Annotated in this window: 51 protein-coding genes and 1 tRNA gene (1 of these 52 cut by a window edge); 21 read left to right on the top strand and 31 right to left on the bottom strand. The window is 65.5% G+C overall.

Annotated features, from left to right (window positions below; genetic code table 11):
* The 11 genes from ACZY1F_RS12280 to ACZY1F_RS12230 form a co-directional block, all read right to left on the bottom strand.
* Positions 1-1109: the 5' portion of an IucA/IucC family protein gene (locus ACZY1F_RS12280; RefSeq protein ID WP_463941953.1), read on the bottom strand. The gene continues 778 nt to the left of window position 1, outside the view; the window shows 1109 of its 1887 coding nt (coding positions 1-1109); its start codon is at positions 1107-1109; its stop codon lies beyond the left edge, outside the window.
* The gene (locus ACZY1F_RS12275) at positions 1106-1699 is read right to left on the bottom strand and encodes a GNAT family N-acetyltransferase (RefSeq protein WP_463941952.1); all 594 of its coding nucleotides are present in this window, start codon (positions 1697-1699) and stop codon (positions 1106-1108) included. Before ACZY1F_RS12275 ends, ACZY1F_RS12280 begins: the two co-directional genes overlap by 4 nt.
* Positions 1696-3078: a lysine N(6)-hydroxylase/L-ornithine N(5)-oxygenase family protein gene (locus ACZY1F_RS12270; RefSeq protein WP_463941951.1), complete on the bottom strand. Its 1383-nt coding sequence runs from the start codon at positions 3076-3078 to the stop codon at positions 1696-1698. Before ACZY1F_RS12270 ends, ACZY1F_RS12275 begins: the two co-directional genes overlap by 4 nt.
* Positions 3075-4703, bottom strand: coding sequence for a pyridoxal phosphate-dependent decarboxylase family protein (locus ACZY1F_RS12265; protein ID WP_463942236.1), 1629 nt, complete (start codon positions 4701-4703; stop codon positions 3075-3077). Before ACZY1F_RS12265 ends, ACZY1F_RS12270 begins: the two co-directional genes overlap by 4 nt.
* A gap of 266 nt (positions 4704-4969) precedes the next feature.
* Positions 4970-5302, bottom strand: coding sequence for a GNAT family N-acetyltransferase (locus tag ACZY1F_RS12260; protein ID WP_463941950.1), 333 nt, complete (start codon positions 5300-5302; stop codon positions 4970-4972).
* On the bottom strand, positions 5299-6657 hold the full coding sequence (locus tag ACZY1F_RS12255) for an acyltransferase family protein (protein WP_463941949.1): 1359 nt from the start codon (positions 6655-6657) through the stop codon (positions 5299-5301). The genes ACZY1F_RS12260 and ACZY1F_RS12255 overlap by 4 nt, the downstream gene beginning before the upstream one ends.
* A gap of 134 nt (positions 6658-6791) precedes the next feature.
* A complete protein-coding gene (locus ACZY1F_RS12250) occupies positions 6792-7196 on the bottom strand; it encodes a DUF1304 domain-containing protein (protein WP_463941948.1) in 405 nt (134 codons plus the stop codon).
* Between the two features lie 45 nt (positions 7197-7241).
* Entirely contained in the window at positions 7242-8105 is an 864-nt protein-coding gene (locus tag ACZY1F_RS12245) for a class II fructose-bisphosphate aldolase (protein ID WP_463941947.1), read from the bottom strand.
* The gene (locus ACZY1F_RS12240; protein ID WP_463941946.1) at positions 8105-9571 is read right to left on the bottom strand and encodes a GntP family transporter; all 1467 of its coding nucleotides are present in this window, start codon (positions 9569-9571) and stop codon (positions 8105-8107) included. Before ACZY1F_RS12240 ends, ACZY1F_RS12245 begins: the two co-directional genes overlap by 1 nt.
* A gap of 163 nt (positions 9572-9734) precedes the next feature.
* The gene (locus ACZY1F_RS12235) at positions 9735-10634 is read right to left on the bottom strand and encodes an NAD(P)-dependent oxidoreductase (protein ID WP_463941945.1); all 900 of its coding nucleotides are present in this window, start codon (positions 10632-10634) and stop codon (positions 9735-9737) included.
* Positions 10635-10661: 27 nt separating this feature from the next.
* On the bottom strand, positions 10662-12209 hold the full coding sequence (locus ACZY1F_RS12230; protein WP_463941944.1) for a four-carbon acid sugar kinase family protein: 1548 nt from the start codon (positions 12207-12209) through the stop codon (positions 10662-10664).
* A gap of 146 nt (positions 12210-12355) precedes the next feature.
* Here ACZY1F_RS12230 and ACZY1F_RS12225 point away from each other — a divergent pair, with 146 nt between their 5' ends.
* A complete protein-coding gene (locus ACZY1F_RS12225; RefSeq protein ID WP_463941943.1) occupies positions 12356-13060 on the top strand; it encodes a FadR/GntR family transcriptional regulator in 705 nt (234 codons plus the stop codon).
* 104 nt (positions 13061-13164) lie between these two features.
* Entirely contained in the window at positions 13165-13374 is a 210-nt protein-coding gene (locus ACZY1F_RS12220; protein WP_463941942.1) for a dodecin, read from the top strand.
* A gap of 60 nt (positions 13375-13434) precedes the next feature.
* On the opposite strand, the gene ACZY1F_RS12215 is transcribed toward ACZY1F_RS12220, so the two are convergent.
* Together ACZY1F_RS12215 and ACZY1F_RS12210 are read right to left on the bottom strand one after the other, a co-directional pair.
* Positions 13435-13662, bottom strand: a complete 228-nt coding sequence (locus ACZY1F_RS12215; RefSeq protein WP_463941941.1) for a hypothetical protein — start codon at positions 13660-13662, stop codon at positions 13435-13437.
* Between the two features lie 144 nt (positions 13663-13806).
* Positions 13807-14718 (bottom strand): helix-turn-helix domain-containing protein, encoded by a 912-nt coding sequence (locus ACZY1F_RS12210; protein ID WP_463941940.1) that lies wholly within the window; start codon positions 14716-14718, stop codon positions 13807-13809.
* 198 nt (positions 14719-14916) lie between these two features.
* Here ACZY1F_RS12210 and ACZY1F_RS12205 point away from each other — a divergent pair, with 198 nt between their 5' ends.
* From ACZY1F_RS12205 to ACZY1F_RS12195, 3 genes are all read left to right on the top strand, one after another.
* Positions 14917-15738, top strand: coding sequence for an aldo/keto reductase (locus ACZY1F_RS12205; RefSeq protein ID WP_463941939.1), 822 nt, complete (start codon positions 14917-14919; stop codon positions 15736-15738).
* A 64-nt stretch (positions 15739-15802) separates the two neighbouring features.
* Complete coding sequence (locus ACZY1F_RS12200; protein ID WP_463941938.1) at positions 15803-16774, top strand: aldo/keto reductase; 972 nt, start codon at positions 15803-15805, stop codon at positions 16772-16774.
* Complete coding sequence (locus tag ACZY1F_RS12195) at positions 16771-17814, top strand: SDR family oxidoreductase (RefSeq protein ID WP_463941937.1); 1044 nt, start codon at positions 16771-16773, stop codon at positions 17812-17814. The genes ACZY1F_RS12200 and ACZY1F_RS12195 overlap by 4 nt, the downstream gene beginning before the upstream one ends.
* 13 nt (positions 17815-17827) lie before the next feature.
* On the opposite strand, the gene ACZY1F_RS12190 is transcribed toward ACZY1F_RS12195, so the two are convergent.
* Positions 17828-18208 carry a nuclear transport factor 2 family protein gene (locus ACZY1F_RS12190; protein ID WP_463941936.1) on the bottom strand — a complete coding sequence of 127 codons (381 nt, stop codon included), beginning with the start codon at positions 18206-18208 and terminating at the stop codon, positions 17828-17830.
* A 320-nt stretch (positions 18209-18528) separates the two neighbouring features.
* Here ACZY1F_RS12190 and ACZY1F_RS12185 point away from each other — a divergent pair, with 320 nt between their 5' ends.
* From ACZY1F_RS12185 to ACZY1F_RS12170, 4 genes are all read left to right on the top strand, one after another.
* Positions 18529-21084, top strand: coding sequence for a rhamnogalacturonan lyase (locus ACZY1F_RS12185; protein WP_463941935.1), 2556 nt, complete (start codon positions 18529-18531; stop codon positions 21082-21084).
* A gap of 28 nt (positions 21085-21112) precedes the next feature.
* The gene (locus ACZY1F_RS12180) at positions 21113-21946 is read left to right on the top strand and encodes an aldo/keto reductase (protein WP_463941934.1); all 834 of its coding nucleotides are present in this window, start codon (positions 21113-21115) and stop codon (positions 21944-21946) included.
* A gap of 133 nt (positions 21947-22079) precedes the next feature.
* Complete coding sequence (locus tag ACZY1F_RS12175) at positions 22080-22346, top strand: GlsB/YeaQ/YmgE family stress response membrane protein (protein WP_463941933.1); 267 nt, start codon at positions 22080-22082, stop codon at positions 22344-22346.
* A 111-nt stretch (positions 22347-22457) separates the two neighbouring features.
* On the top strand, positions 22458-22877 hold the full coding sequence (locus tag ACZY1F_RS12170; RefSeq protein ID WP_463941932.1) for a hypothetical protein: 420 nt from the start codon (positions 22458-22460) through the stop codon (positions 22875-22877).
* Positions 22878-23026: 149 nt separating this feature from the next.
* On the opposite strand, the gene ACZY1F_RS12165 is transcribed toward ACZY1F_RS12170, so the two are convergent.
* The 6 genes from ACZY1F_RS12165 to ACZY1F_RS12140 form a co-directional block, all read right to left on the bottom strand.
* On the bottom strand, positions 23027-23605 hold the full coding sequence (locus ACZY1F_RS12165) for a DM13 domain-containing protein (RefSeq protein ID WP_463941931.1): 579 nt from the start codon (positions 23603-23605) through the stop codon (positions 23027-23029).
* Positions 23606-23838: 233 nt separating this feature from the next.
* A complete protein-coding gene (locus tag ACZY1F_RS12160; protein WP_463941930.1) occupies positions 23839-24048 on the bottom strand; it encodes a hypothetical protein in 210 nt (69 codons plus the stop codon).
* Positions 24049-24084: 36 nt separating this feature from the next.
* Positions 24085-25395 (bottom strand): multiple monosaccharide ABC transporter permease, encoded by a 1311-nt coding sequence (mmsB, locus tag ACZY1F_RS12155; RefSeq protein ID WP_463941929.1) that lies wholly within the window; start codon positions 25393-25395, stop codon positions 24085-24087.
* A gap of 4 nt (positions 25396-25399) precedes the next feature.
* On the bottom strand, positions 25400-26929 hold the full coding sequence (gene mmsA / locus ACZY1F_RS12150) for a multiple monosaccharide ABC transporter ATP-binding protein (protein WP_463941928.1): 1530 nt from the start codon (positions 26927-26929) through the stop codon (positions 25400-25402).
* A 109-nt stretch (positions 26930-27038) separates the two neighbouring features.
* Positions 27039-28163, bottom strand: coding sequence for a multiple monosaccharide ABC transporter substrate-binding protein (gene chvE / locus ACZY1F_RS12145; RefSeq protein ID WP_463941927.1), 1125 nt, complete (start codon positions 28161-28163; stop codon positions 27039-27041).
* Between the two features lie 226 nt (positions 28164-28389).
* Positions 28390-29220 (bottom strand): putative protein N(5)-glutamine methyltransferase, encoded by an 831-nt coding sequence (locus tag ACZY1F_RS12140; protein WP_463941926.1) that lies wholly within the window; start codon positions 29218-29220, stop codon positions 28390-28392.
* 347 nt (positions 29221-29567) lie between these two features.
* Here ACZY1F_RS12140 and ACZY1F_RS12135 point away from each other — a divergent pair, with 347 nt between their 5' ends.
* The gene (locus tag ACZY1F_RS12135) at positions 29568-32555 is read left to right on the top strand and encodes an alpha-amylase family glycosyl hydrolase (protein WP_463942234.1); all 2988 of its coding nucleotides are present in this window, start codon (positions 29568-29570) and stop codon (positions 32553-32555) included.
* Positions 32556-32634: 79 nt separating this feature from the next.
* Here ACZY1F_RS12135 and malQ read toward each other — a convergent pair whose 3' ends face one another.
* The gene (gene malQ / locus ACZY1F_RS12130) at positions 32635-34851 is read right to left on the bottom strand and encodes a 4-alpha-glucanotransferase (protein ID WP_463941925.1); all 2217 of its coding nucleotides are present in this window, start codon (positions 34849-34851) and stop codon (positions 32635-32637) included.
* A 243-nt stretch (positions 34852-35094) separates the two neighbouring features.
* Here malQ and ACZY1F_RS12125 point away from each other — a divergent pair, with 243 nt between their 5' ends.
* The gene (locus tag ACZY1F_RS12125) at positions 35095-37800 is read left to right on the top strand and encodes a GH32 C-terminal domain-containing protein (protein ID WP_463941924.1); all 2706 of its coding nucleotides are present in this window, start codon (positions 35095-35097) and stop codon (positions 37798-37800) included.
* An 89-nt stretch (positions 37801-37889) separates the two neighbouring features.
* Here ACZY1F_RS12125 and ACZY1F_RS12120 read toward each other — a convergent pair whose 3' ends face one another.
* The gene (locus ACZY1F_RS12120) at positions 37890-38183 is read right to left on the bottom strand and encodes a putative quinol monooxygenase (protein WP_463941923.1); all 294 of its coding nucleotides are present in this window, start codon (positions 38181-38183) and stop codon (positions 37890-37892) included.
* A gap of 64 nt (positions 38184-38247) precedes the next feature.
* On the bottom strand, positions 38248-39249 hold the full coding sequence (locus tag ACZY1F_RS12115) for a LacI family DNA-binding transcriptional regulator (RefSeq protein ID WP_463942232.1): 1002 nt from the start codon (positions 39247-39249) through the stop codon (positions 38248-38250).
* A gap of 164 nt (positions 39250-39413) precedes the next feature.
* Here ACZY1F_RS12115 and ACZY1F_RS12110 point away from each other — a divergent pair, with 164 nt between their 5' ends.
* The 4 genes from ACZY1F_RS12110 to ACZY1F_RS12095 all read left to right on the top strand — a co-directional run bounded on the left by ACZY1F_RS12110 (position 39414) and on the right by ACZY1F_RS12095 (position 43585).
* Entirely contained in the window at positions 39414-40535 is a 1122-nt protein-coding gene (locus ACZY1F_RS12110; protein WP_463941922.1) for a substrate-binding domain-containing protein, read from the top strand.
* Between the two features lie 107 nt (positions 40536-40642).
* A complete protein-coding gene (locus ACZY1F_RS12105; protein WP_463941921.1) occupies positions 40643-41689 on the top strand; it encodes an ABC transporter permease in 1047 nt (348 codons plus the stop codon).
* The gene (locus ACZY1F_RS12100; RefSeq protein ID WP_463941920.1) at positions 41686-42480 is read left to right on the top strand and encodes an ATP-binding cassette domain-containing protein; all 795 of its coding nucleotides are present in this window, start codon (positions 41686-41688) and stop codon (positions 42478-42480) included. The genes ACZY1F_RS12105 and ACZY1F_RS12100 overlap by 4 nt, the downstream gene beginning before the upstream one ends.
* A gap of 118 nt (positions 42481-42598) precedes the next feature.
* Positions 42599-43585 carry a carbohydrate kinase family protein gene (locus ACZY1F_RS12095; RefSeq protein WP_463942230.1) on the top strand — a complete coding sequence of 329 codons (987 nt, stop codon included), beginning with the start codon at positions 42599-42601 and terminating at the stop codon, positions 43583-43585.
* Positions 43586-43610: 25 nt separating this feature from the next.
* On the opposite strand, the gene ACZY1F_RS12090 is transcribed toward ACZY1F_RS12095, so the two are convergent.
* Together ACZY1F_RS12090 and ACZY1F_RS12085 are read right to left on the bottom strand one after the other, a co-directional pair.
* Entirely contained in the window at positions 43611-44615 is a 1005-nt protein-coding gene (locus ACZY1F_RS12090; protein WP_463941919.1) for a LacI family DNA-binding transcriptional regulator, read from the bottom strand.
* Positions 44616-44621: 6 nt separating this feature from the next.
* Positions 44622-45206: an HhH-GPD-type base excision DNA repair protein gene (locus ACZY1F_RS12085; protein WP_463918171.1), complete on the bottom strand. Its 585-nt coding sequence runs from the start codon at positions 45204-45206 to the stop codon at positions 44622-44624.
* Positions 45207-45588: 382 nt separating this feature from the next.
* Between ACZY1F_RS12085 and ACZY1F_RS12080 the strand changes: the two genes are divergently transcribed.
* Entirely contained in the window at positions 45589-46503 is a 915-nt protein-coding gene (locus ACZY1F_RS12080; protein WP_463941918.1) for an ANTAR domain-containing protein, read from the top strand.
* A gap of 56 nt (positions 46504-46559) precedes the next feature.
* On the opposite strand, the gene ACZY1F_RS12075 is transcribed toward ACZY1F_RS12080, so the two are convergent.
* Positions 46560-46632 (bottom strand) — tRNA-Lys (locus ACZY1F_RS12075).
* A gap of 204 nt (positions 46633-46836) precedes the next feature.
* Here ACZY1F_RS12075 and ACZY1F_RS12070 point away from each other — a divergent pair.
* The 3 genes from ACZY1F_RS12070 to ACZY1F_RS12060 all read left to right on the top strand — a co-directional run bounded on the left by ACZY1F_RS12070 (position 46837) and on the right by ACZY1F_RS12060 (position 49397).
* Positions 46837-47496 carry a hypothetical protein gene (locus tag ACZY1F_RS12070; RefSeq protein ID WP_463941917.1) on the top strand — a complete coding sequence of 220 codons (660 nt, stop codon included), beginning with the start codon at positions 46837-46839 and terminating at the stop codon, positions 47494-47496.
* Positions 47497-47764: 268 nt separating this feature from the next.
* Positions 47765-48382 (top strand): nuclease PIN, encoded by a 618-nt coding sequence (locus ACZY1F_RS12065; RefSeq protein ID WP_463918177.1) that lies wholly within the window; start codon positions 47765-47767, stop codon positions 48380-48382.
* Between the two features lies 1 nt (position 48383).
* Positions 48384-49397 (top strand): inorganic phosphate transporter, encoded by a 1014-nt coding sequence (locus ACZY1F_RS12060; protein ID WP_463941916.1) that lies wholly within the window; start codon positions 48384-48386, stop codon positions 49395-49397.
* A gap of 217 nt (positions 49398-49614) precedes the next feature.
* On the opposite strand, the gene pstB is transcribed toward ACZY1F_RS12060, so the two are convergent.
* From pstB to pstS, 4 genes are all read right to left on the bottom strand, one after another.
* Positions 49615-50394 (bottom strand): phosphate ABC transporter ATP-binding protein PstB, encoded by a 780-nt coding sequence (gene pstB / locus ACZY1F_RS12055; RefSeq protein ID WP_463941915.1) that lies wholly within the window; start codon positions 50392-50394, stop codon positions 49615-49617.
* Between the two features lie 79 nt (positions 50395-50473).
* On the bottom strand, positions 50474-51586 hold the full coding sequence (pstA, locus tag ACZY1F_RS12050) for a phosphate ABC transporter permease PstA (RefSeq protein WP_463941914.1): 1113 nt from the start codon (positions 51584-51586) through the stop codon (positions 50474-50476).
* Positions 51587-52519, bottom strand: a complete 933-nt coding sequence (gene pstC / locus ACZY1F_RS12045) for a phosphate ABC transporter permease subunit PstC (protein ID WP_463941913.1) — start codon at positions 52517-52519, stop codon at positions 51587-51589.
* 102 nt (positions 52520-52621) lie between these two features.
* On the bottom strand, positions 52622-53743 hold the full coding sequence (gene pstS / locus ACZY1F_RS12040) for a phosphate ABC transporter substrate-binding protein PstS (RefSeq protein ID WP_463941912.1): 1122 nt from the start codon (positions 53741-53743) through the stop codon (positions 52622-52624).
* A gap of 233 nt (positions 53744-53976) precedes the next feature.
* Here pstS and ACZY1F_RS12035 point away from each other — a divergent pair, with 233 nt between their 5' ends.
* Positions 53977-55104 (top strand): FUSC family protein, encoded by a 1128-nt coding sequence (locus tag ACZY1F_RS12035; RefSeq protein ID WP_463941911.1) that lies wholly within the window; start codon positions 53977-53979, stop codon positions 55102-55104.
* Positions 55105-55201: 97 nt separating this feature from the next.
* Entirely contained in the window at positions 55202-56575 is a 1374-nt protein-coding gene (radA, locus tag ACZY1F_RS12030) for a DNA repair protein RadA (protein ID WP_463941910.1), read from the top strand.
* Between the two features lie 13 nt (positions 56576-56588).
* Here the strand turns inward: radA and ACZY1F_RS12025 are convergent.
* Positions 56589-57067, bottom strand: a 479-nt coding sequence (locus ACZY1F_RS12025) for a zinc-binding dehydrogenase (RefSeq protein WP_463941909.1), incomplete at its 5' end; no start/stop codon positions are given.

Genomic DNA, 57067 nt, shown 5'->3' with positions numbered 1-57067 from the left:
ATCATGGCCAGGCCGCGCTTCTGCAGTGCTGCGTCTGACCGGATCAGGTCCTGCAGCCAGTCATTGATGGCCGGGGTTGCCTTCATGTACTGGGGCGAGAGTCCGCGCATAAAGCCCATGTTCAGGACGGACATCGCCGTCTTGACGTAGCTCTTGGCCGGGGCGTCCGTGTTGAAGAACGTGCGGATGGACTGCTGGGCCTGGTAGCTGTCAGCCCCCGTCCCCAGGTGGATGATGTGCTGCTGGGCGATCTCGGCCGCGAACGTGACGGTGAGCTTGTTCTCCCACTGCCAAGGGTGCACCGGCATCAGGAAGTACTCCGCGGGGTCAACGCCCTGGGCCACAAATTCGGTGTCAAACGACTGCAGTGCAGCGTCGCCGAGCTCCGCCTCCAGGTGGGCGCTGTAGTCCAGTCCGGCGCTGGCAGTGAAGACAGCCTTGCTGCGGTGGACCCCGATCCACTCCAGGCGGACCGGCGCTCCGGTCTCCGGCGCGAACGCCCGGTAGTCACTGATGCCGAAGCCCAGCCTGCCATTGTTGGCGACAAAACACGGGTGGCCCTCTGTCATGCTGCGTTCGATGGCCTGGAAGTCGGCTGCGGGGTCGGTTCCGCCGGTAACGCCTGCCACGAGTTCTTCGGCGGACGGCTGTCCCAGCCATTGCTTGTAGGAGTGGCCGGCCAGCGTGCTGCTGATCTCCTCGAGGTAGACCGGGAGCATCTCCTCGCGGATCCCCAGGGTGTCCTTGAACTCGGTGATAAAGCGAAGGGCATCGGGGGCGGCATCCTCCCCGCCGCGCGTGCAGCGGATGGAACCGGCGTCCACCGACCAGTGTTCCAACTCAAGGACGCGGGCCGTGAACGAGTACGCCGTTGCGCCGTCGTCGCTGCGGACCACGTACCCCGCGGGCTCCTCCTGACCTGCGGTACCCCGGCCGGAGCCCAGGCGCTGCGGCTCCAGGATGCGTTCGTGCAGGAACTCGGCAAGTGCCTTGCGGACCAGGTGGCGGTTGGCCGTGGCCCAGCGCTCAGGCGCCAGGTGCGGGACGGTGTTGGCGGTGCTGTCGGCGATCGCGGCAATGGTGGGGTTCAGCTCGATAGTAGTAGTCACAGTTGTGCTCCCTGGTGGATCGGGGCGGAAAGGTCATGGGAAGGGACTCGAGGGTGGCCCAGCGCTGCGCGGGCGGCGAGGTAGTCCTGGCGGGTGCAGAAGCTGAGCAGCGCTTCCTTGTCCGGCAGCGTGACCACCCCCGCCGGCTGGAAGCCCAGCCGCTCGTTGAGCACATGGATCTTGGAGTTCCTGGCATCCGGTTCCACTACTACGCGTTCCACGCCTGGCTTTTCGAACAGGCGCCCCAGCACGGCGTCCATCACCGCGGCCGTGTACCCCGGTTTGGGGTCCCCCGACGGCGGCGCCACCAGCAGGTGCATGCCGATGTCGCCCTCCTGCACGGCATAGACCGCGGCCAGTGGCGAGGCGGCCGGCAGGTATTCCTCCATCAGGAAGGCGGGGACGCCGTCGTCGTTGATCCCCAGCAAGGCATGGTGATGCCCCGTTGCCTGGATTTTCGAGTATTCCTCCACCACGCCGTCAACGGTGGAGGACAGCATCCCCCAGAACGACGCGTACGGCTGGGTCACCCAGCTGTGGAGGAGGGGTGCATCGGCATGTGCGTCAACACAGCGGAACGTGAAGCTCATACGGACACCCCGGCTTTTCCGGTTGCGAGCCCTTCGGCAGATTCGGGCAGGCCACCCGGCGGGCCGAACTGCTGGAACGCGATGCTGCGCTCCACGGGATAGACCTCGCGGCCGGTGATCTCACGCAGGATGCACGAGTTGCGGTAGGCGGCCATGCCGAGGTCCGGGGTGACAAAGCCGTGCGTGTGCAGTTCGGCATTCTGGACGAAGATTTCGCCGCGTTCGACGCCGGTGCTGTAGTCGCGTGCCACGGCGAACCGGCCGGCGGTGTCCCTGGCGATCCGGTCCTGGATGCCGGCAAGGAATTCCGGTTCCCGGTAGGTGTAGCCGGTGGCCAGGACCACTGCTTCGCTGTCCAGCACATACTCGGAGCCCTGTTCCTCGTGGCGGAGCTGCAGGGTGTGGGACCCTGCGGCTGGATCCCACGCAGCACCGGTGAGCGATGAGTGGGTCAGGAGCTGGGTGTCCACCATGCCGGAGAGGCTCTTGGTGTACAGGAGGTCGTAGATGGCGTCGATCAGCTCGGAGTTGATGCCTTTGTAGAGGTTCTTCTGGCTCTTGATGAGGCCGTCGCGCTGGTCCTGAGGCAGCCCATGGAAGTAGTCCACGTACTCCGGCGAGGTCATCTCCAGGGTGAGCTTGGTGTATTCCAGCGGGAAGAAACGCCCGGACCGGGTGACCCAGTTCAGCTGGTAGCCGTAGGTGTCCATGTCCTGCAGGAGCTCGTAGTAGATTTCCGCGGCGCTCTGGCCGCTGCCCACGATGGTGATGCTGCGTTTGGCCTGCAGTTCACTCTTACTCGACAGGTAATCGGCATTGTGGAGGACAAGTCCCCCGCCGTTGGCGGCCGCTTCGACTATTCCGTCACAGGCCGCTGGCACGTACGGCGAGGTGCCGGTGCCCAGCACCAGCCGCCGCGCCAGCAGCACCTCGTGCCCGTCCGGACCTTCCGCCGAAAGGCGGTACACGCCGGCGTCGTACGTTATATCCAGCACAGCTGTGCTAAAACGGACCGACCGCAGCTGGCCGGCCACCCACTGGCAGTACTGGTTGTACTCCGCGCGCAGCGGATAGAAGTTTTCGCGGATATAGAACCGGTAGAGCCGCCCGGTCTGCTTGAGGAAGTTAAGGAATGAATACGGCGAGGTGGGGTCGGCCAGCGTCACCAGGTCCGCCATAAACGGCACCTGGAGATGGGCCGGCTCCAGCATCATGCCGGGGTGCCAGTCGAAGGATTCCCGTTGTTCCAGGAAGACGCCGTCCAGCCCGTCCACCGGCTCGCTGAGGGCGGCGAGGCCCAGGTTGAAGGGCCCGACGCCGATCCCGGCGAAGTCGTAGATGTGCGGTTCTGCAGAACTGCTGAAGTCCGCGGCGCTCATGCGGACACCTCGCTGGTGCTGGGGCTGGCACCGTCGCCGGCCAGCAGCTGCGAGCCGGTGCGGCGCAACAGTTCGATGATCTCGCTGATGTCCTCCAGGGTTGCTTCGGCATTGAGGAGGGTGAACTTCAGGTAGTGCCTGCCGGCCACCTTGGTGCCGGCCACCACGGCCTGCCCGGACGCGAAGACCGCCGCGCGGATGGCCGGGTTGAGGGTATCGGCCGCGTCCTCGGAAAGCCGCCCATGGGCGTCGGTGAGACCCTCAGCGCCGGTGAGTTCAGTACCGGAGACCCGCGGCCGGTAGCGGAAGACCAGTGTACTGAGCTGCGGAGCGGTGGCGAGCTCAAAGTCGTCGTCGGCCGCCAGCACGGATCCCACGCGCGCGGCGAGATCGATCGCTTCATCAAACAGGGCGCCAATGGCATCCGCGCCCATGATGCGCAGGGTCAGCCACAGCTTGAGTGCGTCAAAACGCCGGGTGGTCTGGATGCTCTTGTCCACCTGGTTGGGGATCTCGGCCAGGGCGGCGCTTTCCGGGTTCAGGTAGTCCGCGTAGTAGGTGACGTGCTGGAGCATGGCGCGCTCGCGGACCAGCAGGGCGCTGGAACTGACGGGCTGGAAGAACGTTTTGTGGAAGTCCACGGTGACGGAATCGGCCAGGCGGGTCCCGTCCAGCAGGTGGCGGTAGCGGCCGGAAACCATCAGTCCGCCGCCGTATGCCGCATCAACGTGGAACCAGGCACCGTAGGCACGTGACAGGGCGGCGAGGTCCGCGAGCGGGTCCACCGCACCGAAGTCGGTAGTTCCGGCGGTGGCCACAACCGCCATCGGCACCAGCCCGGCGTCGTGCGTTTCCGCCATGGCCCCGGCGAGCGCTGCCGGGTCCATCTTGTGGTCCGCGGTGCAGGGGACGGAGATGACGGCGTCGAAGCCCATGCCCAGCATGGACGCGGACTTCTGGATGCTGAAGTGGCTGTCCGCTGACGTGAAGATGCGCAGTTTTTCCAGTAGGGCAGGCAGCCGGAGTCCGGCGTTGGCCGGCTCTTGCCGCAGCCCGGCAACGGCGTGGTTGCGCGCGATCAGCAGTGCCTGCAGGTTTGACTGGCTGCCGCCGGAGGTGAATACGCCGTCGGCTGCAGCCCCCAGCTGCAGCCGTTCGGCGGTCCAGTCGATGAGCCGGCGCTCGATCATGGTGGCCCCGGCGCTCTGGTCCCAGGTGTCCATCGAGGAGTTCACCGCGGACAGGATGGCCTCCCCTACCAGCGCCGGGATCACCACGGGGCAGTTCAGGTGGGCCGCGTACTTGGCATCGTGGAAGTAGATGGCGTCCCGGAGATAGACGGTCTCAAGTTCCTCCAGGGCCGCGGCGGTGTCCGGGAGCGGCTGGTCCAGGTCAACGGCGCCGATGCGCGCCTTCATTTCGGCAGGCCCGACGCCGGTGAACGGCCGGGTGGTGCGGTCCAGCTTGGTGGCCACGGCGTTGACGCCCTGCAGCACCTGCGCCACGTACCGGGTGGAGTTCCTGGTGTTGAACAGATGGTTGGTGGCAGCGAGGGCCAGCTCCACGCGGGAACCAAAATCCTGCCCGGGCAGGGTTTCCCTCACCCGATTTTCGTCCACATACATCTCATCAACACGGGGCAGCAGCGGCACAGTGGTCATCCTTAGTTCGACGGTGGGGTTGTCTTTAGCAAGGTAAGCCTTACTTAGGTAAACCTTTTCGTCAAACTTTAGTGACTTATTTATCTTAAGCTGCGGGAATACGGGCTTTCTCGAGGCGGGAACGCGTCATTGACTGGCCCTTGTCACTGATCGGGTGCAAAATACTCCGCGCGAACGGACACTTGGGGCCCTCCGGAGGGCGTTTTCGGGGGCCTAAATGACCGTTCGCGCTAGTCGTCCGGCCAGTCGATGTGCTGTTCGTAGCCGCCCTCATGTTTGCGGAGGTACCCGGCGATGAAGGGGCAATGCGGGATGATCCGCTTACCCGAAGCCACCACGTCGTCGAGCGCGAAATGAGCCAGCACCTTGCCCAGGCCCTGGCCCTTGAAGTCTTCGGCGGTGTCGGTATGGAGGAAATCCACATGGCCGGGCAGGTCCCGGAAGAAGGACTGGACGGCGATCTTGCCGCCCACCCGCAACGCGTAGAAGTGGTGCTCGTCATCCCTGGACAGCGAGACGTCAGGGCTGAACTTGTCCTCAGTGGAAATCATGTTCTCAGTCATGGTTCGACACTGGCACTACTTGGCCCGGCTGGCAATGGCCCATCAGGCTGCCGTCCGTGGTGGGCGGCCCGTTCGGCTCCGACATCGCCGGGAACGCGTTCCGGCATCCTGCCCAGCAACAGGACGGCCATCACAAAGCATGCTGCGCCGCCTCCGAGCAGGCCCAGCGTCAGGCCATTGAGGGCAGCGTCCGACACCGGAATGAAGACGACGACGGCGGCCGTCACCACCGCGGCGGCGGGCCTGCCGCGGGTGTGGACAGACGCCGTCGGACGTTCCTCAAGGCGACCGAACGCGCCCAGCACCGGGAGCAGGAGGGCCACAACCCCCAGGAGAACGAGTGGGCGGGCCCACCACCATTCAGCGGTGCCTGCCGCGGGTTTGGGAAATTCTGTGAGGAGCAGGAGCCCGGACATGGCCACGAGCAGCGGCAGGTGCCAGAGGTACACGGTCATGGAGCGGCGGCCGGCAACCATCACCACGGAACGCACCCAGCGGAGGCCGGAAACCCAGCCCAGCACGGGCCGGAAAAGCTGCAGCACGGCAGCCTGGGACACACCAAGGAGCAGCAGGCAGAGGTTTGGCGGGTTGAGGTTGACCAGCATGTTTCCGGAGTAAAGGCCCAGGCCGGTGACCAGCCCGAGCAGCAGGTTGGCCGCCAGGATGATCCCCACCAGGCCGGACCGCGACAGCCTGGCGAAATGACCGTCGGCCATCAGGAAGCCGAGTTGCTGCACGGCGCACCACAGGAAGACAAGATTTGCGTAGGCGAGCATGGGGAGGGCCCCGCGGAAGCAGTCGACGGCCACCACCAGGGCGGCCAGGACGGCAACGGTCAGCCAGGGCGCGCGGCTGTGGAACCGGGCCAGGAGCGGGATGTTGAGCTGGGCTGCCAGGTAGGCGGCGAGGAACCACAGGGGCATGCCGGCCCCTGTGGCCATCAGCTGGACCACCTGGGGGTCAACACCGAACAGAAGCGCGGCCGAAAGGCCCAGGAACATGACCGCCAGGAGTGCCGCCGCCGGGCGGACCAGCCGCAAAAGCCGTGCCTGGGCAAACTCGAAGCCGGTGCCGCCATGGGCCTGCAGCCGCTGCCAGGACTGCAGCCCGGTGGTGCCGCCTGTCACGAAGAACAGCGGCATGACCATAAAGATCCAGATGACCGGTACGAACCACGGCTGATCGCCCAGCGTATTTTCAGTGGTCACGGTGCCGTCCCTCTGGAGGACGGGGCTGACCATCATGCAGTGGCCCACCACCACCAAGGCCAGGCAGAAGAACCGGACAAGGTCGATCACCGGGTCGCGCTGGACCGCCTGTTCACTGTGCGGGGCCGGCCCCTTCACACCACTCATGTGCAGTCCCTACAAGCGCCGATGCTGCTGTTGACTCAATTGTCCGCCCGCGACGTGCTCCCGGCGAGAAAAGTGTTGTGCGGGCCAGAAAACGGGTAGTGCGTCGCCTCAGCCGTGGTCGGTTCCGAAGTCAGTCAGCCAACAACGGCCAGCAACCCAAGCACGACGGCGAGCAACGGCGTCGCCCCCTGCGTCGCCGCGGCGCGGAGGTACTTCTTCCCACTGAGTGCCAGCACCGCAGCGGCGAGCAGCATGGAGCCGCAGCAGCTGAAGATCAGCGTCCAGCCGACCACGTGCTGCGCTGACCCGTCTGGGCCAAGCGCCACGCAGCCCACTCCGATGAACGCGCCGATTGCCAGGAACAGGTTGTAGAAGCCCTGGTTGTAGGCGAGGGGTTTGGTGGTCTCGGCGTCGGCCTGGGAGGCGAGGCCGAAGCGTTTCCAGGTGGCCGGTGTGGTCCACGTGAGGGATTCCATGGTGAAGATGTACACGTGGAGCGCGGCGGCGAGGAAGGCAAAAAGCAGGGAGGCCAGGATCATGTGCTGATCCTAGCCTCCCTTCCGGACATCAGCCCGGCACCACCCTCAGCGGGTGAGCATCCCCAACGCCGACGTGGCGAATTCACTGGCCGAGGTGTTCCAGTGGCCCAGCAGGCCCTGGAGGTTCTCGCCGTCGGCCCGGTGTGCCGGAAGCTGTTCCTGGAGCGTGGACAGCACGCCCGTGCGGAGCTCGGTATTGAAATTCACCTTGCCCACGTTCATCGCGGCGGCCTTGACCAGCTCCCCCGCCGGGATGCCGGACGCGCCGTGAAGCACCAGCGGGATGTGCGTCCGCACGGCAATGTCCTGCAGGACGTCCCAGCGCAGCTGCGGCTCGCCCTGGTACTTGCCGTGGACGTTGCCCACCGCCACAGCCAGCAGTTCCGCGCCGGTCCGCGCCACAAAGTCCCTTACCTGGGCGGAATCGGTCAGGCCGGCCACGGCCACACCGGCTTCATCCGCACCAAAGGCACGGTCCTCGTCGCCGGCCAGGCCGCCGAGTTCCGCTTCAAGCACGACTTCGGCGTTGCCTTGCGCTTCCAGCACCGTGCGGGCTTGGCGCACCAGCGCTATGTTGTCCTCATACGGCAGGGAGGAGCCGTCCGCGAGGACCGAATCCGCCCCCGCGGCGACGGCGTCGGCCATCACTTCCACGTCGGTGGCATGGTCCAACTGGACGGCCACGGGAACGGATGCGGCGTCTGCCAGGCCGCGGAGTGCGGCGATCAGCCGCAGCCCGTTGGGCGTGGCGGCCGTTTTGGGGGCCACCAGCAGGATGACCCCTTGGCCGGCGTCCTCGGCCGCGCCCACCACAGCAAGCGCGGTGGTGAAGTCGTAGCAGGTGAAGGCGGGAACGGCGGAGCCCTGCTGCAGGGCGGAAATGACCAGGTGGTCGAGTCGGGTGCGCATCAGACGCTCAGGCCTCCCACCAGGATCCAGCCCACGTAGGTCAGGACGAAGCCGGCCAAGCCCAAGATGGTGGTGAGGACGGTCCAGGTCTTGAGGCCATCCGAGACGGTGAGGCCGTAGTAGCGCACCACGGTCCAGAAACCGGCGTCGGTCACGTGGGACAGCCCGAGCGCACCGAAGCCGATGGCAATAACGATCACGGCGATCTGGGCGGGCGAGTAACCGCCTTCCATCACGGCGGAGGTCAGCAGGCCGGTGGTGGTCACGATGGCCACCGTGGCTGATCCCTGGGCTGCACGCAGTGCCAGGGAGATGACGAAGCCGAGCACAATAACCGGCAGGCCCAGGTGGTCCAGCGTCTGGGACAGTGCGGCGCCGATGCCGGAGGTCCGCAGGACCTCACCGAACACGCCGCCGGCCGCGACAACCATCAGGATGGACGCGATGGGAGGCAGTGCGCCTTCGAAGATTTCGCCGGTTTCCTTCAAGGACCAGTTGCGGCGGACCGCCAGCAGGAAGAAGGACAGTGCCACGGCCACCAGCAGGGCGAAGAACGGGTTGCCGATGAACGCCGCCAGACCGTACCAGGAGTTGTCCTTGGGAATGGTGAGCGTGCCCAGGGTACCGATCAGGATCTGCACGATCGGGGCGGCGATGAGGAAGATGATCAATGCCGGACGCGGCGGGGCGATGCCTACGGCGCCGGGGCCTTCGTGGCCAACCTTGACCAGGGAGTCGGAACCGAATTCGTCCACCTGGGCCTTGACGCCGGGGAGGAGCTCGTATTCCTTGCGGTTCATGATGCTGGCAACCCAGTAGGACAGGAAACCGAGCGGGATGCAGATAAGCAGCGAGATCAGCGTGATGAGCCCGATGTCGGCGCCGAACACGCCGGCGCCGGCCACAATGCCCGGGTGGGGCGGCACGGCGACGTGGATGGAGAGCATAATGCCGGCCATGGGCAGCCCGAACTTGACCGGGTGCACGTTGGCGATCTTCGCAAAAGCGTAGACGATCGGGACGAGCACAATGATGCCCACCTCGAAGAACACGGGGATGGCCACCAGGAAGCCGACGGCGGTGAGCGCCACCGCGACGCGCTTGGCGCCAAGCTTCTCGGTGAAGTGCGCGGCCAGCGACTGGACGCCACCGGAAACCTCGATCATCCGGCCAAGGACGGCGCCCAGTGCGATCAGCAGGGCCACCTTGCCCATGGTTCCGCCCACACCGTTGGCCACGACGGTGAAGACGTCCTTCAACGGGATCTGCGAGGCCACGGCCACGGCGATGCTCACGGTCAGCAGGGCCACAAAGGCCTGGATCTTGAAGCGGATGATCATCACCAGCAGGACGGCGATGCCGATCGCCGCGATGGTGAGGAGCAGCGGAGTGCCAAGTTCTACTGCCGGTTTGATGGCGGGGGCGTCGGCCGCCCGCACTATCAGGGGGTTCATCAGGTGATTCATGACGGTGTCTCCTTTGACGAGCCAGTCTTCCAGAAGACGGGCAATCAGGCGCTAACTATTTCTGTCGGGGAACGCTGGAAGATACGACGACGGCGGAGGGGGGCACCGCCGTCGTCGTACGTTTTTAGGTGGTGCTTTAGCGGGGGTGCTTGAGCCGTGGTGCTTAGACGGTGCGCTTGGTGGGCGCAACAACCTTGATGACGGCGGAGTCATCGGCGGCGGCGAGGCCCTGGGCCTGGCCCAGGAGGTACAGCTGCTCGGCGGCGGCGGCAACGGGGGCCGCAAGTCCGGCGGCGCGGGTGGCCTTGCCCACGATGCCCATGTCCTTGACGAAGATGTCCAGGCGGGACAGGACCTCGGCGCCTTCCTCGGTGTAGGCCTCAAGGATCCGGGGGCCGCGGTTGGAGAGCATAAACGAACCCGCGGCACCCGCTTCCAGGGCTTTGAGGGTCTTCTCCTGGTCCAGGCCGAGGGCGTCGGCCAGCGCCAGGGCCTCGGCGGCGGCGGCGATGTGGATGCCGCAGAGGAGCTGGTTGACGGTCTTGAGGGCCTGGCCGTCGCCGGGCTTGTCGCCCACCACAGTGAGTGTCGAGGCGAGCAGTTCGAGGGCCGGACGGGCCTTCTCCTGGGCTTCCGGGGAAGCGCCCACCACGATCAGCAGGTCGCCTTCGCCGGCGCGCTTGGGGCCACCGGACAACGGCGCGTCCACCAGCTCAACACCGTATTCGGCGAGTTTGGCGACCGTGGCGGGGATCGCTTCGGTGCCCACGGTGCTGCCGAGGATGACAACGGCGCCCGGCTCGAGCACGGAGGCCACGCCGCCCTCGCCGAAGAGGACGTCGTTGAGCTGCTCGCCGTTCCGGACAGCCAGGAGCAGGGCGTCGGCGCCCTTGGAGGCTTCCCGGGCGGAGGCGAAGGTGCGGATGCCCGCTTCTTCGGCGAGCTTCAGCCGCGGCTCGGCGATGTCGAAGCCGTGGACGGTGAGTTCGCTGGCCAGGCGCGTGGCCATGGGCAGGCCCATGGCGCCGAGGCCCAGGACGGTGATGGTGTAGTTGCTGGTCATGGTGTTCTCCTTTGAATACTGGCGGGGTCAGAAAGTGGTGCTGAGTTTGCGGGTGACGGCGGCGAGGGACTGGTCGTCGCCCACGTTGCCGGCGAACACGATGTACGGGATGCCCTTGGCGGGGCCGTCCACCGGCTCCCAGAGGGAGACGATGCCCGGCAGCATGGGGCCGCGGACAATGGCGTGGCGGATCTCCAGGCCGTGGGCGGCGACGTCGGAGGATGTGATGCCGCCCTTGGCGATGACAAACCGTGGCGGGAAGGTCTTGAGCGTACGGTTCACCACGGCGACGACGGCGGCGGACGCAGTGCGCGCGATCCGCAGGCTTTCAGCGGGGTTGTCAGTCTTGATCAGCAGGCGGCTGGTGTGGACGATGACGTCTCCCCCATGGAGCGCCTCCACGACGGTGTCGACGGTCTGGTCCAGGTAGGCGTCCGCGGCTGCTTCGGTTTCGGCGGCAAGGACCTTCTCGACGTCGATCTCCACAATCCGTGCGGCGCTGTGCTGTTCCGTGAGGGCCTTGAGCTGGCGGGTGGTGACGCCCACGTGGGAGCCCACCACGATCAGGCCGCCTGCCTCGGACGGGGTGTTGCCGGCATAGGCTTCAGCGCCGGTAAGCTCGGCGCGGATTTCCTGGCCGATCCTGGCGCGGACGAACGGCGGTCCCACGCGGTAGAGGAGCTTCTTGCCGCGGCGTTCGGCTTCCTCCAGGCCCAGGGACAGGGCGCGCAGGTCATTCTCGGTGACGATGTCAACGACGATCGGCGTGGAGTTGGTGGCGGGTTCGATCGCGTCGGCGATGGCCTTGGCGGTGATCTGCGGATCGCCGTCGGTACCGTCGCTGGAGGCTCCCGCGCGGATGATGTTCAGGTCAAGGACAATCACGGATTCCGCGGCGAACCGGCCCTGCGATTTCTCCTCCACGTACTTGGTCAGGTCAGAGTTTGCGAAGCCGAAACTTGCATCCTTGGCGAATTCGGTCTCAGCCACGGGGGTGAGCTTGCCGGCATCGTCCCCGGTGCCGCGCATGTAGTGCACGCCGCCGATGGTCACGCGGCCGGCGTCGGGGAACGCCGGCACCAGCACAACGCCGTCGGTGGCTTCTCCGCTGACGTCAGCAACGGTGGCGGCGATGACGTCGGGCTCCAGCGGGTAGTGGCCGCGGAGGGTGGAGTCGCTGCGGCTGACGAACGCCAGCCGGAGGCTCGAACCGTCACTGTTCGAACCGGCACTGCTGGAACCGGCACTGGCATCTGCGGACCCGGCGGCGGACAGGGCGTTGCGGACCACTTCCTCGTTGCGGGCTGCGGCTTCAGCGGGGTCCAGGCTGCGGGTGTTGGTCAGCACGTAGACGGCGGGCTTCGCCTGGCCAAAGGCCCAGATGAAGTCCTCCACTTCCCAGCGGGTGAGCACGGGCAGATCCGCAACGGACTGCGTACCGGTGGGGTCGTCGTCGAGCACTACGAGCATCCGGGGGTGCTCCGCGCTGGACGCGGCGACGGCGTCCGCAACAAGGCGGGCTGGAATCCGGGCTTCGGCCGGGAAGGCGGCCAGGATGTCTGCTTCAAGCGTCACAGTGCACTCCGTTGTGTGGAAATCTCTAAGTATTGAGGTAACTGTAAGATGTCTGACATCTAACATTTGAAAATAGTGTGGCACAGGACATAGAAACGCGCAAGTAGACTTGTCAGACATATCTGGCGACGCCGCAAGGGGGACATATGGCACGGAAATCACTGGTGGGCGTTGTTGCCGACGAACTTCTGGACCGGATCATTGCCGGCGACTTTCCACCCGGATCCAGCGTGCCCGGAGAGCTTGAGCTCAGCGCCAAACACGAGGTGAGCCGGATGACCGTGCGCGAGGCCATGAAAACCCTCGAAGCGCAGCGGATCCTCAGCGTGGAACGCGGCCGCGGCACGTTCGTAAACCCGCTGAACCGATGGGCTTCGCTGGAAGCAGTCCTGCGCGCAGCGTCGGAGGGCCAGAACGAAGCCGCCGCCTCCGTGCAGCTCATCGAACTGCGCCGGATGCTGGAAACCGGGGCGTGCGAACTCGCGGCGGCACGGATCAGCGACGCCGACGTACTGGCGCTTTTCAGCCATGTGGCGGCGATGCGGGCCGCCCATGAGGTCAATGACCTGGCCGCGTTTGTGGAAGCTGACCTGGCATTCCATGACCTGATCCTGCGCGCTTCGGAGAACGTTTTTGTGGCGGTCCTTTTCGCGCCGCTGCACCGGGTGCTGGAAAAGCGCCGGGCCGAAACGTCGGCGGTGCCAACCATCCAGGAGCACGCCATCGGGCATCACCAGAACATTGCCGAGGCGCTGGAATCACGGGATCCGAGCCGGTCGCGGGAAGCCATGGACCTGCACATGCAACAGACCCTGGATGACCTCAAGAACCTGGTGCTCGAGGCACCCTAGCGGCCGCCGCCCCGAGGTACTGGGTCTGGCCACGCCTGAGAAGTGCCACTAGTGTTCAAGAACGGCCCGCAACCGGGAATCGAAGGCGATCACGAGGAGCGAAGTTGTCCAACCACACGTACAGCATTACTGAAATTGTCGGTACCTCCGAAGAAGGCGTGGACGCGGCAGTCCGCAACGGGATCGCTGAGGCCTCCAAGACGCTGCGCAACCTTGACTGGTTCGAGGTCAAGGAAATCCGCGGTCACCTCAAAGACGGCAAAGTTGCCGACTGGCAGGTGCGGGTCAAGCTCGGTTTCCGCCACGAAGGCTGACCTTTCCAGGTCTGAACAGTGATGGCCGCGTCCTTTGGACGCGGCCATCACTTTTTGGCTTCAGTTGGACGAGGCAACGCCTGCGGTGCGCCGTCGCCAGACGGTGGGTGCGCCGTCGAACACCGGAAAAACGTGGCCCTCGAAAAACGAAAGGACCGTGTGGGGGTCGGATTCCGGGCTCCAGAGGCCGGAAGCCGGGCAATGTGAACCGGTGGCGGCCTGGGTATTTCTGGCCGCATGGCTGGCGGCAGTGGCCTGGCGTTCGTTGAGCAGGGCGATGCGTTTCATCGTTGAGACCATCCTTGGGTGTGAAAAGTTCGTCCCTCCAGCCTAGGAAAAACCCGCAGACGGCCCCATGGACTGCTGGCTAGAATCAGCGTTGTCAGCTGGGCAGACGCACAGCCCGCCGGTGGCGCACGGACGGCAGAGCGGTCAGCTTTCGGCGGTGGCCGGAGGGAGTGCGCCCAAGTCCATAGTTGTGCCCGGACGGGCCGCTGCGGAGCCGGTCTCGGCATTGAGGCCAAGGCTCAGCAGCGCCAAGGCGTCCGACGACGGCGAGCCCGGTTTTGCGGAATATACCCTCAGCGTCTGGTCCGGATCGTCCGGAAGGACCAGGTTTTCAAAGTTCAGTTCCAGGTCGCCGACGGCGGGATGATGGAGCCGTACGCTGCCGGCGGACCGCGTGGCCACCCGGTGCCCTGCCCACCATTGCCGGAAATGCTCGCTGTGGACGGCGAGTTCGCCGACCAACTGATTGGCCTCCGGGTCGTTGGGGTGCCGGCCGACATCCACGCGGAGGGCGCCGGCCGCGTCCGCGGCAACGGTTTTCCAGTCGCGGAAGAGGTCCCGGGCACCGGGATCCAGGACCAGCCACCGGGTGAGGTTGCGTTCGTGCGCCGGCAGGTCCCGAAAATCCGTGAATAACAGGTAAGCCATCCGGTTCCCCGCCAGCACGTCGGTCCGCCGGCCCAGCACCATGGCCGGGATGTCCCCCACCGCCTCCAGGAGCTGCCGCAGCGCCGGCCGCGCTGCCTGCGCCGGTCCTGGTAAGCGTGGACTGGCGGCGCAGTTTTCCAGGAGGTCAAGCATGTGCGCGTGTTGGCCCGTGTCCAGTCGGAGGGCGCGGGACACGGAGTCGAGCACAGAGCGCGACGGGTGGATGTTCCGCCCCTGCTCCAGGCGGATGTAGTAATCCGTGCTGACACCTGCAAGCCTGGCCACCTCCTCACGCCGGAGGCCAGGAACCCGGCGCGCACCGGAGGTGGCTTCGGCCCCCGCGTCTTCCGGACTCAGCCGGGACCGCATGGCCTTCAGGAATTTTCCGAACTCGGCACTCTGACCCATGCCCCTATTCTGCACGCCCCGGCAGCCACGCTCTACAACTAAGGTAGGACTGCCAGTCCTAGGAAAAACAGGGACATGGTCAAGGACTGACTATCGGCGCGAAAGTACATAGGCTCATACCGGAGCAATTCCCGAAAGCGGTTTCTGGCCGGCCACCCCGCGTCAGGAACCACCCTTCAGCACTACGAGGAGTCCCCCATGTCAGAAATCTCGCTGAATAACGGCGTCACCATCCCCCAGCTCGGCTTCGGCGTTTTCCAGGTCCCGCCGGAAGACACCCAGCGGGTCGTTGAAGATGCCCTCACAGCCGGCTACCGCCACATCGACACCGCCGCCGGCTACCGCAACGAAGCAGGTGTGGGAGCTGCCATCGCCGCCTCAGGCATTCCGCGCGAGGAAATCTTCGTGACCACCAAGCTCCGCAACGGCGACCAGGGCCGGGCCCGGGACGCATTCCAGGACACCCGCGAGGCGCTGGGTCTCGACTTCGTGGACCTCTATCTCATCCACTGGCCGGTTCCGTCACAGGGGCTCTACGTCCAGGCATGGAAGGAATTGGAGGCGCTGTATACGGCCAAGGAGATCCGTGCCATCGGCGTCTCGAACTTCCTCTCCGACCACCTGGACACCCTGCTCGAATCCACGGACGTAGTACCCGCCGTAAACCAGATCGAGCTGCACCCCAGCTATCAGCAGGCCGAACTTGCCGCCAAGAGCCGCTCCCTCGGGATTGCCGTGGAGGCCTACAGCCCGCTGGGCCAGGGTGGCGACCTCAACGGAAACGCTGTCACCGCTGTCGCGCAGGCTCACAACGCCACCACCGCGCAGGTGGTCCTTGCCTGGCACCTGGCCGCCGGCACCATCGTCATCCCCAAGTCGGTCAACCCGTCCCGGATCCGCGAAAACTTCGCTGCCGCGTCCCTGACACTGACCGACGACGAACTCGCTTCCATCACCGCCCTCGAGCGGGGCGCGCGCATCGGTTCCGATCCCGCCGTCGCCGCTTTCACACAGCTGTAGCCGCCGCTGACCGAGCTCCCGGCACAGTTCCCCATAGGTCCACCCACCAACGAAGGATTCCCCCATGCAGTACACACACCTGGGCCGCTCCGGCCTGAAAGTTTCCCGCCTGTGCCTGGGCACCATGAACTTCGGCCCGCACACCGACGAAGCGGACGCACACAACATCATGGATTCCGCGCTGGACGCCGGCATCAACTTCTTCGACACAGCCAACGTCTATGGCGGCAGCGGGCACCGGGGCTGGACCGAGGACATCATCGGCCGGTGGTTCGCGAAGGGCGGCGAGCGCCGCGAACGGACCGTCCTGGCCACCAAGCTGTATGGCACCATGACCGAGCGCCCCAACGAGTCCAAGCTGTCCGCGCTGAACATCCGGCGCGCCCTGGACGCCAGCCTGAAGCGCCTCCAGACGGACTACATCGACATTTACCAGTTCCACCACATTGACCGGGACACACCCTGGGACGAGATCTGGCAGGCCATCGAAGTGGCCGTCCAGCAGGGCAAGATCCTTTATTCCGGCAGCAGCAACTTCGCGGGCTGGCACATTGCCCAGGCACAGGAAGCCGCCCGCCGCCGCAACTACACCGGACTGGTCAGCGAGCAGTCCATCTACAACCTGTTCCGCCGCGAGGTGGAGCTGGAGGTCATCCCCGCGGCACAGCAGTACGGCCTGGGCCTGATCCCGTGGTCCCCGCTCCAGGGCGGGCTGCTGGGCGGCGTCCTGAAGAAGGAACGCGCGGGCGTCCGGCGCACTGAAGGACGCGCCGCGGAAACACTCAAGCAGCACCGGGACCAGATCCAGCAGTTCGAGGATCTTGCGGACGGGCTGGGGCACGAACCCGGCGACATCGCGCTTGCCTGGCTGCTGCACCAGCCCGCTGTCACCGCACCGATCGTGGGGCCTCGCACGCAGGAACAGCTCGACGCCGGCATCCGGGCGTTGGAGGTCACGCTCGACGCCGATGCCCTCAAGCGGCTCGACGACATCTTCCCGGGGCACCGGCCGGCGCCGGAAGACTACGCGTGGTGACCCTGTTGGATCCCGCCGCCTTGGATCCCGCGGCCGACACCGTGGCACCACGGAGCGTCCTCTTCCTGGGCGGCACCGGGGTGATCAGCGCCGCAGCGGTGGAACGCGCCGTCGTACTGGGACACCGGGTGGCCATCCTCAACCGCGGCCAATCAGGCAAGCCGGTACCGGATGGCGTAGAGGTCCTGCACGCGGATGTGCGTGACGCATCCGCTGTGCGGGATGTGCTGAACGGACGGGAGTTCGACGCCGTCGCGGACTTTATTGCCTTCACCCCGGACCAGGCGCGGGCCAGCATGGAGCTGTTCCGCGGCCGGACCGGACAGTACGTGTTTATCAGTTCAGCGTCGGCGTACCAGAAGCCGCCCACCCGGTTGCCCATCCTGGAGTCCACTCCCCTGAAGAACCCGTTCTGGCAGTATTCGCGGGACAAGATCGCGTGCGAGGACCTTTTGTTCGAGGCGTACCGCTCGGAGGACTTTCCGCTGACGGTGGTGCGGCCGTCCCACACCTACGACCGCACCAAGATCGCCATGGTGGGCGGCTGGACGGACGTGCACCGGATGCGGGCAGGACTGCCGGTGATGGTGGACGGCGACGGGACCTCGCTGTGGACCCTCACCCACAGCCGCGACTTCGCCAAAGCCTTTGTGGGGCTGTTGGGCCGGCCGCAGGCCGTCGGCGAGAGCTACACCATCACCTCGGACGAATACCTGCCGTGGAACCAGATCTACCGGCTGTTCGCCCGGGCGGCCGGCGTTCCCGAGCCTGAGCTGGTTCACGTGGCTTCGGAAACCATCGCCGCGCACAGCGCCGAGCTGGGGGCCAACCTCTTGGGCGACCGCTCCCACTCGGTCATTTTCGACAACACCAAGATCAAATCCCTGGTCCCTGGCTACACCGCCACCATTCCGTTCGCGGACGGAGCCCGGGAGATCGTGGACTGGTATGACGCCCACCCTGCACTGCAGGCAGTTGACCAAGCGTTTATGGATCTGAGTGATCGGCTGGTCAGGTGGGCGCGAAGGGCGGCTGACTGACGGCGCGGCGGCACTAGGTCTTTTCTACCCACTGGGCCCGCCATTCGGGTGCCTCGAAGGCTTCGCTCCAGTAGGCCGTCTCCTTGGCAATCCGGCCGTCCCGGAATTCGAAGATGAATACCGTTTCGTACTGCGGCCCGTTGTAGTCCAGCAAGGCCTCGGCCACCACCAGGTTGCCGCCGCTCAGCATCCGGCGGGGCGTGATGGTGGGCAACTGCGGGAAGGCGTTGTAGATTCCACGCCGGTTTTCCGCGCCGCGCACAAGCTCCCCGGATTGCGGCCAATGCATCACCGCGTCGTCGTGAAACAGCTCGTCCATGATCTCTATGCGACGGCTGTTGATGCACTCGATCAGCCGGTTGACTACGTTCTCATTAGCGTTTGCTTCAACCACGATGTTGACCTGATTCCTCGACGATGGTGGGGACGGCTAACCCTTGCATTGTGCTCCTGAAATCCGGCATTCACCACGGTCACCAGCCACTCCCCCCGGCAGGCCTGTGCGGTCCTGCCCAGATGCTCCGGGAAAGAGGAAGCCGCGCCGGCCTGACCGGGGAGACCCGAAGCCACCCGGCCATGCCGAGCCGGGCACTCCATTTACAACGTTCTAAATACTCGGGATTCCCGCCGGGCGCAAGGGTTGATTTGTGGTGCACACCCCCACTAAGTTACTGGGGAAGCGTTTTCCCAATCCAAAATTGAAAGGATTCACCGATGAATCCGAGCAGGATATCCGTGCGCCGTTTTTCGGTGGCCACCGCTGCGGGCCTCGCCCTGACGGTGGGGTGCCTTACCACCCCGGCAGCCGCCGTCGAGCCTTCCGCGAAGCCCGCCTCCGCGGGAGTCCAGCTGGACTACCTGGACCGCGGGCTGGTCGCTGCCGGCACTTCGGAGGGCGTCTTCCTGAGCTGGCGCCTCCTGGGCCACGAGGCAACCGGCTCCTCCGCCACCGGCCTCACCGGCACCGACTTCAACGTGTACCGCGACGGACAGAAGCTGGCAACGGTCACGGACAGCACTAACTACCTTGACGCCGGCGGAACCGCGCGGTCGGCATATGACGTGCGTGCCGTCGTCGGCGGTGTTGAACTGGACCGGAGCGCAACTGCCACCTCGTGGGGCGGCAACTTCAAGGACATCCCGCTGAAGAAGCCGGCCGACGGCGTGACGCCCGCTGGTCAGGCGTACACCTACTCGGCCAACGATGCTTCGGTGGGCGACGTCGACGGCGATGGCCAGTACGAGTTTGTGGTCAAGTGGGATCCGAACAACTCCAAGGACGTCTCCCAGGTTGGTTACACGGGCAACACCTATGTGGACACGTACAAGGCCGATGGCACACTGCTGCACCGGATCGACCTGGGCGTCAACATCCGGTCCGGCGCCCACTACACCCAGATGCTGGTCAACGATTTCGACGGCGACGGACGCTCCGAAATGATGTTCAAGACAGCCCCGGGCACCAAGACCACCTCGTACAACCCGGACGGCTCTGTGGCCGCGGAGTCCTTCATCACGCTGCTGCAGAAAGACCTCGACGCGGGTTACGCCAACTCCGACGATTACCGGATGAGCGCCCCCGACTACTACCAGCACATGGTGGACACGTTCATGGGCTGGAGCGACCACCCCGAGGTGAAGGCAGGCCACTGGCCCGCCACCCTGGAAGAAGCGTTCGGCACGGATCCGAAGTACCAGTACCCGCTGTCCCGGACAGATGCCGAAGCGGTGACGGACTACTTCATGGACGTCTACGCGCCGGCCCGGAGTGCCCGGAACGCCCTGCGGGCTTTTGAGGGCTTCATCGTTTCCGGCCCCGAATACCTCACGGTGTTTGAGGGCGCCACGGGCAAGGAACTGAAGACGGTGGCGTATGAGCCCGGCAGGCACGACGACGGCCTGATGTGGGGCGATTACGCCATGGCCCGGATCGAGCCCGGCAACCGCGTGGACAGGTTCCTGGCCGGCGTCGCATATTTGGACGGCAAGAAACCGGCCGCTGTTTTCGCCCGCGGCTACTACACCCGCAGCACCCTGGCGGCCTACACCTGGGACGGCTCCAACCTCAGCCCGGTGTGGAACGTGGACTCGGGCTGGACGCCCATGACGAACCCCTTCAACGACAGCCCGCACGGCCGCGACGGCACGGACCCCGAGTTCGGCACGCTCACTACGCAGGGTGTCCATTCGCTCAGCGCCTCGGACGTGGACGGTGATGGCAAGCAGGAAATTGTGTACGGATCGGCCACCATCGACCACGACGGGTCGCTGTTGTACAGCTCGTTCGACACCATGCCGGCCGGCAGCGCCACCCCGGGAGAGGAAGCCCGGCTGGGTCACGGCGACGCCATGCACGTCACGGACATCGATCCGGCCCGCCCGGGCAAGGAGATCTTTACCGTGCACGAGGGCGGCACCTACGCCCCCTACGGCTACGCCATGCGCGACGCCGCCACCGGCGAGGTGCTGTTTGGCGCCTACTCCGGGAAAGACACCGGCCGCGGCATGATCGGCGACGTGGATCCGGCCGTCCCCGGCATCGAGAACTGGGCCATCGGCATGCAGTCAGCTGACGGCGACAAGCTTTCCGCGGCCGCTCCCGGCACCAACATGAGCATCAAGTGGGCTGCCGACATGACAACCCAGATCATCAACGGCTCCGGCGACCAGACCCCCACCATTGACGACTGGAAGCGCGGCAGGCTGCTCACCGCCACGGATACCCGGACCAACAACGGCACCAAAGGCACGCCGAGCCTGGTGGCAGACGTGGTGGGTGACTGGCGAGAGGAGATGCTGGTCCGGACGGCCGACAGTTCAGCGCTCCGCATGTACATGAGCACCGAAGTGACCAACCACAAGCTCTACACACTCATGCACGACCCGCAGTACCGGGCGGAGGTTGCCCGGCAGAACACCACCTACAACCAGCCGTCCTACACGGACTTCTACTTCGCCTCGGACATGCACTTTGGTGACGTGCCGCTGCGGGCGGCCTGGCTCCCGGGCAGCGTGAAGGCCCTCCAACAAACTTTGGCGGACCTGGTTGAGTCCGGCGATGTAGCGGGCCCGGTCGCGAAGCAGTTGGCAGCAAGTGTGCAGCAGGCGGCAAAGGCAGTGGACGACGGCGATGCCTCCCACGCGGCGCAGGCCCTCCAGCGCTTCGTGGCGTTCCTGAACCAGCAAAAGAAGCCCGATCAGGTATCCGGCGTGGCACGGACAGTCCTCGAGCACCAGGCCGGAAATATTCTCCGGGCATTCGAAGGCTAGGACGGTGAAACCACGGCAGACTGTTGAAATGACTCTCTCACCGCTCATCATGCTCAACGACGGCTACAGCATCCCGCAGCTGGGGCTCGGCACCTGGCCGCTGGACGACGACCAGGTGGCTGCCGCCGTCGTACATGCCCTGGAAGCCGGGTACCGGCACATCGATACGGCAGTGAAATACGGCAATGAGGAAGGCGTTGGAAACGGCATCCGCGCAGGCGGGGTGGACCGAAGCGAAATCTTCGTCACCACCAAGCTGGATGGCCAGTTCCAAGGCGGGGACCGTGCGGTGGCCGGCCTGGAGGGGTCGCTGACGCGCATGGGGCTGGACTATGTTGACCTGCTGCTGATCCACTGGCCGCTCCCTGCGCGTGGGGATTTCGTCTCGACGTGGAAAACGTTCGAGCGGCTGCAGGCGGACGGCAAAGTCAGGTCCATCGGCGTCTCCAACTTCAAGCCGGCACACCTGGAACGGCTGCTGGCCGAAACTGACGTTGTGCCTGCCGTAAACCAGATCCAGCTGAGCCCGGCGATTACCCGCGAGGCGGAACGGGAGTTCAATGCCGGGCACGGAATCGTCACCGAATCGTACAGCCCGCTGGGCGGGTCGGGGGCCAGCCTGTTGGGCGCTCCCCTACTTGCGCAGCTGGGCGAAAAGTACGACAAAACGCCCGCTCAGCTGGTGCTCCGCTGGCATATTGAGAAGGGACTTGTAGTCATTCCAAAATCGGGAAATCCCGAGCGGATGCAGGAGAACCTGGACATCTTCGATTTCTCCCTGGACCGGCAGGATCTCGCGGAACTTGCCATCCTTGACGAGGGGCCCGGCGCCGGCAACGATTCGGACGCAACAGGACACTGAGTGGGGCCCGAACGGGCGTTCGGCGGGGATTCGGAGTGGCGAAAATAAAGTAAGCATGATTAGTATTAGGGCAGAGGGATGAAGCGTGCCCGGGATCCGGGCACCTCCCTGATGTAGGAAGAAGGAACGAAAAATGGGTTTCTTTGCATTTTTGATACTTGGCCTTATTGCCGGCGCGATCGCTAAGGCGATCCTTCCGGGCAAGCAGGGTGGCGGCTGGATCATCACCCTCATCCTGGGCGTCGTTGGTGCGTTCCTCGGCGGCTGGATTGGCGGAATGATTTTCGGTACCGGCCTGCAGGAGTTCTTCTCGCTGCAGACCTGGCTGCTGGCAATCGCCGGCTCGATCATCGTGCTGCTGGTTTACGGCATGGTCACGAAGCGCAGCGTCCGCAGCTAGCGTCGTCACCGGCATGAAAACCGGCCCTGGGAAACCATCCCGGGGCCGGTTTTCTTTCCCCCGGCCAAGTGGATCGGGGACCGACACCTTCTCAACGAGCAGGAGTTCACTATGAAATCAAAACTTCTTTTGGGTATTGGAATCGCGGCTGGCTACGTCCTGGGATCACGGTCCGGCCGGGCAGCCTACGACAAGCTCAAGGCCAGGGCGGCGAGCATCTGGGACAGCAAGCCGGTCCAGGATAAAGTCAGTGCCGCCACGGAGGCCATCAAGGAGAAGGCTCCCGACGTGGCGGACCAGCTGGGTGAGGCCGCACGCCGGGCGGGCACAGTCATCAGCTCCGCCGTCCACCACGACTCCACGGCGGGTAACAGCGCGACGAGAAACAGCAAGTCCAAAACGGTGAACCTGGGGACATCGGACGTTGATTCGGACCCCGCCCTTAATGACACCCAGGGCCAGGACTGGTCCGGCGAAGGCGGCGCCACTGCTGCCGGCGCAGCCACGAACGTTGACCCCCGGCGGGGGTGATCCGGGATCGTTGCCGGGACGTTACGCGGGATTCGCCGCGTGACACGAAAGTTGCGTTGAAATTGTGCTAAAAATGGTCGGTGCTGGCCGCCGCGCTCCTTGGGGGACGCGGCGGCCAGCAACGTCTCAGGCCATGGCCACCTACTGGCTCAGCTGAGCAGTGCGGCAGCACCGAACGACACGCTGAACTGAACGCACCAGAGGTCAACTGACGGGTACTTCGACACATCAACGTCGGCCGGAATCCGGTAAACCTGGTTGCCCTGGTTTCCCTTGATCGGGCCGAGGTCATAGTGATCAGCGGAGCCGGCGGTGAACCACCCGGCCGTCCCTTCCACTACCGGCGCTGCGCTTAACCAGACGTGAACATCCGGACCATTGGACGTGTCCAGGTTTTCGAGCGTCAGGAGCCTAACGCCGTCGGGCTGCTGGACCATCCGGACAGTTCCGGTGGTGGTGTGTTCGTGGCTGATCAAAGTACCCACAGCTAGCTGCACCGGACCCTCAGGCGTGGGTGCCGGCGTCGGACTCGGTGCATGGGGTGTAGGCGGGGCCGGTTGTGCTTGCGCGGGACCGCTGGCCACGATGGGGAGCTGTTCATCCACGTTCACGTCCACAAAGAGGAGCCAGGGCTTGAACAGCACAAGCCCAATCACCAGTCCCACCGCCGCAACGGCCGCCGCGATGATCCAGGTCCGGCGCCGGTTTGGAGTTTGCGTTCCGCTCATGGACTTTCCCTCATGGACTCATCGTCCGCGTATCGGCTGACCGGCGCAACGGACCAGCCGCAACCGAAGGAGCATAAAAACGGATGTATCAACAGGAATCGGAGAGGTCCTGTCAGATGACCTGTTTCGCTTCACCGGTGCGGACTACGCTCCCCAGGGCGCAGTTCCACCCACCCGGCTGCCAATGAGCTGATGCCACTCGTTGGTGGCTTCGTCGACGATTCCGGCAGCCTTCAGCAAACCAGTTCGCGGGTCATCCCGAAGGGAACCCGGTCTGACAGTGTTGCGGTGTAGCGGCCAGGGGCGACCCGGGTCACCAGGATGCCGTGCGTGCCTGTCAGGAGGGCGACTTCCTGAAGGCGTCGGACGGCCGCATCCAGCTCTTCGTCCAGAAGGTGCCGGCTGGCGACATCTATTTCTATGCGGTCCATGGGGGTAGACATATCGGTTCCTTGTTAATTGTTGCGGTAGGTTTTTGGTCACTCAGGCTTGACTGCGGAAACGGGGACCGGGCGGTCCTTGGTTTGGTCCTTCGTCCCCGCGGGTGCCTGGGATTCCGACGTGGCCGGCGGGGAAGTCCTGAGCTTGAACCGCTTCCCGATGGTGGTGCCGCCGCCGCCGCTGCGGTTCTTGTTGAAGATGTCGAAGCCTACGGCCAGCAGGAGGACCAAGCCCTTGATGAGCTGCTGGTAGTCGGTGCCGAGACCCAGGATGGACATGCCGTTGTTCAGCACGCCCATGATCAGGCCGCCGATCATGGCTCCGGCCACGGTGCCGATGCCGCCCTGGACCGCGGCGCCGCCGATGAATGCCGCGGCGATGGAGTCCAGTTCGAAGCCGGTGCCGCCGGCGGGCTGTGCCGAGTTGAGCCTTGCGGTGAACACCAGGCCTGCCAGTGCTGCCAGGACGCCCATGTTGACGAAGAGCCGGAAGGTGACAGCTTTGGTTTTAACGCCGGAGAGCTCAGCGGCGTGCAGGTTGCCGCCAATCGCGTAGGTGTGGCGGCCAAAGACGCTGTTGTTCATGAGCGCCGTGTACACGATCACCAGGATGGCCAGCACGATCAGGACGATCGGCGTGCCACGGTAACTCGCGAGAAGGAACGTGATGATCAGCATGAGCAGGGCCACGAACGTGGTCTTGGTGGCGAACCAGGCCATGGGTTCGTTTTCGAGGTCGAACTTCTTGCGGATCCGGCGTTCCTTGAGCGCCTGGATGAGCAGTGCAACAGTGGCTCCCACGCCCAGGATGACAGTCAGCCATTCCAGCACCGATGTTCCCCCGGAGATGTCCGGGAGGAAGCCGCCGCCCAGTGCGCGGAGTTCGGAGGGGAACGGGGTGATCTGCTGGTTCTTCAGCGTGATCAGGGTCAGGCCGCGGAAGATCAGCATGCCGGCGAGCGTGACGATGAACGCCGGGATGCCGACGTAGGCGATCCAGTATCCCTGCCACGCCCCCACGAGCCCTCCCACCAGGAGGCAGGCGGGGATGGCCAGCCACCAGGCCCAGCCCCAATGGACCATCATGACGCCGGCAACGGCGCCGATGAAGCCGGCGATCGAGCCCACCGAGAGGTCGATGTGGCCAGCGATGATGACCATGACCATGCCGATGGCGAGGATAAGGATGTAGCTGTTCTGGACCACCAGGTTGGTGACGTTCTGCGGCTCCAGGAGGATGCCGTTGGTCAGTACCTGGAACAGCAGGACGATCAGGATCAGGGCAACGAAGATGCCAACCTGCCGGAGGCGGCTTGTCAGGAAGCCGAGGGATTCTCGTAGGGCGGACATGGTCCTATTCCTTCTCTTGGGTCATGTAGTGCATGAGGGTTTCCTGGGATGCTTCGGCGATGGGCACTTCGCCGGTGATGTGGCCGGCGGACAGGGTGTAGATCCTGTCGCAGATGCCGAGGAGTTCGGGCAGTTCCGAGGAGATGACGATGACAGCTTTTCCCTCCGCCGCGAGCTTGGCGATAATGGTGTAGATCTCGAATTTTGCGCCGACGTCGATCCCGCGGGTGGGTTCATCGAGAATCAGCACGTCCGGGTCCGAGAACATCCATTTGCTCAGCACCACTTTCTGCTGGTTGCCGCCGGAGAGTTTGCCGGTGATGGCAGCAACTGAGGGCGCCTTGATGTTCATGCTCTTGCGGTAGCCGTTGGCCACCACTGTTTCGCGGTTTTTGTCCACCCAGCCGCCCTTGACGAGCTTGCGGAGCGCGGCCATGGAGATGTTCCGCTGGATATCCTCGATAAGGTTCAGGCCGTAGTGCTTCCGGTCTTCGGTGGCATAAGCGATCCCGTGCCCGATCGCCTGGGACACCGTGGAGGTGTTGATTTCCTTGCCGTACTTGTACACCTTTCCGGACATCGCCGTTCCGTAAGTACGTCCGAAAACGCTCATGGCCAGCTCGGTCCGGCCGGCTCCCATCAGGCCCGCGAGGCCCACCACTTCGCCCTTACGGACGTTGAGGCTAGCGTTGTGCACCACCATGCGTGTGTGGTCCTGCGGATGCCTGACTGACCAGTCCTCGATCCGCAGGACTTCCTCCCCGATTTTCGGGTCCCGGTCCGGGTAGAGGCTTTCCAGGTCCCGGCCCACCATGCCGCGGATGATCCGTTCCTGCGTGATCTGGCCTTCGTCGAGCCGAAGTGTCTCGATGGTTTTGCCGTCGCGGATGATGGTGACGGCGTCTGCTACCTTGCGGATTTCGTTGAGCTTGTGGCTGATGATGATGCTGGTGATGCCCTGGCCCTTCAGATGCAGTATCAGGTCCAGGAGGTGGCCGGAGTCCTCGTCGTTGAGCGCCGCTGTGGGCTCGTCCAGGATGAGGAGCTTGACTTCCTTCGACAGCGCTTTGGCGATCTCCACCAACTGCTGCTTGCCCACGCTGATGTGCTGGACCGGTGTGATGGGGTTTTCGCTCAGGCCTACCCGGGCCAGCAGTTTGGAGGCCTCCAGGTTGGTCTTTCGCCAGTCCACCCAGCCGTTTTTGGCCTGCTCGTTTCCGAGGTAGATGTTTTCGGCGATCGAGAGGTAGGGGCTCAGGGCGAGCTCCTGGTGGATGATGACGATGCCGCGTTTCTCGCTGTCGTTGATGCTGGCGAAGTTGCAGGGCTCGTTTTCGAAAAGGATGTCCCCGTCGAAGGAGTTGTGCGGGTAGACCCCGGACAGGACTTTCATCAGGGTGGACTTGCCAGCCCCGTTCTCGCCACAGATGGCGTGGACCTCGCCACGGTTCACGTCCAGGGTGACATCCTGCAGGGCTTTCACGCCCGGAAAGGTTTTGGTGATTCCTCGCATTTGAAGAATGGGTGTGTTCATCGTCAATTCCCACTGACTGGTTGGAAAACTGGACCGGCCTGCGGCTGCAGGGCCTACGGGAAGGGGTTGCGGCCAGGCCGTGCGGCCGGCCGCAACCCCGCAAGAAGCGTTACTTGACGTCGGCGTCTGTGTAGTAGCCGGAGTCGATGAGTTCCTTCTTGTAGTTTTCCGCAGTGATGATCACGGACTTGAGCAGGTAGGCCGGAACCACCTTGACCTTGTTGTTGTAGGTCTTGGTGTCGTTGACCTCCGGCTCCTGGCCCTTCAGCAGGGCGTCAACCATCTTCACTGCCTGGGAACCCAGCTGGCGGGTGTCCTTGAAGATGGTGGAGTACTGCTCACCGGCGATGATGGACTTCACGGAGCCCTTCTCAGCGTCCTGGCCCGTGACGACCGGCAGGTCTCCCTTGGCGTAGCCGCCGGTGCTGGTCAGTGCGGAGATGATGCCGATGGAGAGGCCGTCATAGGGGGAGAGCACACCGTCGAGCTTGGTCCCGGAGCTGTACGCCGCCGTCAGGACGTCCTCCATCCGCTTCTGGGCAACAGGGGCCTGCCAGCGCAGGATGGCTGCCTGCTCGAACTTGGTCTGGCCGCTGGGAACCTTGAGGGTTCCGGCGTCCAGGTACGGCTTCAGCGTGTCCATGGCGCCGGTCCAGAAGAAGTTGGCGTTGTTGTCATCCGGGCTGCCGGCGAAAAGCTCAACGTTGAACGGGCCCTTGCCCTCCACCTTCTTGCCGCTGGCATCCACCAGGCCCAGACCCGTCAGCAGGGACGTTGCCTGCTGCACGCCCACCGTGTAGTTATCGAACGTGGTGTAGAAATCAACGTTTGGGGTGCCGTTGATAAGGCGGTCGTAGGCGATGACCTTGACGTTTTGTTCCTTCGCCTTGGCGAGCACATCGGTCAGGGTGGTGCCGTCGATGGCGGCCACAATGAGCGCCTTGGCGCCCTTGGTCAGCATGTTCTCGATCTGCGATACCTGCGTGGGGATGTCGTCGTTGGCGAACTGCAGGTCAGTCTTGTAACCAAGCCCTTTCAAGGACTTTTCCACGTTCCCGCCATCGGCGATCCAACGCTCGGACGTCTGGGTGGGCATCGAGATACCCACCAGGGACTCACTGGGATTCGCTGTGGCTTCCGGGGTGGCTGTTCCGCCCCGGCTTCCGCACCCTGTGGCACCCACAGTGACTGCGAGGACGACGGCGACGGCGCCCAAGAATTTCCTAATTCTCACGATTTCTCCTCCCGCGGAAGCTTGTCCGCGAAGTGGTGCTGGGTCGGCAGGCGTCTGCGCTTGCCGGTAGAGCGGTACTGCCTTGGTGTGCAGGGCCCGAGCCCTGGACACCTGAAGAGCTGCCAACAGGCAGGCGCGGAGGTCTCTTGTGTGCCGGAAGCCTAGTACCGCCTTAATGTTGTTAGCGCTAACAACAAGGATATTGCAGAGTTGAATGTGGGTCAAGTCACCTTTTATCGGCCCGTCCGACTACAACGGTGCCGTCCAGTTCTTCCGAGCGGACAGTCCTGACCGCGAAGCCCGCGCCCGCCAGGATCGACGCCGTCCCTGCGGCCTGCCGCTCGCTGGTTTCGATGATGAGGTTCCCGCCCGGCCGCAGCCATCCGCTGGCCTCGGCAGCGACGCGGCGGTGGAAGTCGAGTCCGTCCGGGCCGCCGTCGAGCGACCACAACGGTTCGTGGTCGCGTGCCTCGTGCGGCATCGAATCAATGGCACCGGTGGGGACATAGGGGGCGTTGACAGCCAGCACCCGGATCCGTCCCCTGATGGCGTGCGGGAGCGCCTCGAACAGGTCGCCCCTGTGGACCTCACCACCCATACGGCCAATGTTCCGGCGGGCACAGGCCACCGCGGCCGGGTCAACGTCCGCCGCATGGAGTTCCAGGCCTGCAATCCGGGAGGCGACGGCGGCACCTACGGCACCGGACCCGCAGCAAAGGTCCACCACTACGTTGGGCTCCGAACCATCCCGGTGCTCCCGCATCGGGTCCGCCGAGAGCAGCGCTGCGGCCTCATTCACCACGAGCCCGGTGCGCCGGCGCGGGACAAAAACCCCGGCATCGAGCTCAATCCGGAGTCCGCAGAATTCTGCCCAGCCAAGGATATGTTCCAGTGGATACCCGGCAACGCGCCTCTCAACTGCCGAAGCGATGCGGTCCGGGCCGGACACTGCGGCGAGGAGAAGGCGGGCTTCCTCATCCGCAAAGACGCACCCTGCCGCGCGAAGCCGCTCAGCGATCCCCACAAGGGTCTCTACATGAAATTCCGTGGCTGACATGGGTACACCTTCCGCGAACTGATGGGCTCGGGGCACCGTCGCCCGCCTCTGAATGTACGCGAAGATAGCCTCCGGCGGCGTGTCTAAAAAGACTGGATTTATTCGGTGCAAGCGCTTACAGTGTGCCGTGGTTCACATGGCGATCGTTCCGTAATCGCCATCGCGAACCGCACACCTGACCGCCAACTGACGCCCGCACTCACATCTCCCCAGCACATCTCCCCGCAGCCTGTACAGCAACGCCGCTACCAGGAAGGTCTCCTGACGTGAACACACGCACCCGCAGAGGCTCCATCCGACGCCTCAACCACCCCACGACACCATGGCTGGGACTGCTCGCCGCAGCCATGCTCGTGTCGACCTCCGTTCTACCGGCGCACGCGGCGCCGGGCCCGAAGGACCCGGGGTCGTCGTTGGCCCTTCACTCCCTCCGCGCCCCGGTGACGGACGAGAATTTCTACTTTGTGATGGCTGACCGGTTCAGCAACGGGGACACAACCAATGACGACGGCGGCCTCGGCGCCGACCCCATGGTGTCCGGCTTCGACCCCACCCAAAAGGGTTTTTACAACGGCGGCGACCTGGCCGGGCTGCTGGACAAGATCGACTACATCCAGGGCCTGGGCACCACGTCCATCTGGCTCACTCCCAGCTTCAAAAACAAGGCGGTGCAGCCCGAGGACAAGTCAGCCGGCTATCACGGCTACTGGATCACCGACTTCACCCAGATCGACCCCCACCTGGGCACCAACGACGAGTTGAAGGCCCTCATCGACGAAGCCCATTCGCGCGGCATGAAGGTGTACTTCGACATCATCACCAACCACACCGCGGATGTGATCGGCTACGAAGAAGGTGCGCGCAAGACCTACGTTTCGAAGGACGCCGAGCCGTACAAGTCGGCGGCCGGCGACGAGTTCGACGACCGCGACTTCGCCGGGTCGAAGGAGTTCCCGGAGCTTGATGCCAAGACGTCCTTCCCCTACGTCCCCGTCCTTGACCCGGCAGAACAAAACCTTAAAGTTCCCGCCTGGCTGAACGATCCAACGCTGTACCACAACCGCGGCGACACCACTTTCCAAGGTGAGGACTCCTATTACGGCGACTTCTTCGGCCTGGATGACCTCTTCACCGAGAACCCCAAAGTGGTGGACGGCATGGAGGAGATCTACAAGTCCTGGATCGGCGATTTCGGCGTGGACGGCTTCCGGATCGACACCATGAAGCACGTCAACAACGAGTTCTGGCAGGAATTCGGCCCGGAGGTGCTCAGCTACGCCAAGGCCCAGGGCAAGGACGAGTTCTTTATGTTCGGCGAGGTCTTCGACACCACCAAGTCCTTCACCTCGCAGTTCACCACCCGCAACCAGATGCAGGCCGTATTGGACTTCCCGTTCCAGGAGGCGGCCCGGAACTTCGCGTCCAAAAGCCAGGACACCCGCTCGCTGGAGACCTTCTTTGCCGGCGACGACTGGTACACCGACGCCGATTCCAACGTCTACCAACTGCCCACTTTCCTGGGCAACCACGACATGGGCCGGATCGGCAGCTTCATCGCGGCCGACAACCCGGGTTCAGCCGACACGGAACAGGTGGCCCGCGACCAGCTGGCCCACGAGCTGATGTACTTCTCCCGCGGCAACCCGGTGATCTACTACGGCGACGAGCAGGGATTCACCGGCCCCGGCGGCGACCAGGACGCCCGGCAGACGCTCTTCGCCAGCCAGGTGCCGGAGTACCTCGACGACGATCTGCTGGGCACCGAGGCCACGCATGCGAGCGACAACTTCAACGCCGGCCACCCGCTCTACTCCAAGATCAGCCAACTCGCGGCCCTGGCAAAAGACCACCCTGCCCTGCGCGACGGCGCCCACCAGCACCGCTACGCCTCCGAAGGGCCCGGGATTTACGCCTTCTCCCGCACCGACGCGGAGGACCAGCGTGAGTATGTTGTGGCCCTGAACAACAGCGAACAGCCGCAGACCGCCGAGGTTCCCACCTACATTGGCAAGCGCACCTACACCAGGATCTACGGCGCCGCCGCCAAGGAGTCCAAGACCTCAGCGGACGGAAAGCTGACAGTCACCGTCCCGCCGCTGTCCGCCGTGGTCTACGAGTCATCGGGCCGCATTCCGCACTCCAAGGCGGCTCCTGCCGTCGCACTCCAGGAACCTGCCGCGGCACCGGCGGATAACAGCCGGATCAACGTAACGGCCGACGTCGGCGGTGCTTCGTTCTACGAGGTCACCTTTGAGGCCAGGACGGCGGGCGGTGGCTGGGCGCCGATCGGCACCGACGACACCGCGCCGTACCAGGTGTTCCACGATGTGGCCGCCTTGGATGCAGGCACCGCCCTGGAATACCGGGCCACCGTCCTGGACAACGGGGGCCACCGGGCCACCAGCCAGTCCCGGGCGGCCGCAGTTCCGGCACCGGTCCTGACCATGGAGAAGCCCCTGGAAGGAAGCAGCGTGAAAGGGGCCGTTGAGCTCAGCGCCACGGCCGATCCGGAAAAATCGAGCCATGTGGTGTCCTTCGAGCGCAGCGTGGCCGGCGGCGGGTGGACGGCCGTGGGCTCCGACGACTCCTCACCGGTGTACTCCGTGGTTGATGACCTGGCGGCACTCGAGCTCGCGGACGGCACGAAGGTGCAGTACCGCGCCAGCATGAGCGGCCCCGGCTTCAGCGTGGTCAGCGAGACGCGGACAGTCGTTATGGGTGAGGCCCCGCAGCCGGATTCGGTGACCGTGGCGGGTTCGCTGAACTCCGAGATGGGCTGCCCTGCGGATTGGGACCCGGCCTGCCCAGCGGCGTTCATGACCTTGGACCCGGCGGACAACATCTGGCGGCTCACGGCAGACCTGCCCGCCGGTCAGTACGCGTATAAGGCAGCGCTCAACGGCAGCTGGGACGTGAACTACGGCGCCGGCGGGGTGCTTGGCGGCAGCGACATCGTGCTGGATCATCCCGGCGGGGCCGTCACGTTCCGCTACGACAACAGCACGCACGTCCTCAGCACCGGATACGTCTCACAACAGCCGGGTGCCGTTGCCATCGCAGGCAGCCTGGACAACGAACTCGGGTGCGCCACCGACTGGGAGCCCACCTGCGATCAGGCCCAGTTGACCCTGGACCCGGCAACGCTGGTGTGGAGGCTGTCCGCGCCGAACCTGCCGGCCGGCACGTACGAGTTCAAGGCGGCGCTGAACCGCAGCTGGGACGTGAACTACGGGGCTGGCGGGGTGCCCAACGGCGGCAACATCTCCTACACGCACGACGGCGGCGCGGTCACCTTCCGGTACGACCACGTCACCCACCTGCTCACGGCGGGCTAGCACCCCTACCTTGAGCAACGCGGGGTCACTTCGAGCCCAATATGAGTCTCCGGAAGGGCATGGAGTGACCCCGCGTTGCTTAAGAGTGCAGCGCCTCCGCGACGGCTCCCAACAAGGCGTTGAACCGCGGATTGGCCGGAAGGTCGTCGATGAGAACCGGGCTGCCGTCCGGACCGCCGAGCGGGACCTGCCAGTTCGGGTACAGCGCCTCGGTGGTGCCGGGCTGGTTCTGCACCCGCCGCTCCCCCACGGCGTCCACCAGCGCCACTCCGAGAAGGACCGACGGCGTCTGGGCCAGCAGGCGGTGCAGCGCCTCTATGGTGGGCTCCTCGCTGCCGTCGCCTCCGTCCCCAGGCAGCAATCCGCGTTCCCGCAGCAGCCCCATCATCTTTTCGAGCGTGGCCGTGTGCTCCGCACGTTCCTCCGCCTCAGAACGTTCCAGCAGGCCCAGCCTGCTGCGGAGGGCCACGTGGTCTCCCGCCAGGTAGCCGGCGGTGGGCGGCAGGTCGTGGGTGTTGACGCTGGCGAGGGCCTGCACCCGGTACCGTTCCGGCGGGAGGGGTGAATCGCCGTCGTTCTCGAACCAGAGGATGGAGGTGCCCAGGATGCCGCGGGCAGCGAGGTAGTCGCGCACCCATGGTTCGAAGGTTCCCAGGTCCTCGCCGATCACCACGGCACCGGCGCGCTGCGCCTCCAGCGCCAGGATGCCGATCAGGGCCTCGTGGTGGTACGTGACATAGGCGCCGTCGCGCGGGGAGTTGCCGGCCGGCACCCACCAGAGGCGGAACAGGCCCAGCACGTGGTCCACCCGGATGCCGCCGGCGTGCCGGAGCACGGTGGAGAGCATGTTGCGGAACGGTGCGTAGCCGGCCTCAGCGAGGCGGGTGGGATGCCACGGCGGCTGGTTCCAGTCCTGGCCCAGCTGGTTGTACATGTCCGGCGGCGCCCCCACGCTGATCCCGGGCGCCAGGACGTCACGGAGGGTCCAGGCGTCGGCGCTGCTGAGGTCAACGCCCACGGCGAGATCGTGCACCACACCCAGCCGCATCCCGGCCCGGCGCGCCGCCTGCTGCGCGTTCTCAAGCTGTTCGTCGCAGATCCACTGCAGCCAGCGGTGGAACCCGATCCTGTCCGCAAGCTTCCCGCGCAGCGACTCCGCTTCAGAGGATCCCAGAGCGCAGTCGGGATCGGTCCAGAGCGGATGATCCGGTGCCAGGTCTTCCCGGATGGCGGACCACAGGGCGAAGTCATCCAGCCCGGAGCCGGAGATCCGGCAGAATTCGTCGAACGCTGCCTGCCGTGCCGGCGAGCGCCGGGCGTGATACAGCAGTTCCAGGGCCTGGAGCTTGGCTGCATACACGGCGTTGCGGTCCAGCCGTTCGCCGTCCTTGTTCAGGGCCTGGACCTGCTCCTGCAGCCTGTCCACCGTTGCGCGCTTGCGCGGCTTCAGGTAGGCGATTTCCGGGATGGCCTCCACCCGGATGTACAGCGGGTTGAAGAAACGCCGCGTGGACGGCGAGTACGGCGAGGGCTGGACCGGCGGCACGGGTTCGGCGGCGTGCAGCGGGTTGACCAGGACATAGTCTGCTCCGCGGGCGCCGCTGAGCGTGGCCAGGTCCGCGAGGTCGGCGAAGTCGCCGATCCCCCAGGACCGCTTGGACCGCACGGAGTAGAGCTGGGTGGCCAGGCCCCAGCCGCGACGCTCCGCCAGGGAATCGGCGGTGGTGAGCCGCGCCGGAACCACCACCAGCGTGCCCTCGGCTGTGACGCCGTCGGACTCTGCCCGCAGCGTGTGCCAGCCCAGCGGCAGCCCCTCCGGTACGGCGAAGGTAGCCCGGCCGGTGGCCACGCCATCCACGTCCTGGGGTGCCACCCAGACATCCTGCTGGACTGCCTCCACGGGACCGCCCGCGCCCGTTTCAAGCTCCACGTGCAGGCGTGCCGTGGCCCCGTCCCGGACGTGGACGGGAACCACCGCGGCTTCGCCCTGCTGAACCACGACGGCGGGAGGCAGCATCCGCCGCCACGGCGCCACTTCCGCCTCGACCAGGGCGGTTTCGATCAGCTGGTTGGTGTGGGCCGGGACGCCGAGTGCTGCCAGGACCTTGATCAGTGTCTCCGCGGCGACGCTGTGCGGCAGCCCGTCCCAGCCGTGGAACGACGTACCAACGCCGTGAGCGTCGGCGAGGCGCTGGAGAAGGTGCTGGTCCACGCGCCCATGACCGGCCGCATTAGCGTCGCCCGGAGGTACCGGTGTTCCGAAAATTTGAGCTTGCTGCTGGTCTGGAGCCTTCATGGAATGTCCGCCTCGCCTGGTGTGTTGGGCCCGAACTTAAATTGCTGCTGTGCACGCCGGGGCTTCGCTGCGCCCCGGACACACGTTGGTTCCGATTATTGCAGGGGCCGCCCCGGTCCGCTTCACCGTCGGTCCACGACCGCTTCAAACCGTTGACTTGTCTTGTGGACATCCCCTACCGTTCCTGTCACTGACAACGTTGTCTATCCACTAGGCACGCGCGATGAAGGGCAACCCCTATCCATGCAAATCAACAAATCCCGAACGGTCATTACGTGTTCGGCACTCACCCTGGCAGGCCTCAGCCTCGCCGCAACACTCGCCGGGTCGGTCCCGGCCTGGGGCGCGGCACAGGCAACCACGCCGGCCTCCTCACGAACGGTTTCCGATGCTGACGCCGGTTCCGGAACGCCCCTCGGCGGGGAACAGCACCGGCCGGCCTTCCACTACTCGCCGAAGCAGAACTGGATGAACGACCCCAACGGAATGGTCTTCCACAAGGGCATCTACCACCTGTATTACCAGCACAACCCCTCAGGAAACACGTGGGGCAACATGTCCTGGGGGCACGCCACCTCCAAGGACCTGACGCACTGGACGGAGCAGCCGCTGGCCATCGCCACCGATGACCAGCAGGACATCTTCTCCGGCAGCGTGGTGGTGGACAAGGACAACACCTCAGGGTTCGGAACCGTAGAAAACCCGCCGCTGGTTGCCGTCTACACCAGCGCGTACAAGCCCGGTTCGCCCCATCAGGGACTGCAGGCCCAGTCGCTGGCGTACAGCCTGGACGACGGCCAGACGTGGACCAAGTACGATGCCAACCCGGTGCTGAACCGGAACTCGGCAAACTTCCGCGACCCCAAGGTCTTTTGGTACAGCACCCCGGATGGCGGCGGCTACTGGGTGATGTCCGCCGTTGAGGCCGCAGACCACAAGGTCCTGCTGTACAAATCCGGGAACCTCAAGGACTGGACGCTCCTGAGCGAATTCGGGCCGGCCAACGCCACCGGAGGGCTCTGGGAATGCCCGGACCTCTTCCCGCTGGCCGTTGACGGCGACCCCGCGAACATCAAGTGGGTCATGGTGGTCAACATCAACCCCGGCGGCGTCGCGGGCGGATCGGCCGGTCAGTACTTTGTTGGCGACTTCGACGGCACCACCTTCACGTCCGAGACAACCAAAGCAAGCGATACCCTCCCCGCCGGAACCCCGCTCGCCGGTTTCAACAACGGCACCTACGAGGGCTGGGCTGTGGCCAACGAACCAGGAAACTGGAAGAACGGCCCGTTCGGAGATGCTCCGGCCACCGGACCGCTACCCGGGCAAAACACGGTGAGCGGCTTTGCCGGGGCCGGTCTGATCAACTCCTTCAACGACGGCGACTGGCCCGTGGGCACCGCGGAATCACCGCAGTTCACCGTCACCAGCGACTACCTTAATTTCCTGGTGGGCGGCGGCCAGCACCCCCGCGTCTCGGACAAGCTGGACAACACCCCGCCGGCCGGCGACCTCCTGTTCAGCGGGTTCGAGGTTCCTGACGGAACGTCAATGGCCGACGCCGGCTGGACCGGTACCGGCGATCTGGCACCGTCCTTCCAGCCCGCCACGTCCGGCGGTGACTTCTTCATCGGCGCCAAGCGGATCAATACGTTTGACACTGGCGGTGCACCGGCCGACGACAGGCAGGGAACCATGACGTCGCCGTCGTTCACGCTCTCCCGGGACTTCATGAGCATGCTGGTGGGCGGCGGACACCGGGCGGCCGGCTCAGGCCAGCAACTGGAGGTCCAGCTGCTGGTGAACGGCAACGTGGTCCGCAGCCTGGCCGGTGATGACGCCGGCGCCCTGAACTGGAAGGGCTGGGACGTTGCCGAGTTTGCCGGGCAGCAGGCGCAACTGCGGATCGTGGACCAGGCCACAGGCGGCTGGGGCCACCTGACACTGGACCACGTGATGCTCACCGACCAGGCCTCAGTGCCGCGGTCCGACGAGACCACCGTGAACCTGGTGGTGGACGGCCAGGTGGTCCGGACCGCCACCGGCGCCAACAGTGAGGTCTTGGACTGGGCGTCCTGGAATGTTGCCGAATTCAAGGGCCGGCAGGCCAGCATCAAGGTGGTGGACAACAACCGTTTCGGTTGGGGCCACATCCTGGCGGATGAGTTCGTAGCTTCGGAGCAGGCGGCCACACCGCGGATCCAGACCTACGACTGGCTGGACTACGGCCGCGACTATTACGCCGCCGTCTCCTTCGCCAACATGCCGCAGGACAAACGCATCATGCTGGGCTGGATGAACAACTGGGACTACGCCCAGGCCATCCCCACCTCGCCGTGGCGCAGCGCCATGTCACTGCCCCGGGAAGTCTCACTGACGCAGACTCCGGCCGGACCGCGCCTCACCCAGAAGGCCGTCAAGCAGGTGGACAACCTTGCCACAAAGCCGAGCTACGCCGAGAAGCGCGCCCGGGACATTGCCCCGGGGAGCACCGCGCTGCCCGTGGCGGCCTGGGGCCAGACCCAGCGGGTTGATGTGACGCTCGCGCCGGGCACGGCTTCACGGGCCGGAATCACAGTGCTGGGGAACGGTGGCACCGCCACCGAGATCGGGTACGACCGGACCACCGGCGAGGTGTATGTGGACCGGCAGAACTCGGGAGACACCGGCTTCCACCCGCTGTTCACGTCGGTGGACTCTGCGCCCGTCACCCTGGACGCGGACGGCACCGTGACCCTCCGGGTGTACCTCGACAGGTCCTCAGTGGAGGTCTTCACCCAGGGCGGGCAGCGGACCATCACAGACCAGGTGTTCCCTGCAGCGGGAGCTAACCAGGTTGCGCTCTTCGCCGACGGCGGCACGGCGCAGCTGAAGTCGATCACAGTCACGCCACTGGCCCAGTCAATGTTCAGCACATTGACCAAACCGGTGAAGGACCGCCAGAAGTAGGCTAATCCGTCCCGGGCTTGTCCGCGGATCCGTGCCCTGAGGGCGGAATCGCGGACAAGCCCGGGATTTGGCGTCTGCGGGGTGGGCGGTCAGTGAACCGGCTGGAGCCAGGTCAACACTGAGCCGTCCTCTTCGATCAGATCCGCGAGCTCGCCGTTGAATCGGGCACCGTAGTCTGCGCTGATGTGCTCCTGAAAGGCGGCGTCGTCCGCGTAGACCTCGAACACGAAGTACTCACGGGGGTTCGTTTCCCGGGTGTAGGGCAGGAAGAGCTGGTTCCCCGGTTCACGCCTTACCTCGTCGGTCAGTTGGCGCATCATCTCTGCCACCCGGTCTTCGCTGCCGGGCTTGACGGTGAATTCGGCGTAGAGCGTTTTGGTCATGGTTGTCCCCTCTGGATTGTTTGGATCTGCTGGTGGTTGGGTCTGCTGTGGATTGGATCTGGGCTCAGCCCGCGGGCGGCGGGAGCTCCCCGGAACCGCGCTGGATGAGCTCGGAGGGGACAACGTAGGTCTGCGGCGCACCGCTGTCGCCGTCGATCCGGGCCAGCAGCCGTTCCGCGGCGAGCTTCCCGATCCGCTCCGGGTGCTGGGCGATGACGGTGATGCCGGGCTCCATCATGTCCGCTAGGGTGAAGTCGTCAAAGCCCACCAGCGCCACACGGCGGCTGGCGCCAAGTTCCTTCAGCGCGCGCATGACGCCGAACGTGATGAGGTTCTGGCTGGAGAAGATCGCCGTGGGCGGATTCTCGGCCGTGAGGATCTCCAGGGCGGCCAGCCGGGCTGATTCCTCGTTGTGGAGTCCTTCCCGCACCGGCACGTCGGCCGTCGCCTGCCCTGCCCGGCCCAGTTCCTCAATGAATCCGCGACGCCGTTCCCGGGCGGTCTGGATGTCGGGGCGGTCGCCCAGATAGGCAAGCTTCGTGTGGCCATGCGCCATGAGATGGGCGGCCGCCCGAGCCGCGCCGACGGCGTTGTCCGTCACCACGGAGTCGGCCTCTATGCCCACGGGTTCGCGGTCAATGAACACCATGGGCAGGTCCCGGGAATGTTCCGGGATGGCGTACGCCTGGCTTCTGGCAATGGGGGTCAGGACCAGGCCGTCCACGCGCCGGCCGAGGAACGCGGACACGAGCGCCTTTTCCCGCTCGGGGTCATCGTCCAGGCTGGCTGCGAAAACGGCTATCCCGCGTGCCGCCAGGGCGTCTTCCATGGCCCGGTGGATCTCACTGCTGAAGGGGTTGGCCACGCTGGGGAGCAGAAGCCCGATGGAAAGCGTCTGACGGCCCGTGCGGCGCAGGCTGCCCGCCGCCATATCCAGCTGGTAGTTGAGCTGCTGCGACGCCCCGAGCACCCGTTGCCGGGTGGCCTCTGAAACGCCCACTTCATCGTTCATCACCCTGGAGACGGTTTTGATGCCCACCCCGGCCAGCGCGGCGACATGGCGCATGGTGGGCCGGTTCTTGGCGGAGTCCGCCTGGTAACGATTCGACATCGTTGTCATTAACTCGCCCTTCATCATCGAATTTGTCTTGACTCTACCCTGTGACGTTGATTACATAGCTTCTGACATCGTTGTCAGGCACAGGATGTGCCACGAACGTAGGAGATTCAATGTTGAGTTCCAAAGCCACACCCAAGCTTTCACACCGCCTGCTGGCCATCGGCGCAGTCCTGACTCTCGGTACCCTCAGCCTCACCGCCTGTGGCGGCAATTCCAGCGCACCCGGGGCCAGCGGAGGCACCGCTGACGAAAAGGTCGGCGTCTCCCTGATCGTCAAAACCACCACTAACCCCTTCTTCGTCTCCATGCAGGAAGGCGCCAAGAAGGCAGCGGAGGCAGACGGCGTTGACCTGAAGCTCGCCGCCGGCAAGGCAGATGGCGACGAGGACACCCAGATCCAGGCCATCGAGAACGCCATCTCCAAGGGCGACAAGGGCATCCTGATCACCCCCAACGGCCCCTCCGTGGTGGATGCCCTGAAGAAGGCCAAGGACGCCGGGCTCTTTGTGATCGCCCTCGATACCCCGCCGGACCCCGCCGACGCCGCGGACATCACCTTCGCCACCGACAACTTTGCCGCCGGGGAGCTGATCGGCAAGTGGACCGCCGCGCAGCTTGGCGGCAAGAAGGCCACCATCGCCCTGCTGGACCTGTTTGACGACAAGGTTGTCTCCGTTGACTACAACCGCGACCAGGGCTTCCTGACCGGACTCGGCATCGACACCGCCGACAAGAAAAAGAACGGTGACGAAGCCAAGACCGGCAAGTACACCGGCGGCAAGGGCGGCGAGTACGAAATCGTCGGCAGCCAGGCCTCCCAGGGCGCCGAGGACGGCGGCCGTACCGGCATGGAGACCCTGCTGTCCAAGAACCCCAACATCAACGTTGTGTACACCATCAACGAGCCCGCGGCAGCAGGCGCCTTCGAGGCCCTGAAGTCCGCCGGCAAGGAGAAGGACGTCCTGATCGTCTCGGTCGACGGCGGCTGCGCCGGCGTGGGCAACGTCAAGTCCGGCGTCATCGGCGCCACCGCCCAGCAGTACCCCGTGAAGATGGCCGAAATGGGTGTCAAGGCCATTGTCGAACTGGCCAAGACCGGCAAGAAGCCTGCCAACACCGCGGGCCTGGACTTCTTCAACACCGGCGTTGAGCTGGTCACGGACAAGCCCGCAGATGGCGTCAAGAGCATCACCACGACTGAAGCCAGCAACATCTGCTGGGGCAAGAAGTAGCCACCCAGCGTCACGCGGGGAGACCGGAGCCCGCTTTCGGTCTTCCCGCACTCCATCCACCGAGCTAGCTCCGCCCTAGCAGCCATCACCAAAGATCGGGATCAATCGTGACCCAGCAACAGACCGCCGGCCCGCCCAGCGCCGGGCATGCCGACCTGGCGGAGGAATTCCTTGACCGCCAGACACCGCTTAGCCGGATACGCAATATCCTCCACCGTTACCCTGCCGCCAGCCCCGCCCTCGTCCTTCTCATCGCGGTGGTCGTCTTCGGCCTCCTCAATGACAGGTTCCTGCGGGTTGAAAACCTCTCCCTGATTACCCAGCAGGTCTCCGTCGTCGGCACCCTGGCCATCGCCCAGACCCTCATCATCCTCACGGCAGGCATCGACCTTTCCGTCGGAGCGGTCATGATCCTCTCCTCCATGGTGGTGGCCCAGGTCGCCGTCGACAACGGACTGCCCGCACCTCTCGCGCTGCTCGCGGGCCTCGTCGTCGGACTCGCCGCCGGAGCCCTCAACGGATTCCTGGTCACCAGGTTCCGGCTCCCACCGTTCATCGTCACCCTGGGCACGCTGAACATCTTCATCGCACTGACGCTCCTCTACTCGAACGGAGCGACAGTGCGCGGCTCGGCCATGCCGGACCTGCTGACCTGGACAGGTACCACCTTCCCGGTGGGCCCGGTCAGGATCTCCACCGGCGTCGTCGTGATGCTCCTGCTCTACATCGCCATCGCGTTCATCCTCGGCAAAACCGCCTGGGGCCGGCACGTCTACGCCGTAGGCGATGACAAGGAAGCCGCCCGCCTGGCCGGCATCGCGGTGAACAAAGTCCTCATGAGCGTCTACCTCGCCGCCGGCGCAGTCCTGGCCATCGGCGCCTGGATCCAGATCGGCCGCACCAACGCCGCCAGCCCCAACGCCGGCGTCGAGCTGAACCTGGACTCCATCACCGCCGTCGTGATCGGCGGAACCAGCCTCTTCGGCGGGCGCGGTTCGGTCTGGGGAACCCTCCTGGGTGCCCTCATCGTCGGTGTCTTCCGCAACGGACTCTCCCTCGCCGGCCTGGACGTGCTCTACCAGACCCTCGCCGTGGGCGTCCTCATCATCCTCGCTGTGTCCATCGACCAGTGGATCCGAAAGGTGAAGTCATGACCGCGTCGCAGCTGGAATCCGCAGGCACGGAACTCCGCCAACCCATCCTGCAAGCCCGGAACCTGGTTAAGACTTTCGGTCGCGTCGTGGGCCTGGACGGCGTCAGCCTGGACCTGTACCCGGGTGAAGTCCTGGCAATCATCGGCGACAACGGCGCCGGCAAATCCACCCTGATCAAGTGCCTCACCGGGGCAGAAGTACCGGACTCCGGCGAACTCTTTGTCTCAGGACAGCCGGTACACTTCAAGCGACCTCAGGACGCCAGGGTCCACGGCATCGAAACCGTCTACCAGAACCTGGCGGTTTCGCCCGCGCTCGATGTTGCCTCCAACCTCTTCCTGGGCCGGGAAGAACGCCTGGCCGGACCGCTCGGCAGCATCTTCCGGGTCCTGGACACCAAAGGCATGCGCCGCAAGGCAAAGGAGGAACTGACCCGGCTGGGTATCTCCACCCTGCAGGACGTCACCGTCCCGGTGGAAAACCTTTCCGGCGGCCAGCGCCAGGCAGTGGCGGTGGCCCGCGCCGCCGCCTTCGGCTCCAAGGTAGTGGTGCTGGATGAGCCGACGGCGGCGCTCGGCGTCCGGGAATCCAACCAGGTCCTGCAGTTGGTCAGGGACCTCCGGGACCGGGGACTGCCCGTCATCCTGATCAGCCACAACATGCCCCATGTGTTCGACGTGGCGGACCGGATCCACATCCAGCGCCTGGGCAAGTGCGCGGCAACAATCACCCCGCAGTCCCACAACATGACCGACGCAGTGGCGATCATGACCGGTGCCGCCACGGCCTGACCGCACCGCACGACCCTGCACCACCCGATTCACTCCCCACCTCCGTCCACGGGCCTGCACCAGGCCCGTGGACGGCCCTATGAAAGGCTCCCCCGTGCCCAGCACCTCCCCCAGCCCCCTGTCGGCGACTCCCTCCCCTGCCCCGGCGTCCGCCGTCGACGTGGTCGTCATCGGCGAAGCCCTCGTTGACGTTGTCGCCTCAGCCAGCGGCCCCATCGAGCATCCGGGCGGCTCGCCGATGAACGTGGCCTACGGCCTGGGACGCCTCGGCGTAGCCACCGCCCTGCTGACGTCGCTGGGCGCAGATGCCCGCGGCGAGGCGATCGAGGCGCACCTGCGGCGTGCCGGCGTCGAACTCCTGCCGGGTTCAAAGTCCGCGGCGCGGACCGCGTCCGCCACGGCAACCCTCGCCGCGGACGGCTCCGCCACATACGATTTCGACATCAGCTGGGAACTGCAGGCAGTGGCCCCTGCCCACCTGCCCAAAGTTCTCCACACCGGATCCATCGCCACGTTCCTGGCACCGGGCGCGACGGCGGTGCGCGCACTGCTGGAACAGTCGCACCGCGAATGCCTGGTCACCTACGATCCGAACATCAGGCCGGCCTTGCTGGGCAGCCAGGCAGAGGCCGTACGGATTTTCGAGGACCTGGTTCCGCTGACGGACGTGGTCAAGCTCAGCGATGAGGACGCCGCCTGGCTGTACCCGGGAGTCACCCTTGACCACGCCGCCGAACGGATCCTGCGGCTGGGCGCCGGACTGGCAGTGGTCACCCGCGGCGGAGAAGGTTCATTGTTGGCTACACCCGCCACCCAGCTTTTCATCCCCGCCATCCGGTCCACGGTGGCGGACACCATCGGCGCGGGTGATTCGTACATGGCGGCCCTGATCTACGGCCTGCTGTCGCGCCGCACCGAGGGCCTGGGACAGGACGTCCTGACCACTATCGGGCGCATGGCGTCGAAGGCAGCCGCCATCACCGTCCGCCGGCCAGGCGCGAACCCTCCCACGGCCGCCGAGCTGATGGCGGACCTGCCGGAGACTGGCCTACCGGACGCGGAGATGCGCGAAGGAACGACGGCGGCTGCCGCCGTCGGCGTCTAAAGGAGGCGATGTCCGGCGGCAACCCTCAGGGCGCAGAATCCCGGATTTTCAGGACAAAGCCCGCCTCCGCATGGATGCCGTCCTCTCTGGCTTCCAGCCCCTCAACCCGGTCAATCAGCAACCCGACGGACCGGTCCGCAATCTCGTCCATGCCGGGCGAGACAGTGGTGAGCGCCGGCGAGGCGAACCGCGCCTCCTCGATGTCGTCGAAGCCCACCACCGCAACATCCTGGGGCACTTTTACGCCACGGACGAGCAGTTCATGCATGGCGCCCAAGGCGAGGGCGTCGTTCAGGCCGAAGACGGCATCGAACTGATCTCCGCGCTCCAGGAGGCCGGCGACGGCGGCTGCTCCCCCGTCGCGGCGCCATTCACCGGGTGCCACTAGGGCCTGGTCAAACGGGACGCCGGCGTCCTCCAGTGCGCTCCGGTAACCGTTTAGCCGCAGTCCGGCAGAGCCCGCAGACTCCCCAGGCTGGGCGCCGAGCACGGCGATACGACGGCGGCCCGCCGCCAGCAGGTGGGCGGTAAGGGCGTGGGCGGCGTCGTGGTTCCTCATGGTGACCAGATCCAGCCGGGGATCCAGGATGTGCTCCCCGAGCAGCACCACCGGCTTGGTGCCTCGGAGGGAGGCGACGGAGTCGGCCCCCATGACCAAGGGTGTGAACAGCAGGCCGTCCGTCAGTTGCCGAAGCGGACCTTGCAGGGCACCGATTTCGTTGGCCTCCAGGGCGCCGGATTGTTCCACCAGCACCCGGTAGCCGCGCCGCTCCGCCGCCGTCATCACCCGCGATGCCAGTTCCGCGTAGTACGGTGCGGCGAGGTCGGACAGCAGCAGGCCCAGCATGCGGGTCTTCCCGGAGCGCAGGCTGCGGGCCGTCAGGTTCGCCTTGTAGCCCAGTTCAGCGATGGCGTCCTGCACCCGTTGCCTGGTGGCCGGCCGGATGAACTCGTAGTCGTTGAGCACGTTCGACACGGTCTTCAACGACACTCCGGCGGCGCGCGCCACATCGTTCATGGTCACTGCCATGCGCGGTCAGCCCTTGGCAGCCTTGGCCGCCGCCTTTGCTGCCTGCTTGCTGGCCCGCACCTTGGCGAGCGATTCAGGACTCACGATGTCCGCAACCGAAAGGAAGGCATCCTCCTGGCCGTAATGGCCGGCGGCCTCGCGCCAGCCGGGGGCGCTCAGCCCGCGCTGCTTCCCCAGGAGCGCAAGGAAGATTTTTGCCTTCTGCTCCCCGAATCCCGGCAGTGCCTGCAGACGCCGCAGCACCTCCGGGCCGTCTGGATCGCCTTTGGTCCAGATCAGCGTCGCGTCGCCGTCCCAGTCGTGCTGAACGCTCTCGGCGAGCGCCTGGACGCGCCCCGCCATCGAGCCGGGGAACCGGTGCACCGCGGGCCGTTCCTTGAACACCTCGACGAAGGCCTGGGGTTCATACGCGGCCACCGCGGCCGGTTCGATGGACCCGATCCGGGCCCGGATCTTCTCCGGCCCCGCAAAAGCGGATTCCATGGTCACTTGCTGGTCCAGCAGCATGCCTGTCAGCAGCGCAAACGCGTCATCTGTCAGCAGTTGGTCGGCAGCCGGATCCCCGGTGATATGCAGTTCCATGGCCCTCATCTTTCCACCTCCCGCGGCTAGGGATAATTACCGTCCGCGGATTTATTAAGTTCGGCCAAAAACCAAGTACTACCTAATCTGAAAAACAAGTACCGATTACGCGGTCGCAGGGGGCCACGTCCGAACTACCGTCTACTAGGAGCAAAGACTCACACATCGCACTGGATTGGATGTCTCACTAGGGGGTTGTGAGAAGGATGAATACACCACCTGGCAACCGCGCTTTCCCGTCCCAAGGGGTACGGGAAGTAAGCGGGGCCGGCGACGAGGAGGTCTTCGAGACCAAGGCCTCTCCCCCAGCCGTCGCCGGCCCTCCGATCTCCGGTGTTCACATCCACAGCACGCCACCAGCTGGATCCCGGCGGACCATGGCGAGACGGACATGAAGTCCCATTCCGAAGCTGCCCAGGCGCACACGACGGCGGGCAGGCGTCCGGCGCCCGCTCATCCGACGCAACACGCCATCCAGCATGGAGTTCCCCATCCGGGGCCGGCAACAATCCCGGACCGCAGATCCAACCCGGCACCGGGCGATCACCCGGGCACGGAATCGGCTGCGAAAGCGATCACCATCGGAATGCTCGGTACTGACGGGCTGATCCCCGATCTGGTCACCGGCTCGGCGGACCTTTCCGGCTCCCTGGAGACCCTGGTCCACCTCGCGGCGGCCGCCCTGAGCCGGCTCGCGGGTGTCCCCATCGAATGTGCGCTGGTCCTGAACCGGGTCAAACGCGCCAGGTCCACCGCCGGAACCGGCACGCAGACCGCAGCTTTGGCCCGGCTGGAAACGGAGGTTGGCGAAGGCCCCCTGACCGAGGCCCTCACCGGCACGGGTACCGCGGCCATGAACCACGTGGCCTCCGACTTCCGCTGGGCACGCTACAGGCCGTACCTGCAGGACGCGGGCTTCGCCAGCGTCCTGGGTCTTCGGCTTTCCCTGGATGAGGGCACCGGGGCTGCCCTCGCCTTCTTCGCGGCCAGCTCCCAGGCGTTCCCGCTGCCCATGATCGCCGAGGCCCGCAGCTTCACTGACCTCGCGTCCCGCGGCCTCAGGCTGGCCCTCGAGCTGCATTCGGCCAGCACCAGGGCGTCAGACCTGCAGTCAGCCTTGGAAAGCCGGACGTCCATCGATATTGCCTGCGGCGTCATCATGGCGCAGAACAGGTGCTCCTACAACGACGCGATTGCCATCATCTCCAAGGCATCCAGCCACCGGAACATCAAACTCCGCAGGGTAGCCGAGGGCATCCTGGCGAACCTGCCGGGCGGTGCGCCGGTCACTCATTTCGAACATTAGGCTGCCAGTTTACGAAAGAAGACCAGAGACGAGGTGTCTCTGGTCTTCTGCGTGGGTGGGCCCTGTGGGGATCGAACCCACGACCCACGGATTAAAAGTCCGATGCTCTACCAACTGAGCTAAAGGCCCCAGCCGACCGGTCAAAAGACCGATCAGCCCAGTCCATTTCTGGACGTAAAATACTTTACCCCACACACGGGGCTGGTTTCGCACGCAGCCGCGCGCCGCCGTCGTACGTTCCGGGTTCCGCGCAGCGCCACGGGCGCTGGCACGGCGTATCCCGGCTAAGAACAGCACTCGATTTCCCGCGCGGCACAGGAGTAGCGTGGGGGCATGAGCGAACAAGCAGGACCCAGTCACTACGGCGGAGCCAACCGGCATCACAAGCCCAAGCCGTTCGCCCCCATCGACTTTGAGCCGTTCGCCGGCGGCCCCGATCCTGCGCGCGTCTCCGAGGCCGCACACCTCGCCGCCCAGGCGTTGGTGCGCCACGGACGCGACAGCGACGACCCAGTCATCACCGAACGGCTGGTCAAGCTGACGGACGAACAGGGCCTGGAAGCCATCGCGGAGATGTGGGCCGAAAGCCCGGCGCGTTCGCTGCCCGGCGCCCTCTGGCGGCTGTACGCACTGCGTGCCGCCACCGTCCAGGACCCGGAGCGGATCTCCGTGTACTTCCGCGCGGGCAAGGACACCGCGCAGGTTTCCCATGTGGTGGCCGGTGCCGCCGAACCGCCGGGAGCCGAGGAGATGCGGGCCATGGCTGACGCCATTCTCTCCGGAGCGTTCGACGGCGAGTTCGACGTCGCGCTGGAACGTTCCGCCGCGTTCTGCCGCGTGGTGGCGCTTGGCCAGGCGACCATCGCCGACGGTGCCGAGATCGGCAACGAGGCCCATGCCAGCAAGCTCACGCGCAACTCGCACCAGCTCGTAAAGACCGCTGAGGACCTTGAACACGCGGCAAATGCCTGGCGCCTGGGCGAGCTCGACTGAACCACTAGCGCCGATCTGTCAATGTTGACTTGGACCAAGCAACGTAGAACACTGAAACTGGTGTCGAGCCGCGAAACCCCCGGGCTTCAACAATTAGCCGCCTAGAGCGGCCTACCGCCGAGAGGCGTATCCGGTTCGGCACCATCTTTTATGCCTCTTTACAGGCTGCGGGCGCGGGCCGGTAGAATCTACACAGCTGCTGGCCTGCGTCAAGTCACAAGTGGGCGGCCCCCGACCCCAGTACACCCCCGGAGACCGGTATCCCAACGTGAAGCTGCGCCTTTTCCCCCAGGAGCCCGCAGGGCTGACCCTGCTGTCCCAGATGGCCCAGCAAATTGTTAATGCCAGCGCCACCATGGCAGAGATCCTGGGCGTCCCGGCGTCCGAGCACGCCAAGCTTGTGGAAGACATGCATAACCACGAGGCCGCATCTGCCGAACTGCACTTTGCCCTCCTCACCCACATGCGCACGAGCTTTGTGAACCCGCTCCCCCGCGAAGACATGTACTCACTGTCCCGCTACCTGAACGAGGCCCTCGAGAAGCTGGACGGCGCCGCGGAACTTGTGTCCTTCTACCAGCTGGACCGCCTGCCGCGGCGGGCGGCAGACCAGCTCGAGATCATCAGCCGACAGGCCGAACTCACCGTCGACGCCATGCGCCGGCTCAACAACCTCGACGACCTCGAGGACTACTGGATTGAGATCCTCAGGCTCGCAAAACGCGCCGAACGGACCCACCGGGTCTGGGTAGCGGACATGATCCGGGACATGAAGTGGGCGCAGTATTCCCGTAACCGGGACGTCGCCAACCAGCTGGTCGAAGTCACCAAGGACATGCGCCGCATCGCTACCCAGGTAGGCAGCATCATCGTCAAGGAATCCTGACGTGATAGCAGTGATTTTCGGCGCTGTGGTCTTGTTGACCGCAGCGTTTGCCTTCCTCAACGGTTTCAGGGACGTCTCCACGTCCGTGGCGCTGGCTGTCCGCACCAGGGCTCTCACGCCCAGCGTCGCTGTTCTGCTGGCCGCCCTTTTCAACTTCGTGGGCGCGTTGATCAGCGCTACCGCGATGGTTGCGATCAGCCACACCTGGATCCATCTGCCCGCCGGTGTGAGGGGCCTCAGCATCCTGGTGGCAGCCCTGGCCAGTGCGTGCGCTTGGGGCCTGGTTATGTGGTGGCGAGGCATCCCGGCTTCCTCCACGCACGCCCTGGTGGGCGGGCTGGCCGGGGCAGGGCTCGCCAGCCTCGCTGTGGGCGGAGTGGGAGTAGGCGGCGTAAATCAGTCCCTGCTGGTCCAGGTTCTCCTGCCCCTGCTGCTCTCGCCCGCCGTCGCTTACATTGGCTCCTACCTGCTGGTTTTCCCGGTGACCTGGGCGGCGCGCTACGCCCAGCCCAGCGTCGTCAACCAGCGCTTCCGCCGCAGCCAGGCCATCGCGGCCGGAGCTGTGGCGTTCGGCCACGGCCTGCAGGACGGCCAGCGGGTGGGCGCCGTACTTCTGCTTGCCCTCCTCGCGGCGGGCTATTCCGACGGCGACAGCATCCCCCTGTGGGTGGCGCTGGTTTCCGCCGTGATGATCACGGCCGGAACACTCTTTGGCGGCTGGCGGATTTCCCACACCATCGGCTACAAGATCACCAGGGTGGACCCGCTGCGGGGCTCCGTGGCCCAGACGTTCAGCGGCGTGATGCTGTTCTTGGGGGCGATCGCACTGCATTGGCCCCTGTCCACCACCCACACTGTGACTGCGGCCGTGCTGGGGGCCGGCGAGAACCAGCATTTCTCAGTCACCAACCGGAAGCTGGTCATGCACATCCTGGCGCTGTGGGTCCTCACGCCAGCGGCAGCCGCGGCCGGGGCCTTCGTGCTGGCCCTGGCGCTGTCACCGCTGACACCCTGAACGCCACCTACTTGGCTTAAACGCCGCATCGATTGTCCCCACCCCGCCCTTCTGAGCTGTCCAAGGGCGCTGCCGGAGCAACCGATGCGTGTGTGGTCCGGTGGGCCCACAGCCGCAGGGGTCCCCGGGCGAGCTTGCGAGCCTGGGGAGCGGCTGGGTGGGCCCACGCCGCCAGGGTTCCCTGGCCGAGCTTGCGAGGTTAGGGAGGCGGTGGGGCCTACCCGAAGCGGCCGGAGACGTAGTCTTCGGTGGCCTTCACGGTGGGGTTGTTGAAGATGGACTGGGTGTTTCCGTATTCGATCAGCTTGCCCGGCTTGCCCGTACCCGCGATGTTGAAGAACGCCGTCTTTTCCGAGACGCGGGCGGCCTGCTGCATGTTGTGGGTCACGATCACCACGGTGTACTGGTCCTTGAGGTCGTTGATGAGGTCCTCGATGGCCAGTGTGGAGATGGGGTCCAGGGCCGAGCACGGCTCGTCCATCAGGATCACCTGCGGTTCCACGGCAATGGCACGGGCGATGCACAGGCGCTGCTGCTGGCCGCCGGACAGGCCGGATCCGGGCTTCTCCAGGCGGTCCTTGACCTCGTTCCAGAGGTTGGCGCCCTGGAGGGACCTTTCGACCAGGACGTCTGCCTCGCCCTTGGAGATCTTCTTGTTGTTCAGCTTCACGCCGGCCAGCACGTTGTCCCGGATGGACATGGTGGGGAACGGGTTGGGCCGCTGGAAGACCATGCCGATCTGCGAACGGACCGTCACCGGGTCCACGCCGGGGCCGTAGAGGTTGTCGCCGTCCATCAGGACTTCGCCTTCAACGCGGGCGCCGGGCAGGACCTCGTGCATGCGGTTCAGGGTGCGCAGGAACGTGGATTTGCCACAGCCCGAGGGACCGATGAAGGCCGTCACGGACTTGGCCTCGATAGCGATGCTGACATCCTCCACGGCCAGAAAATCGCCGTAGTACACGTTCAGGTCTTTGACGTCGATGCGCTTAGACATGGTGTTCCTTCACTTGCTGGGGTACGGATTGAAGTCTAGGGTTTGGCCGCGCGGACCGGAATGGCCTGCTGGAATATTTTCAACGGCCGGTCTTGGGGGCAAAGGCCCGGGCGATGAGCCGGGCACCAAGGTTGAGCACCATCACCAGGATGATCAGCACCAGGGCGGCGCCCCAGGCCCGCTGCGAGGACGGGTCCGGGTTGGCCGGCGAGGTGGGGTTGAGGATCTGGGTGTAGATGAATGTGGGTAGCGAGGCCATCCAGCCGCCGAACACGTTGTTGTTGATGCTGGTGGCAAACCCGGCGGTGACCAGGATGGGCGCAGTCTCACCGATCACGCGGGCGATCGCCAGGGTGACGCCGGACGCGATGCCGGAGATCGCCGTCGGGATAACCACCTTAAGGATGGTGCGCCACTTGCGCACCCCAAGCGCGTACGCCGCTTCGCGCAGTTCGTTGGGGACGATCTTGAGCATTTCCTCGCTGGAACGCACCACGACGGGGATCATCAGGACGGAAAGCGCGACGGCGGCGACGGCACCCGTTTTGGTGCCGGGCCCTACCACGGCGAAGAAGAACGCTGCGGCGAACAGGCCGGCCACGATGGACGGGATGCCGGTCATTACGTCCACAAAGAACGTGATGGCGCGGGCCAGGCGGCCGTCGTTGCCGTACTCCACCAGGTAAATGGCGGTCAGCAGGCCTACGGGCACGGAGATCACGGTGGCAACCAGCGTGATCTGAATGGTGCCCAACAATGCGTGGTAGATGCCACCGATGACTGGGGCGCCCTCTTCGGCGGCCCTATTGTCGTAGACGCCCGTGACACCGTTCATGGAGCTGGTGAGGAAACCCGGGGCGATCAGGCCGGGAACTCCGTTGACCAGCACCGTCCAGATCACGGAGATCAGCGGGAGCAGTGCAACGAGGAACGAGCCCACCACCAGGCAGGTGGCCAGCTTGTCCTTGGCCTTGCGGGAGCCTTCCACCACGGCGCTCCAGCCCACCAGGCCGGCGGCGAAGAGGATGGCCGAGACGATGCCCCAGCCGAAGGCGTTGAACCCGATCAGAGCCAGGATCGCTGCGCCCACGATGAGCGCGAGTGCCAGGACAACGTACGGCGCAAAAGGGGGCAACTGGCCCTTGGTCAGGGCTGAACGCTTACTGCGCACGGGGGTGAGAGTGGAGGACATTTAGTTTGCTCCCGAGAATTCTTTGTGCCGGGTGATGATCCAGCGGGCGATCATGTTGACTCCCAGGGTGATCACAAAAAGGACCAGGCCGGCGGCGATCAGCGTGCTGACCTTGAGGCCGCTGGCTTCCGGGAAGTTCAGGGCGATCTCCGCGGCGATGGTCTGGTTGCCGGAGGTGATGAGGCTGGCGGTCAGGGCGCCGGAGGAGAGGACCAGAGCAACGGCCATGGTCTCGCCCAGCGCGCGGCCCAAGCCCAGCATGACGGCGCTGATGATGCCGGGGCGGGCGAACGGCAGGACCGACATTTTGATCATTTCCCAGCGCGTGGCGCCGAGGGCCAGGGCGGCTTCCTCATGGAGCTTGGGGGTCTGCAGGAAGATTTCACGGCTCAGTGACGTGATGATCGGCAGGACCATCACCGAGAGCACAATGCCCGCGGTCAGGATGGTTTTGCCGGTAGCAGAGGCGGGGCCCTGGAAGATGGGCAGCCAGCCCATGTTGGCGGCCAGCCAGTTGTAGGCCGGGGATATTTCCTTGGCGAGGAATGCCGCGCCCCAGGCGCCGTAAACCACTGACGGGATGGCGGCCAGGAGGTCCACCACGTAGCCGAGGCCGGAGGCGAGGCCGCGCGGCGCGAAGTGCGAGATGAACAGGGCAACGCCGATGGCGACGGGTGTTGCGATCACGAGGGCGATGGCGGCGGCAATAAGGGTGCCAATAACGATCGGCCAGATGTAGGCAAAGAAGCCTTTGCCGCCCTGGATCTCGGCAGCCGGGGCAGTGAGCGCCGGAATAGCCTGGACAACAAGGAACAGGGCCACGCCGAACAGGACAGCGAGGATGAGGCACCCGGCGGTCAGGGCGGCGCCGGAAAAGATCTTATCCCCGGCGCGGCCTGCGCCCTGGGAACTATTCAGGGGGGTGGCGGTCATTCCAGACCCTTCGGTTGTGGGCGGTGCCTAAATCGAGCGTACAAAGCCAAGTTCCCCGCCCCGCCTGTCGGCGTGGCGGGGAACTTGGTTCGGGGGCAGGTACTAGGACTTGACCTTGATGGATGCGATGGCCTTGACGGCCTTCTCGGCGAGGGCCGAGGAGAGCGGCGCGGACTTCGCGGAGTCAGCAGCCGTCTTCTGGCCGGCGTCGGAAACTACGTAGCTTTCGAAGGCCTTGACGAGGTCAACGGTTTCCTGCTTGTCGTAAGTGGTGCAGACAACGTGGTAGGAAACCAGGACCACCGGGTAGGCGCCCTTGGCGGTGGTCTTGCGGTCAAGCTTGATGGCGACGTCGGTGGCGGAGCGGCCTTCGACGGGCTTGCCGGCTTCAACAGCCTTAGCAGCGGCGTCGGCGGAGATCTTGACGAACTCCTCGCCCACCTTGATGGAGGCGGTGCCCAGCTTGCCGCCCACCGCGGAGTCATCCGCGTAGGTCACGGCGCCCGGGGTGTCGGTGACGGTCTTGACAACACCGGAGGTGCCCTTGGCGTTCTCGCCCTGCAGGGTTGCGGGCCAGATGCCGGCAGCCTTGTCGGTCCAGACCTCGGCAGCAGCAGCGGCCAGGTACTCGGTGAAGTTGGTGGTGGTACCGGAATCGTCAGAGCGGTTCACCGGGGTGACCTTCAGGTCCGGCAGGGTGACGCCCGGGTTCAGGGCGGCGATTGCGGGGTCGTTCCAGGTGGCCACCTGGCCACGGAAGATCTTGGCCACGGTGGCGGCGTCAAGCTTCAGCTCAGTGATGCCGGGGAGGTTGAACGCGACAGCGATCGGGGAGATGTAGACCGGGATGTTGATGGCACCTTCGGGGCCGCACTTGGCCTTGGAGCTGGCCAGCTCTTCATCCTTGAGGTACGCATCGGAGCCGGCAAACTGGGCCGAGCCGTCGATGATTGCCTTGCGGCCTGCGCCGGAACCGTCCGGGGAGTACTGTACGGTGGCGCCGGGGTTGGCGGTGGCGAAGCCGGCCTTCCAGGCGTCCATGGCTGCGCCGGTGGAGGATGCTCCGATGCCGGTCAGCGTGCCGGTGACCTTGGGGCCGGCAGAAGTCTGGTTGCCCGCAGGCGTGTTGCCCGTGGCGTTATCTGAACCGCAGGCGGTGAGCGCGAGTGCGCCGGCTGCGATTACAGCAATGGCCGCATGGCGGCCGAAACGGAGTGCCTTCACTAGATGTACCCCTTCCAGGGATATTCAGCAGCTGCAGGACCGGAGACGCCCTGCAGCGCGATGCGTACGTTGTGTACCTTCAATGAAGATATGGAACGCAGGTAACGGGATTGGCGGCCGAGAGTGAACGAAAGGTTAACGACGGTTGGACATTAGCCAACAAATGCAGCGTCACCATTGCGCGCGTCACACTTTCGGTCTTGGGTACCCGGGTGGCAAATAGACTGGAGAACATGGCCGCAGCAGCAGGACTCTCAGCAAGCAGGCGTTTCCTGCGCGGACGCATCCGCACCGGCCTGGTCCGGAGCCGGAACTCGCTTGTCCCCGCTATCCAGATGACCGCGTGCGCGGTGGGGGCCTACGCCTTCGCCGAGTTTGTCCTAGGGCACTCCGGCCCGCTCTTTGCGGCCACATCGTCACTGATCGCCCTGGGCTTCTCGCGCGACCCGCGGCTGCGCCGGGTGATGGAGGTAGGCCTCGGCTGCACCATCGGGATCGCGGTGGGTGACCTGCTGCTGCACTGGCTGGGCAGCGGAATCTGGCAGGCCGCCGTCGTACTTCTGTTCTCCATCCTGCTGGCCCGCTTCCTGGACAGCGGCAACATCTTCACCACGCAACTGGGGCTGCAATCCTTGCTGGTGGTGCTGCTGCCGGCGCCCGACGGCGGGCCGTTCACCCGCAGCATTGACGCCATTGTTGGCGGGGTGTTCGCGCTTCTGGTGACCATCCTGATTCCGAAGGATCCGCGCCGGGAGCCCCGCAAGGATGTACGGAAGCTGCTGCACGAACTGGCCGAAGTGCTACGGGAATGCGCTGCCGCCCTGAGCGACAGCGACTCCACGCAGGCGTGGCACGCCCTGATCCGCGGCCGGAACTGCCAGCCGCTGGTGGACGCGATGCGCCATTCCCTGCGCGCTTCCGGCGAGGTGGCCACGCTCGCGCCGGCCCACCGCCGGCACCGCGACGAGTTGGACCGGCTCAAGCAATCTCTGGACTCCATCGACCTTGCGCTCAGGAACAGCCGCGTCTTCGCACGGCGGCTGACCAGCGCCATCAACCACGCCGCCTTGTCCGATGAGGCAACCGAGAACATCGCGGAGGTGCTGGAGGATACCGCGGCCGCGATTGATGAGCTCTCGCTGGGCCTCGCCGAAACGCACGACGGCGCGCGGCGGGCCCATCTGCGGACGGCCCGGCAGGACTTCAGCGAGATTGCGCTGCGGCTGCACCCCAGGCTGCTGGAAGTCCAGCGGCTTGAGGGCGAGACTGTGGTGATGCTGTTCCGGCCACTGATGGTGGACCTTCTGGAGGCCACCGGGATGGATCCGATCGAAGCGCGGGACGTCCTGCCGGGGCTATAGCCGGTCTCCCGGTGGTGAGCGGCCCGGTGGTTGAGCGGCCCGGTTGAGCGAACACGGCACCAGAGGAATGTCTGCCCCCGCCAGTAGGGTGGAACCCATGGCAACAAAGACTTCCCGCGCGTCCAAGGCGCCGGCATACAAGTGCGCCGAATGCGGCTGGACCACGGTCAAGTGGGTGGGGCGCTGCGGCGAGTGCCAGGCGTGGGGCACAGTTGAGGAAACCGGTGCCGCCGTAGCGCGTACGACGGCGGCCACCACAGTTCTGGAGCCAGCCCGCCGGATTGCCGAGGTGGATGCCACCACGGCGGCTTTCCTGCATACCGGCGTGGACGAGCTGGACCGGGTGCTGGGCGGTGGCCTGGTCCCGGGTGCGGTCATCCTGCTTGCTGGGGAACCTGGCGTGGGCAAGTCCACACTGCTGCTGGACGTCGCGGCCAAGTTCGCCCGCACCGCCCAGGATGTCCTGTACGTCACCGGCGAGGAATCCGCCGCGCAAGTGAAGCTGCGCGCCGAGCGGATCGACGCCGTCGCCGATTCCCTGTACCTGTCCGCCGAAACAGACCTGGGGCAGGCGCTGGGGCAGGTGGAGAAGATCGAGCCGCGGCTGCTGATTGTGGACTCGGTCCAGACGCTCAGCAGCGCTGACGTGGACGGCAGTGCCGGCGGCGTCTCGCAGGTGCGTGAGGTGGCGGCGTCCATCATCGCGGCTGCCAAGCGCCGGAACATGACCACTTTGCTGGTGGGGCACGTGACGAAGGACGGGTCCATCGCGGGACCGCGGCTGCTCGAGCACCTCGTGGACGTGGTGTGCCAGTTCGAAGGCGAGCGTCACTCCCGGCTCCGGATGCTGCGCGCGGTGAAGAACCGGTATGGGCCCACGGACGACGTCGGCTGCTTTGACCTGAACGAAAACGGCATCGAAGGGCTCACGGACCCCAGCGGGCTCTTCGTCAGCCGTACCAAGGAACCCGTTTCCGGCACGTGCATCACCGTGACCATGGAAGGGCGGCGGCCTTTGCTGGCCGAGGTGCAGTCGCTGCTTGCCGAGAGCGCAAACTCGCAGCCGCGCCGGGCCACCAGCGGCCTGGACAGTTCACGGGTGTCCATGCTCCTGGCGGTCCTGCAGCAGCGTGCAGGATGCCTGCTGCACAAGGACGACTCCTACGTGGCCACCGTAGGCGGCGTGAAGCTCAGCGAACCGGCCACTGACCTCGCCGTTGCCCTGGCCGTCGCGTCCGCGAAGGCCCGCAAACCCCTGCCCATCCGGCTGATCGCGTTCGGCGAGGTAGGCCTGGCCGGCGAGGTCCGGCCCGTGCCCGGCATCAACCAGCGCATCCAGGAAGCACACCGTTTGGGTTTCACCCACGCGGTGGTCCCGGCCAGCCACAACGGGCCCGGCCCCGTGCCGCCAGGCTTCTCAGTGCGCGAAGTGGAACACCTCACCGAAGCGTTGAGCCTACTGATCGGGTAGGCAGCGGACCGCGCTATTCGGGTTGGAAGTTGAGGAGTACTTTTCCTGATGCGGCGGAGTTTTTGGCGGTTTCGAAGGCCTCGAGTCCTTGGCTGAGGGGGTATTCGTGGGTGATGACGGGGCTGATGTGCAGGGTGCCGTCGGCGAGGGCGGTGATCACCTCGTCGATCTCGTTGTTGAACCGGAACGAGCCGCGCAGGTCCAGTTCCCGGGTGATGGCCAGGGAGATCAGGACCGGCTGCGGTCCGGTGGGCAGCAGCCCGACCATAACCACCGTCCCGCCCCGGGCCGCGCCGCTGATGGCTGAGGCCAGGCCGTGGTGGCTGCCCGAGGACTCAATCACCACATCGGCCTGCATCGCGGCGATCGCGTCCGCGTCCCCGGCCTGCAGGATTTGGTCCGCGCCGACCGCGGCGGCGATCTCCAACGGCTTGGCATGGACGTCCACGGCGGTGATCCGCCCCGCGCCGGCACGCTTGAGGACCGCGACCG

It is taken from the genome of Pseudarthrobacter xylosi (assembly GCF_055412765.1).
The sequence above is the reverse complement of the archived record's forward strand: the minus strand, read 5'-3'. Positions and strand labels throughout refer to the sequence as shown.

Excerpts from the sequence above, each read along its gene's own strand:
- ACZY1F_RS12175 (WP_463941933.1), top strand. The coding sequence starts at position 22,080 with ATGGGTTTCTTTGCATTTTTGATACTTGGCCTTATTGCCGGCGCGATC.
- ACZY1F_RS12080 (WP_463941918.1), top strand. The coding sequence starts at position 45,589 with ATGAAGTCCCATTCCGAAGCTGCCCAGGCGCACACGACGGCGGGCAGG.
- ACZY1F_RS12160 (WP_463941930.1), bottom strand. The coding sequence starts at position 24,048 with ATGTCTACCCCCATGGACCGCATAGAAATAGATGTCGCCAGCCGGCAC.
- ACZY1F_RS12245 (WP_463941947.1), bottom strand. The coding sequence starts at position 8,105 with ATGCGCACCCGACTCGACCACCTGGTCATTTCCGCCCTGCAGCAGGGC.
- pstA (WP_463941914.1), bottom strand. The coding sequence starts at position 51,586 with ATGTCCTCCACTCTCACCCCCGTGCGCAGTAAGCGTTCAGCCCTGACC.
- mmsA (WP_463941928.1), bottom strand. The coding sequence starts at position 26,929 with ATGAACACACCCATTCTTCAAATGCGAGGAATCACCAAAACCTTTCCG.
- ACZY1F_RS12215 (WP_463941941.1), bottom strand. The coding sequence starts at position 13,662 with ATGAAACGCATCGCCCTGCTCAACGAACGCCAGGCCACTGCCGCCAGC.
- ACZY1F_RS12090 (WP_463941919.1), bottom strand. The coding sequence starts at position 44,615 with ATGGCAGTGACCATGAACGATGTGGCGCGCGCCGCCGGAGTGTCGTTG.
- ACZY1F_RS12240 (WP_463941946.1), bottom strand. The coding sequence starts at position 9,571 with ATGAATCACCTGATGAACCCCCTGATAGTGCGGGCGGCCGACGCCCCC.
- pstC (WP_463941913.1), bottom strand. The coding sequence starts at position 52,519 with ATGACCGCCACCCCCCTGAATAGTTCCCAGGGCGCAGGCCGCGCCGGG.
- ACZY1F_RS12200 (WP_463941938.1), top strand. The coding sequence starts at position 15,803 with ATGCAGTACACACACCTGGGCCGCTCCGGCCTGAAAGTTTCCCGCCTG.
- ACZY1F_RS12110 (WP_463941922.1), top strand. The coding sequence starts at position 39,414 with ATGTTGAGTTCCAAAGCCACACCCAAGCTTTCACACCGCCTGCTGGCC.
- mmsB (WP_463941929.1), bottom strand. The coding sequence starts at position 25,395 with ATGTCCGCCCTACGAGAATCCCTCGGCTTCCTGACAAGCCGCCTCCGG.
- ACZY1F_RS12260 (WP_463941950.1), bottom strand. The coding sequence starts at position 5,302 with ATGACTGAGAACATGATTTCCACTGAGGACAAGTTCAGCCCTGACGTC.
- ACZY1F_RS12225 (WP_463941943.1), top strand. The coding sequence starts at position 12,356 with ATGGCACGGAAATCACTGGTGGGCGTTGTTGCCGACGAACTTCTGGAC.
- ACZY1F_RS12135 (WP_463942234.1), top strand. The coding sequence starts at position 29,568 with ATGCTCGTGTCGACCTCCGTTCTACCGGCGCACGCGGCGCCGGGCCCG.
- malQ (WP_463941925.1), bottom strand. The coding sequence starts at position 34,851 with ATGAAGGCTCCAGACCAGCAGCAAGCTCAAATTTTCGGAACACCGGTA.
- ACZY1F_RS12205 (WP_463941939.1), top strand. The coding sequence starts at position 14,917 with ATGTCAGAAATCTCGCTGAATAACGGCGTCACCATCCCCCAGCTCGGC.
- ACZY1F_RS12070 (WP_463941917.1), top strand. The coding sequence starts at position 46,837 with ATGAGCGAACAAGCAGGACCCAGTCACTACGGCGGAGCCAACCGGCAT.
- pstB (WP_463941915.1), bottom strand. The coding sequence starts at position 50,394 with ATGTCTAAGCGCATCGACGTCAAAGACCTGAACGTGTACTACGGCGAT.
- ACZY1F_RS12255 (WP_463941949.1), bottom strand. The coding sequence starts at position 6,657 with ATGAGTGGTGTGAAGGGGCCGGCCCCGCACAGTGAACAGGCGGTCCAG.
- ACZY1F_RS12085 (WP_463918171.1), bottom strand. The coding sequence starts at position 45,206 with ATGAGGGCCATGGAACTGCATATCACCGGGGATCCGGCTGCCGACCAA.
- ACZY1F_RS12165 (WP_463941931.1), bottom strand. The coding sequence starts at position 23,605 with ATGAGCGGAACGCAAACTCCAAACCGGCGCCGGACCTGGATCATCGCG.
- ACZY1F_RS12210 (WP_463941940.1), bottom strand. The coding sequence starts at position 14,718 with ATGGGTCAGAGTGCCGAGTTCGGAAAATTCCTGAAGGCCATGCGGTCC.
- radA (WP_463941910.1), top strand. The coding sequence starts at position 55,202 with ATGGCAACAAAGACTTCCCGCGCGTCCAAGGCGCCGGCATACAAGTGC.
- ACZY1F_RS12170 (WP_463941932.1), top strand. The coding sequence starts at position 22,458 with ATGAAATCAAAACTTCTTTTGGGTATTGGAATCGCGGCTGGCTACGTC.
- ACZY1F_RS12100 (WP_463941920.1), top strand. The coding sequence starts at position 41,686 with ATGACCGCGTCGCAGCTGGAATCCGCAGGCACGGAACTCCGCCAACCC.
- ACZY1F_RS12270 (WP_463941951.1), bottom strand. The coding sequence starts at position 3,078 with ATGAGCGCCGCGGACTTCAGCAGTTCTGCAGAACCGCACATCTACGAC.
- ACZY1F_RS12235 (WP_463941945.1), bottom strand. The coding sequence starts at position 10,634 with ATGACCAGCAACTACACCATCACCGTCCTGGGCCTCGGCGCCATGGGC.
- ACZY1F_RS12180 (WP_463941934.1), top strand. The coding sequence starts at position 21,113 with ATGACTCTCTCACCGCTCATCATGCTCAACGACGGCTACAGCATCCCG.
- ACZY1F_RS12250 (WP_463941948.1), bottom strand. The coding sequence starts at position 7,196 with ATGATCCTGGCCTCCCTGCTTTTTGCCTTCCTCGCCGCCGCGCTCCAC.
- ACZY1F_RS12115 (WP_463942232.1), bottom strand. The coding sequence starts at position 39,249 with ATGCGCCATGTCGCCGCGCTGGCCGGGGTGGGCATCAAAACCGTCTCC.
- ACZY1F_RS12120 (WP_463941923.1), bottom strand. The coding sequence starts at position 38,183 with ATGACCAAAACGCTCTACGCCGAATTCACCGTCAAGCCCGGCAGCGAA.
- ACZY1F_RS12185 (WP_463941935.1), top strand. The coding sequence starts at position 18,529 with ATGAATCCGAGCAGGATATCCGTGCGCCGTTTTTCGGTGGCCACCGCT.
- ACZY1F_RS12275 (WP_463941952.1), bottom strand. The coding sequence starts at position 1,699 with ATGAGCTTCACGTTCCGCTGTGTTGACGCACATGCCGATGCACCCCTC.
- ACZY1F_RS12140 (WP_463941926.1), bottom strand. The coding sequence starts at position 29,220 with ATGTCAGCCACGGAATTTCATGTAGAGACCCTTGTGGGGATCGCTGAG.
- ACZY1F_RS12265 (WP_463942236.1), bottom strand. The coding sequence starts at position 4,703 with ATGTATGTGGACGAAAATCGGGTGAGGGAAACCCTGCCCGGGCAGGAT.
- ACZY1F_RS12035 (WP_463941911.1), top strand. The coding sequence starts at position 53,977 with ATGGCCGCAGCAGCAGGACTCTCAGCAAGCAGGCGTTTCCTGCGCGGA.
- ACZY1F_RS12125 (WP_463941924.1), top strand. The coding sequence starts at position 35,095 with ATGCAAATCAACAAATCCCGAACGGTCATTACGTGTTCGGCACTCACC.